Annotated in this window: 45 protein-coding genes and 1 tRNA gene (2 of these 46 cut by a window edge); 28 read left to right on the forward strand and 18 right to left on the reverse strand. The window is 60.0% G+C overall.

The annotated features are described in order from the left end of the window. The 3 genes in view from CRI94_RS06615 to CRI94_RS06625 are tightly spaced (each overlapping or abutting the next) and all read left to right on the forward strand, a layout consistent with a single transcriptional unit that may run on beyond the window. Positions 1–951 carry the 3' end of a sensor histidine kinase gene (locus tag CRI94_RS06615; RefSeq protein WP_098074904.1) on the forward strand. It extends 1155 nt beyond the left edge of the window, so 951 of the gene's 2106 nt are visible here — the last part of the coding sequence; its start codon lies off the left edge, out of view; it ends in the stop codon at positions 949–951. Beyond that, entirely contained in the window at positions 944–1408 is a 465-nt protein-coding gene (locus tag CRI94_RS06620) for a response regulator (protein WP_098074905.1), read from the forward strand. Before CRI94_RS06615 ends, CRI94_RS06620 begins: the two co-directional genes overlap by 8 nt. Next, positions 1405–3339, forward strand: a complete 1935-nt coding sequence (locus CRI94_RS06625; RefSeq protein WP_098074906.1) for a hybrid sensor histidine kinase/response regulator — start codon at positions 1405–1407, stop codon at positions 3337–3339. The genes CRI94_RS06620 and CRI94_RS06625 overlap by 4 nt, the downstream gene beginning before the upstream one ends. A gap of 93 nt (positions 3340–3432) precedes the next feature. Here CRI94_RS06625 and CRI94_RS06630 read toward each other — a convergent pair whose 3' ends face one another. The 4 genes from CRI94_RS06630 to CRI94_RS06650 form a co-directional block, all read right to left on the reverse strand. Next, a complete protein-coding gene (locus tag CRI94_RS06630; RefSeq protein WP_098074907.1) occupies positions 3433–5133 on the reverse strand; it encodes a dipeptidyl-peptidase 3 family protein in 1701 nt (566 codons plus the stop codon). Between the two features lie 894 nt (positions 5134–6027). After that, positions 6028–7155, reverse strand: coding sequence for a Nif3-like dinuclear metal center hexameric protein (locus CRI94_RS06640; RefSeq protein ID WP_098074909.1), 1128 nt, complete (start codon positions 7153–7155; stop codon positions 6028–6030). Positions 7156–7456: 301 nt separating this feature from the next. After that, positions 7457–9157 carry an ATP-binding protein gene (locus CRI94_RS06645; RefSeq protein ID WP_098074910.1) on the reverse strand — a complete coding sequence of 567 codons (1701 nt, stop codon included), beginning with the start codon at positions 9155–9157 and terminating at the stop codon, positions 7457–7459. A 348-nt stretch (positions 9158–9505) separates the two neighbouring features. Beyond that, positions 9506–10027 carry a hypothetical protein gene (locus tag CRI94_RS06650; RefSeq protein ID WP_098074911.1) on the reverse strand — a complete coding sequence of 174 codons (522 nt, stop codon included), beginning with the start codon at positions 10025–10027 and terminating at the stop codon, positions 9506–9508. Between the two features lie 408 nt (positions 10028–10435). Between CRI94_RS06650 and CRI94_RS06655 the strand changes: the two genes are divergently transcribed. Further along, positions 10436–11821, forward strand: a complete 1386-nt coding sequence (locus tag CRI94_RS06655; protein ID WP_179862188.1) for an alkaline phosphatase D family protein — start codon at positions 10436–10438, stop codon at positions 11819–11821. Positions 11822–11842: 21 nt separating this feature from the next. On the opposite strand, the gene bet is transcribed toward CRI94_RS06655, so the two are convergent. After that, positions 11843–12808 (reverse strand): phage recombination protein Bet, encoded by a 966-nt coding sequence (gene bet / locus CRI94_RS06660; RefSeq protein WP_098075230.1) that lies wholly within the window; start codon positions 12806–12808, stop codon positions 11843–11845. A 195-nt stretch (positions 12809–13003) separates the two neighbouring features. Then, positions 13004–14074, reverse strand: coding sequence for an endonuclease/exonuclease/phosphatase family protein (locus CRI94_RS06665; protein ID WP_179862189.1), 1071 nt, complete (start codon positions 14072–14074; stop codon positions 13004–13006). 221 nt (positions 14075–14295) lie between these two features. Between CRI94_RS06665 and folK the strand changes: the two genes are divergently transcribed. The 3 genes from folK to CRI94_RS06680 all read left to right on the forward strand — a co-directional run bounded on the left by folK (position 14296) and on the right by CRI94_RS06680 (position 15866). After that, entirely contained in the window at positions 14296–14817 is a 522-nt protein-coding gene (gene folK / locus CRI94_RS06670; protein ID WP_245846100.1) for a 2-amino-4-hydroxy-6-hydroxymethyldihydropteridine diphosphokinase, read from the forward strand. A gap of 64 nt (positions 14818–14881) precedes the next feature. Beyond that, positions 14882–15562 (forward strand): deoxynucleoside kinase, encoded by a 681-nt coding sequence (locus tag CRI94_RS06675; protein ID WP_098074915.1) that lies wholly within the window; start codon positions 14882–14884, stop codon positions 15560–15562. Between the two features lie 76 nt (positions 15563–15638). Then, positions 15639–15866, forward strand: coding sequence for a hypothetical protein (locus CRI94_RS06680; protein ID WP_143815324.1), 228 nt, complete (start codon positions 15639–15641; stop codon positions 15864–15866). A gap of 45 nt (positions 15867–15911) precedes the next feature. Here the strand turns inward: CRI94_RS06680 and CRI94_RS06685 are convergent, their stop codons facing one another. Next, complete coding sequence (locus CRI94_RS06685) at positions 15912–16583, reverse strand: energy transducer TonB (protein WP_098074917.1); 672 nt, start codon at positions 16581–16583, stop codon at positions 15912–15914. Positions 16584–17049: 466 nt separating this feature from the next. Here CRI94_RS06685 and carA point away from each other — a divergent pair, with 466 nt between their 5' ends. From carA to CRI94_RS06715, 6 genes are all read left to right on the forward strand, one after another. After that, a complete protein-coding gene (gene carA, locus CRI94_RS06690; protein WP_098074918.1) occupies positions 17050–18204 on the forward strand; it encodes a glutamine-hydrolyzing carbamoyl-phosphate synthase small subunit in 1155 nt (384 codons plus the stop codon). Positions 18205–18257: 53 nt separating this feature from the next. Further along, on the forward strand, positions 18258–18728 hold the full coding sequence (locus CRI94_RS06695; protein ID WP_098074919.1) for an energy transducer TonB: 471 nt from the start codon (positions 18258–18260) through the stop codon (positions 18726–18728). Positions 18729–18839: 111 nt separating this feature from the next. Continuing rightward, positions 18840–21668 carry a carbamoyl-phosphate synthase large subunit gene (gene carB, locus CRI94_RS06700; protein WP_098074920.1) on the forward strand — a complete coding sequence of 943 codons (2829 nt, stop codon included), beginning with the start codon at positions 18840–18842 and terminating at the stop codon, positions 21666–21668. Positions 21669–21751: 83 nt separating this feature from the next. Then, on the forward strand, positions 21752–21994 hold the full coding sequence (locus tag CRI94_RS17645) for a hypothetical protein (protein WP_098074921.1): 243 nt from the start codon (positions 21752–21754) through the stop codon (positions 21992–21994). Positions 21995–22318: 324 nt separating this feature from the next. After that, entirely contained in the window at positions 22319–24130 is a 1812-nt protein-coding gene (locus tag CRI94_RS06710; protein ID WP_098074922.1) for a tail fiber domain-containing protein, read from the forward strand. Positions 24131–24201: 71 nt separating this feature from the next. Further along, the gene (locus tag CRI94_RS06715) at positions 24202–26292 is read left to right on the forward strand and encodes a WG repeat-containing protein (protein WP_098074923.1); all 2091 of its coding nucleotides are present in this window, start codon (positions 24202–24204) and stop codon (positions 26290–26292) included. A 165-nt stretch (positions 26293–26457) separates the two neighbouring features. On the opposite strand, the gene CRI94_RS06720 is transcribed toward CRI94_RS06715, so the two are convergent. Further along, positions 26458–29043 (reverse strand): serine/threonine-protein kinase, encoded by a 2586-nt coding sequence (locus tag CRI94_RS06720; RefSeq protein WP_098074924.1) that lies wholly within the window; start codon positions 29041–29043, stop codon positions 26458–26460. Positions 29044–29128: 85 nt separating this feature from the next. Next, positions 29129–29704 carry a sigma-70 family RNA polymerase sigma factor gene (locus tag CRI94_RS06725; protein WP_098075231.1) on the reverse strand — a complete coding sequence of 192 codons (576 nt, stop codon included), beginning with the start codon at positions 29702–29704 and terminating at the stop codon, positions 29129–29131. A gap of 441 nt (positions 29705–30145) precedes the next feature. Between CRI94_RS06725 and CRI94_RS06735 the strand changes: the two genes are divergently transcribed. Both CRI94_RS06735 and CRI94_RS06740 read left to right on the forward strand, forming a co-directional pair. Continuing rightward, positions 30146–32416 (forward strand): tail fiber domain-containing protein, encoded by a 2271-nt coding sequence (locus CRI94_RS06735; RefSeq protein ID WP_098074926.1) that lies wholly within the window; start codon positions 30146–30148, stop codon positions 32414–32416. Between the two features lie 85 nt (positions 32417–32501). Next, positions 32502–35006, forward strand: a complete 2505-nt coding sequence (locus tag CRI94_RS06740; protein ID WP_098074927.1) for a tail fiber domain-containing protein — start codon at positions 32502–32504, stop codon at positions 35004–35006. 272 nt (positions 35007–35278) lie between these two features. Here the strand turns inward: CRI94_RS06740 and CRI94_RS17650 are convergent, their stop codons facing one another. After that, positions 35279–35416, reverse strand: a complete 138-nt coding sequence (locus CRI94_RS17650) for a hypothetical protein (protein WP_179862190.1) — start codon at positions 35414–35416, stop codon at positions 35279–35281. Between the two features lie 368 nt (positions 35417–35784). On the opposite strand from CRI94_RS17650, the gene CRI94_RS06745 reads away from it, so the two are divergent. The 7 genes from CRI94_RS06745 (at position 35785) to CRI94_RS06775 (ending at position 41295) form a co-directional block, all read left to right on the forward strand. Beyond that, a complete protein-coding gene (locus tag CRI94_RS06745) occupies positions 35785–36771 on the forward strand; it encodes a DUF6263 family protein (RefSeq protein ID WP_098074928.1) in 987 nt (328 codons plus the stop codon). Positions 36772–36892: 121 nt separating this feature from the next. Next, entirely contained in the window at positions 36893–37858 is a 966-nt protein-coding gene (locus CRI94_RS06750; protein WP_098074929.1) for a DUF6263 family protein, read from the forward strand. A gap of 244 nt (positions 37859–38102) precedes the next feature. Then, positions 38103–38738: a nitroreductase family protein gene (locus tag CRI94_RS06755; RefSeq protein WP_245846101.1), complete on the forward strand. Its 636-nt coding sequence runs from the start codon at positions 38103–38105 to the stop codon at positions 38736–38738. A 58-nt stretch (positions 38739–38796) separates the two neighbouring features. Next, entirely contained in the window at positions 38797–39522 is a 726-nt protein-coding gene (locus tag CRI94_RS06760; RefSeq protein WP_179862191.1) for a phosphatidylserine decarboxylase family protein, read from the forward strand. Positions 39523–39611: 89 nt separating this feature from the next. After that, on the forward strand, positions 39612–40535 hold the full coding sequence (gene pssA, locus CRI94_RS06765; protein ID WP_098074931.1) for a CDP-diacylglycerol--serine O-phosphatidyltransferase: 924 nt from the start codon (positions 39612–39614) through the stop codon (positions 40533–40535). A gap of 81 nt (positions 40536–40616) precedes the next feature. Further along, positions 40617–40880 (forward strand): phosphoribosylformylglycinamidine synthase subunit PurS, encoded by a 264-nt coding sequence (gene purS, locus CRI94_RS06770; protein ID WP_098074932.1) that lies wholly within the window; start codon positions 40617–40619, stop codon positions 40878–40880. A 58-nt stretch (positions 40881–40938) separates the two neighbouring features. Beyond that, entirely contained in the window at positions 40939–41295 is a 357-nt protein-coding gene (locus CRI94_RS06775) for an ATP-dependent Clp protease adaptor ClpS (RefSeq protein ID WP_098074933.1), read from the forward strand. Between the two features lie 135 nt (positions 41296–41430). On the opposite strand, the gene CRI94_RS06780 is transcribed toward CRI94_RS06775, so the two are convergent. Both CRI94_RS06780 and CRI94_RS06785 read right to left on the reverse strand, forming a co-directional pair. Beyond that, entirely contained in the window at positions 41431–44631 is a 3201-nt protein-coding gene (locus CRI94_RS06780; protein ID WP_098074934.1) for an efflux RND transporter permease subunit, read from the reverse strand. A 63-nt stretch (positions 44632–44694) separates the two neighbouring features. Further along, positions 44695–46158 (reverse strand): efflux RND transporter periplasmic adaptor subunit, encoded by a 1464-nt coding sequence (locus tag CRI94_RS06785; protein ID WP_098074935.1) that lies wholly within the window; start codon positions 46156–46158, stop codon positions 44695–44697. Positions 46159–46509: 351 nt separating this feature from the next. Between CRI94_RS06785 and CRI94_RS06790 the strand changes: the two genes are divergently transcribed. From CRI94_RS06790 to CRI94_RS06800, 3 genes are all read left to right on the forward strand, one after another. After that, a complete protein-coding gene (locus CRI94_RS06790; RefSeq protein WP_098074936.1) occupies positions 46510–47685 on the forward strand; it encodes a sensor histidine kinase in 1176 nt (391 codons plus the stop codon). A gap of 75 nt (positions 47686–47760) precedes the next feature. Then, complete coding sequence (locus CRI94_RS06795; RefSeq protein ID WP_098074937.1) at positions 47761–48594, forward strand: LytR/AlgR family response regulator transcription factor; 834 nt, start codon at positions 47761–47763, stop codon at positions 48592–48594. 106 nt (positions 48595–48700) lie between these two features. Beyond that, positions 48701–49333: an IMPACT family protein gene (locus tag CRI94_RS06800; protein ID WP_098075233.1), complete on the forward strand. Its 633-nt coding sequence runs from the start codon at positions 48701–48703 to the stop codon at positions 49331–49333. 164 nt (positions 49334–49497) lie between these two features. Here the strand turns inward: CRI94_RS06800 and CRI94_RS06805 are convergent. Next, positions 49498–49570: transfer RNA gene (locus CRI94_RS06805), tRNA-Ala, on the reverse strand. 314 nt (positions 49571–49884) lie between these two features. On the opposite strand from CRI94_RS06805, the gene dapB reads away from it, so the two are divergent. Together dapB and dapA are read left to right on the forward strand one after the other, a co-directional pair. Continuing rightward, positions 49885–50628: a 4-hydroxy-tetrahydrodipicolinate reductase gene (gene dapB, locus CRI94_RS06810; protein WP_098074938.1), complete on the forward strand. Its 744-nt coding sequence runs from the start codon at positions 49885–49887 to the stop codon at positions 50626–50628. A 58-nt stretch (positions 50629–50686) separates the two neighbouring features. Beyond that, positions 50687–51574, forward strand: coding sequence for a 4-hydroxy-tetrahydrodipicolinate synthase (gene dapA / locus CRI94_RS06815; protein WP_098074939.1), 888 nt, complete (start codon positions 50687–50689; stop codon positions 51572–51574). A 35-nt stretch (positions 51575–51609) separates the two neighbouring features. Here dapA and mreD read toward each other — a convergent pair whose 3' ends face one another. Both mreD and dacB read right to left on the reverse strand, forming a co-directional pair. Next, a complete protein-coding gene (gene mreD / locus CRI94_RS06820) occupies positions 51610–52074 on the reverse strand; it encodes a rod shape-determining protein MreD (protein ID WP_098074940.1) in 465 nt (154 codons plus the stop codon). A 58-nt stretch (positions 52075–52132) separates the two neighbouring features. Continuing rightward, the gene (gene dacB, locus CRI94_RS06825; protein WP_245846102.1) at positions 52133–53713 is read right to left on the reverse strand and encodes a D-alanyl-D-alanine carboxypeptidase/D-alanyl-D-alanine endopeptidase; all 1581 of its coding nucleotides are present in this window, start codon (positions 53711–53713) and stop codon (positions 52133–52135) included. 326 nt (positions 53714–54039) lie between these two features. Here dacB and CRI94_RS06830 point away from each other — a divergent pair, with 326 nt between their 5' ends. Then, entirely contained in the window at positions 54040–54354 is a 315-nt protein-coding gene (locus tag CRI94_RS06830) for a DUF3098 domain-containing protein (RefSeq protein WP_098075235.1), read from the forward strand. Positions 54355–54933: 579 nt separating this feature from the next. Here the strand turns inward: CRI94_RS06830 and ndk are convergent. The 3 genes from ndk to lipA form a co-directional block, all read right to left on the reverse strand. After that, the gene (gene ndk, locus CRI94_RS06835; RefSeq protein ID WP_098074941.1) at positions 54934–55365 is read right to left on the reverse strand and encodes a nucleoside-diphosphate kinase; all 432 of its coding nucleotides are present in this window, start codon (positions 55363–55365) and stop codon (positions 54934–54936) included. Positions 55366–55579: 214 nt separating this feature from the next. After that, positions 55580–56446, reverse strand: coding sequence for a DUF4097 family beta strand repeat-containing protein (locus CRI94_RS06840; RefSeq protein WP_098074942.1), 867 nt, complete (start codon positions 56444–56446; stop codon positions 55580–55582). Between the two features lie 246 nt (positions 56447–56692). Next, on the reverse strand, positions 56693–57671 hold the 3' portion of the coding sequence (gene lipA / locus CRI94_RS06845) for a lipoyl synthase (protein WP_098074943.1). The gene runs 11 nt beyond the window's last position; the window shows 979 of its 990 coding nt (coding positions 12–990); its start codon lies beyond the right edge, outside the window; its stop codon occupies positions 56693–56695.

Below are 57671 nucleotides of genomic sequence, written 5' to 3' on the forward strand. Positions count from 1 at the left end.
CCGTTCGAAACTGAAGTACACTACTCCACTGACGACTTCGACCGCTGGTTGCAGATTGTAGCCGTTCGCATTGAGGAGGGGTTTGCGTTCACGTTTCGAGACATTTCAGAACGAAAGCGCGCGGCGCAGGCGATGGCCGCAACGAACGAAAAGCTCGAGCAGCGGAATCGCGCGCTTCGCGATTTTGCCTATATCGCATCTCACGACTTGCAGGAGCCCCTTCGGAAGATTGGCGCATTTTCGAACCTCGTCCTGGAGGACTACGGCGATAAAATTGACGAGACGGGGCAGCACTATCTTGAGCGGATGCAAGACGCCGCTCGCCGAATGTCTCAGCTTATCAGCGATCTACTCGTCTATTCCCGTATTACGACGCAGGCCCGACCGTTCAAACCTGTCGATCTCGAGACCGTGGTCGAGAATGTGGTCATGGATCTCGAGATGCAGATTCAGGACGTGGACGGGACGGTCGATGTTGGCCAGCTACCTACGATCGATGCCGACTCGACGCAGATCCGTCAGGTCCTGCAAAACCTCATCGGCAACGCGCTCAAGTTTCATCGCCCCGATGTGCCCCCCGTCGTCAAGATTCGATCGGAGATCGTCGAGGCCGGCGATGAGTCCGTTCCGACCCACGAAACGAATGCGGCTCGGTTTTGTCGCATCATCGTCTCGGACAACGGAATCGGCTTTGAACAAAAGTACGCCGATCGTATCTTTGCACCATTCAAACGCCTTCACGGACGCAGCGAATATTCCGGCACCGGAATGGGACTTGCGATCTGCCGACGCATCGTCGAACGGCACGGAGGCGACATTCGCGTCGTGAGCACGCCCGGCGAGGGCACCACCTTCATCGTCCAACTGCCTGTCGACCGTCACGACGCCGACGCGGCAAACGAGCCTTCCGTACAGGATCATGCAACCACCCCGGCGACTCTGGATGAGTAATGACTCCAGCACAATTCATATCCTCCTGGCCGAAGACGATCCCGATGATCGGCTTCTGACCCGACGTGCGCTCGAAAAGAGCCGTCTGGCGAACACGATTCAGACGGTGGAAGACGGCGAAGAGCTTATGGAGTACCTTCGCCATGAAGGCGAGTATGCGGATCCGGAATCGGCGCCCAGGCCGGGTCTAATCCTTCTTGATCTGAACATGCCTCGAATGGATGGACGGGAGGCACTGAAAAAAATTAAATCTGACGCGGAACTACGCCGAATTCCCGTCATCGTGTTAACTACCTCCGAAGCCGAGCAGGACATTTTGCAGAGCTACGATCTCGGTGTGAACGCGTTCGTCACGAAGCCTGTGACCTTCGACGATCTCGCCACCGCTCTTCAGGCTCTCGGAGACTTCTGGTTCGAAATCGTTAAGCTCCCTCACGAGCGCCAAGCGGACGCATGATTGCTAAGAGCGAGGTCTTGGATGTCCTCCTCATTGAAGATGACGAAGATGACTATCTAATTACGCGAGCCCTGCTTTCGAAAGCGGAGAGTATCGAGTGCAACCTCGACTGGGCGCGAAGCTTCGACGAGGGACTGGAGTCCATTCTGTCGAGTCGTTATGATGCGTGCCTGGTCGATTATCGTCTAGGGGCACGAACGGGTCTGGACCTTCTGCAGGAGGTCAATAACCGTGGTGGCGTGGAGACGCCGATCATCCTCTTGACGGGTCAGGGCGACCTTGAGGTCGACCTCAACGCCATGGCCGCCGGTGCCGCGGACTATCTGTCGAAAGAGCGAATCGATGCCCCTCTATTGGAGCGATCGATTCGATATGCGGTCGAACGCAAGGAGGCCGACCAGCGGATTCGCGAGCAGGCGCAGTTTCTCGACAAAGCCCGTGACGCGATCATCGCGTTCGACATGGATGGACGCGTCGTGTACTGGAATAAGAGCGCAGAACGTCTTACCGGATGGACGGCCGATGAAATGCTCGGGGCGCGTGCACGCGAGCGCCTGTACGGACCGAGCGAAACGGATAAGCTCGAAGAGTGCCACGAGTCGGTCCGAGAGGATGGAGAGTGGATGGGCGAGCTTCGCCAGCAAACGAAAGAGGGCGAAGAACTTGTCGTGGAGAGCCGGTGGACCCTCGTGCGGGACAGCGCCGGGCAGCCCACCTCGATCCTCGTGATTAATACGGACATCACCGAGCGGAAGCGGCTGGAATCGCAGTTTCTGCGCTCGCAGCGGATGGAAAGTATCGGTCGCCTCGTGGGTGGCATCGCCCACGACCTCGGCAATCTCCTCGTACCTATTCTCCTCGGTGTGAAGGTACTGAAGCGTCGAGATTCCGGTGACGGAAAGGTGCGACAGACGCTGGAGATGATCGAGAAGAGCGCCGAGCGCGGCTCGAACATGGTCGAACAGGTGCTGGCCTTCGCACGAGGTGTTGAAGGAGAGCGCGTAGCGCTACAGGCGCAGACGATCATTGAGGAGGTAGCGAAAATTGTGACGGAGACGTTTCCCGATGGAATCGACGTCCAGGTTGCGGTCCCCGACGATCTGAACGACATTGTGGGAGATGCGACCCAAGTGCAGCAGGTTCTAATGAACCTCTGCGTGAACGCGCGTGACGCCATGCCCGACGGCGGGACGATTTCGATTCAGGCGTCCGAGACGGAAGTCACCGAGGCCGAGGCCCATCGGAAGATGGATGCTGAACCTGGTGCGTACATTTGTCTCACCGTTGCAGATACGGGAACGGGAATCCCCGACGAGGCGATCGATAAGATCTTCGAACCCTTCTTTTCGACGAAGGCGGAAGGGGAAGGCACAGGGCTCGGGCTGTCAACTGCCTATAGCATCGTGAAAAGCCACAAGGGATTCGTGGACGTCGAGAGTGAGGACGGCGAGGGAACGACGTTCCGCGTCTATCTTCCCGTGGCCACCTCGTCGGACCGCACCCGTGGCCCGGCAGATTCCGGCGAGTTGCGGGATGGGCAAGGGGAATGCATCCTCGTTGTCGACGATGAGGAGTTTATCCTGGACACGGCCCGGCAGACGCTCGAAGACGCGGGATATCGCGTCATGACGGCTCAGGGAGGACAGGATGCGATCCGCGTGATGGAGCGGAGCGGCGACGACGTGGAGGCGATCATCACGGACTTGCGTATGCCGGAGATGAACGGGTTCGACCTCATTCGAAAATTGCGCCCGCAGTACCCGAATCTTCCAATCATTGCTGCCAGCGGAATGGCGGATGGTCGTACCGATGATGCTCTCGAAGCGGGCGCACAGACGTTTCTCGCGAAGCCATTTACCGCTGACAAGCTACAGGCGACGTTGCAGGATGTCTTGCACGAGAACAAGGATGCGGCATCCGTTGGAGGGTAAGTCGTTCCTCAGCGATCGTAGCGCGAATAAAAAACGCCCGCCCCGGCTTGTGCCGGAAGCGGGCGCTTCTATGTTTAGAGAAAACGGCAGCATTCACTGGGCAGCGGACACGTTTTCCGATACGCCATCCAGAAGGGAGGGACCCTGTTCATACGTGATGTCCGTCGGAATGCCCGCGTCCTCCACGCGCTGAAGATCCTCGTCGAGGAAGTCCGGGCGCTGAGCATATTTCTCTGTGAACGACGCGACGGCTTCGTAGTCGCCGTCTCCCTGGAGGCGAAGAATTTTCTCAGACAGCGAGTTGACGGCTGCCTCCATCGAGTCGCGATTCACCGTGTAGGTGCCCGTTTCTTCGTCACGGGTAAAGGCCCCGTGCTCCCGGAAGTAGTTGAACCGAACGAGGTTTGCGGTTCCGTGAGCACTCGATGTACCAAAGCGAATCGATCGGAAGATGCCCGCGAGGAACGTCACGTAGTTATCCATCAACGCAGTGTCAATCTCGCCCTCTTGCTCAAGCTTTCGCACCATGTACAGGCCGAGGACATCCGCCTTTCCTTCTTCCAGCGGCGAAGCCTGATCCTTTAGAGCTTCGCGGACCGTCTGGTCCGGTGCGTTGATAACGGTCTTGATCCCGAGGCCATGGGCGACCTCGTGAAACATCGTGTTGCTGAAGAATGCGTCGAATGAAATGTGCTGGCGCTGCTCTTCCGCAATCAGAGTCTCACTGATCGGAACGAGGATGGCGTCGTACTTGGCTCGCATCGCGTTCTTAAGCTGCAGGCGGCGTGAGCCTTTTTGCTGCTGCACTTCCTCGTCGTTGGGGAGGTTGATCGCAATGGTTTTGGCGCCGGCATTCGCGTCGCCCGAAACATACAGCACGTCGTAGGCGCCGAGGTCGGAGTTGCGGCCAGGCGTGTCTTTCTTGTATGCCTCCGGAACGGGGAGTCCGCGTTGAAGCATCGGAAGCAGCTCCGCGTACCGGTCCAGGCGCTTGCTCCATTCCATGTCCTTCGCAAGGACAAACGTTTCGGCAGCGGCTTTGGCCCCGAACATTTGGTCCTCATACGTTTCAATCGGGCCGATCACAACATCCAGTTCGTTCGTTTTCATGTCCATCCAGGCCATGTCGCTTTCCTGGTATTCGCCCGACGTGAGGGCGTCTGCACGGAGGCGGAGGTAGCGTGCAAACCCTTCATCCTCAGCCAGTTCGGCCGCGTCTTGAAGGCGTAGGGCGGCCTGCTCCATTTCCGCGGCAAAGAACTCGTGATATGGGATCGCTCTCAGAGAATCGTTTTCACCGCGGCGGACCATCGTGTAGAGACCGAGGATCTCAGGGTTTGACTCGGCTGCAGCTTCGATTTCCGACCGTGTAGCTTCACTCGGATAAAAGTTGGCTCCAGCAGGCTTCGGACCCACGCCCTGGATGAATGGCTGATTTCCGTTGAGTCGATCCCAGGGACCGTAGTTGATCTCGACGAAGCTCCGGAGGTCGGCATTGTCGATCGTGGAAAGCAGGGAGTCTCGGTTTCCATATGCCTGCTCCCAGAACACCTCATCCATGGCCTGGGCGGCCTCGATAAACAGAGGAATCATCCGCTGCTGATTTTCCGAGAGGTTTGTCAGGTCAGCTTCGAGCGGGACCTGTTTGTATTTTGCCGTCAGGTTGCTGGGCGACACGTTCTGAGTCGCATCATCGGTAGCGGCATCGCTCTCATCTGTGTTGTCCGAGGTCTCACAACCGGTGAGGACGATCAGGGGAATGAATAGGAGGGAGAGGAGGTAACGTAAGCGCATAAAGGGAGAAGCGTTGGGAAGAGGGGCGCATGGCTCGGCACCGAAGCGGGGTCACGTAGACGCGATACGGGCATCGGCGACGGATCGGTGCCGAGCGTACGAGCATGATGATAGCGCACGACCGGACCACGATCAACTGAAAGGTGGCGGACTGGGTGACCGCACGTCCGACGGTGCACCGTCGCATGTGCCGTGGAGACAGAGGCGTCGCGTGACGGTGAAGAAGTTGGAGCTGCTGGTTGCGCTTGACGAAAGCCCAGGGATAGCGGCTTAGAAAATATGTCGCATACAGCACCGCCCGCCAGTCGGTGAGGGACTGGCGGGCGAGCTGTTCAGAAAACGAGTGGACGAATCCACGCGTCCTCTGGCCGATGCCGACGGGGGTCGGCGAATCTCGGGGCCGCAACGTCAGGGCAGGATGAAGTTCAAACCTGCTGGTGCGGAGGGTCAGCGTGCGGTCACGTTATACGCGGAGAAGTACACACAATTCAACGGGTGCCGCATCTATTTGCCGATACGTCATCATGTACAGAAGTCTAGGCACGGATAGATTGAAAAACAAGAGGCAAGAGACCATCAGGTCTTTCCGGTGTCTGGTTGCCCGGAATTGCGAGGCATTAACGTCGGAAGGCTCACCGTGGCACCGGCCATCATCGGCTCCGACGCGATTGTTGTTTGCCGCGCACCCTATGAGGTCTCGGAGCGCACCAGGAAGATTCTCTCTGGCGTTGAGCGCGACATATTGATGAATGTTGATTATCGAATCCACGTGCTTTGCGTACGTTTGGCCGTGCATGTCTGGCAAAACAAAAATGCCCGCTGCCATGAGGCAACGAGCATTCGCAAAGCAGATCGGTCCGTCGATTGTACGATCACGCACACGGCGCAGAACGTTTAGTCGACTCCATTGAACGTCCGCATGGGGCTGGTCCGGTGTTGTGTTCTGTGAAACGTCACATCCGGGAAGCGTTCGGTGAGATAATCCTTTAGCAGCTGTTCGGTCATAGCTTCGGTTTCGTAATGGCCGGCATCGACAACGGCCATCTGGGCCTGACCGTCAGTGTCTAACACGTTGAAGTACTGGTGGTACGTGATGTCCGAGGTCACGTATGCGTCTGCACCTGCCTTACGGGCCGTTCCGATGAAGTCCGATCCGGCACCACCACAAACGGCGACGCGCTGGACCGAGCCCTCGGGGTCACCGGCCCAACGAAGGTTGCCGGCATTCAATCGTTCTTTGACCCTCGCGAGGAAGTGGTCCATGGACTCTGCTTCGTCGAGATGACCGATGGCACCCAGTCCAGCCTGGCTCGTCTTCCCTTTTATCGGGTAGACATCGTAGGCGACTTCTTCGTATGGATGGGCGGCCTTCAGCGCAGAGAGCACGGGCCGCAGACTCCATCGTTCCACCTGAACCTCGATGCGACGTTCGGATACGGACTGGAGGTCGCCCCCGGCTGTGCCGGTATGAGGGTTCGCAGCATCGCCCGGTTGAAAGTATCCATTTCCATCCGTTGCAAAGGCGCACGCGTCGTAGTCACCGATTTTGCCCGCACCGGCATCCGCGATGGCGGATCGAACGGCCTCAAAATGATCCTGTGGGACGAACGTCACCAGCTTAACCAGTGAGTCGTCAAACCCGTCCAGTAGATCGATGTCGCGGAGTCCCAGCTGCTCGGCGAGCGCAAACGAGACACCGCCCGGTGTCGCGTCCAGGTTTGTATGGATGCTATACAGGGCGACCTGCGCCTCCGCAAGCCGAAGCGCAAGGTTCGAAACGAACCCATCCGCCGTCACTGATGAGAGGCGTCGGAAGATGAGTGGGTGATGCGAGATGATCAGCTGAGCTCCCAACGCCTGTGCTTCGGCCAGTACCGCGGGTGTACAATCGAGGGCGATAAGGGCGGTGTCGACGTCGCGATGAGCGTCTCCCACCTGCAAACCGACGTTGTCGTAGTCCTGCGCGGAACCGGGAGGAGCCCAGGCTTCGAGAGGTTGGGCAAGATCACGGATGGTCGGCATAGTGAGTTGACAATCGGGGGAAAAGGGTGCGAGCAGTCAGGGGCTGGAGGGCTGTTACGCCGTTGATACGTTTTCCGAATGATATTGTCGGGATTGCCCAACCCGTGTCCTCACAGCAGCTCCGAGTTGGGAAGAGAAACGTTCGAACGTCCTTCTGCTAGGGAGTGGCGGGTCCGCCGAATCGAAGCCGTAGCGGATACCGACATTTTAACGTCAAAACGGTATGATGTGAGATGTCGGATGCGAATGGAGCGTACATCCCGTTAGAAAACGTCGCGTCCCGGCGGTCCAATCTCAACTCTTAGAGGTATTGATCGACCAGGGACACGAGGTCGCGCGCTTCGAACGGTTTCGCCAGGTACGCATCGAAGCCGCGGTTCAGAAGCTTCTCTCGATCGCCGGGCATCGCAATGGCGGTTACCGCGACCATTGGGGTGTCGGAATACCGATCTTTCCGTCGAAGTCGTTCTAGCACATCAACGCCGCTTCCGCCACTGCCCAGATTGATATCGATCAGAAAAAGATCAAACGATTCATTTGCTTCGGCGGTCACGTTCAGGGCTTCGGATGCACTACGAACGACCGTAAGATCGACGGCCTTATCGAGAAGATCTCGCACCAGAAAGATTGTGTTGTCGTTGTCTTCCACGAGGAGGACGCGCGCGTCCCCATCTTCCGGTGCGATTGCCTCTTCCGTATCGGGGGCGTCCTCCAGGCTGTGATTTTTGGTGATGGGGAAAGAGATCGTGAAGGTACTTCCGGTTCCGTGTTCCGTCTCCACTGAGATGCTTCCGCCCATCGCTTCGACGAGCTGCTTGGTAATCGCGAGGCCGAGCCCCGACCCCTCGTGCTCGCGTGTCAGTCCGTCGGATTCCTGGCGGAAGTCTTCGAACAGGTAGGGTTGAAAATCATTGCTTATGCCAATGCCTGTGTCGCGAACAGCGATCTGGATTTGCTCGTCCGGTCGATGATTCAACCTGGAGACGGAGACTTCTACCTCTCCGTCCTCCGTGAACTTAATCGCGTTGGAGATGAGGTTCTGCAGGGCCGAGTTCAGTGCACCGGCGTCCAGTTCAGCGATGGCATTTCGGGCACTGGGGTCGACACGGAAATCGAGCGAAAGTCCCTTGTCCTCCGCTCGCTCCCGAAAGAGCTCGACGACCTCAAACGCTTCGTCCGTTACGGAAACCGGCTGCAGGTCCACCTCCATGTTGCCGGCCTCTAACTTGGCGAGTGTTAGTAGAGACGATAGCGTGTCCATCAGACGGCTACCGGCCGACTTGATGCGCCGGATGTGCTCATCGAAATGACCACCATCACTCTTTGCACGGATGACATCGGCGAGCCCCAGGATCGCGGTGAGCGGCGTCCGAATCTCGTGACTCATGTTTGCGAGAAACGTGGATTTTGCCCGGCTGGCTGCCTCGGCTTCCTCTTTTGCGCTCTCGAGCGCATCGCGCTGGTGCTCGAGTTCACGCGTTTTCGTCTCCAGTGCCTGCGTGCGTTCCTGCACGCGCCGCTCCAGCGTCTCGTTCAGACGAACACGTTCCGTGATGTCGTTCTGGACGCCGATGTAGTTGACGAGCTTGCCGTCATTGTCGTACACAGGCGTTAGATAAAGCTCATTCCAAAACATCTCCCCGTCCTTCCGATAATTTCGGATCACAGCCCGGCAGTGTTCGCCTCGCTTCACGGCGTCTGCTAGCGTGCGGACCGCAGGCTGGTCATTATCGGTTGTGCCGTCGGGACGGATCTGGAGAAACCGGCAGTTGCGTCCAAGAATTTCGTCCTCATCGTACCCGGTCAGTTCCAGAAACCCCTGATTGATGTAAATTAGCGGGTTGTCGGGCTGATTCGGATCCGTGAGAACGATGGAGTTATTGGCTGCCTCGATCGACCGTTTCAAGAGGTCTTTCACTTCATCCTCCTGCTCAGGTAGGTCGATGCGATCATAAGAGGGGCGCGATTGCCCGGGATAAAAATCTCTATCGGAGGGCGACATATAAGGGAAAACTCAATCGAAATATGCGGAGCGCGATCGGTAACCCGGTGCTAGACTCAGGCTGAATCCGGGTTCTGGAAGGTAGATCTACGTCCGCCGTGAAACAAATAACGGAAATCCAATTCCGGTCGGTATTTCGGAAATCTCACGGTCTACTTGACGCGATAACCGCGAGACGTGAGCCCTACGATAGAAAGAGGCAAGGGGTTTTTAAAAGAGCGTGTGTCTACAGTAACGCATCGGCAACAATCGACGATTCATCCATCACATCCGAGGTGTAAGGAAGAGAACGTACAAAACGGCTGCCGTCCCGGCCCGAGGCCGGGCGGCACACCGGTGGGGTGATTTCTAGAAGGCAACCAGAGAGGGGTTGTTGGTCGCGTTGAAGTCGCACTCAATCGTCACCGAGGTCTCGGTTTGACCACTCGAAGACGACTCGATCACCGTACCCGGAATGGAAAACTCGCCGGCCACCGTGTTGCTCGTCGATTCGGTGATTTGGATTTCTCCCCCGTCCGAATAGTACGCTGTGAACGAACTCGTTTGCGTTGCGTCTACGAGGTAGATCCCAAAATTCGTGAAGGCTGTTCCCGTCTCTGAGTTGATTTCTACGACGTCGTACGTACCGGATCCCGGGCGCTGCCCCCGCCGAAAAATGAAGCCTGTTGCTGCAGTCTGAGTGGACTGGCTATTCGTTAATGCCACGGCAAAGCTCGTTTGACCCTGGTCATCCGTTACTTCTGCCCAGTATGCCAGGCCTTCGTATGTTTTATCAACGCCGTTCCCACTGATCGTCATCGTGAAAGAGGCATCGGCCTGCGCAGACCCGTTGTCTCCATCATTCGAGTCGCACGCAGTCAGGGAGACCACGATGAGGAGAGCCAGGGTGGCAGTTCGTAATAGGTGTAAGAGTGATCTGGTCGTCATATGCATGTTCGGATGCGGTTGTAGTAGGAGGGAGGACAATTACAAATTGCACAGCGCATGGTACGATAAAACATCGTACATGCACGCTGGCGGATGTTAGATGTATACGAGTCACGTCGATCGACATCCAGGAAGTCGATCAATAATCATCACACCACCCGGTGTTGAATATAGCGTATTCCTTACCCGGAAACGGCCAGCTATCAGGCCCGCGCTACGAAGGCTTCACTCGGAGTCGGTCTACGTTTATCTTTCAGCATTTGAACAAAACGCGCATTTAAGGTAAACATGCATTCGACATCTGATCCAGCAGCGAGACACTACAAGGTGCGATCTTCAGGCAGTACGACCGTGACTGCCCTGGTGCTCGTGATTACCCTTTTCGTTCTGGTTGTTGGGTGTCGCTACATGCACGGAGCGAATACGCCGTCACCAGCCGTCATTCCGGACTCTACGACGATTCTATGGACGGGGGCGGTTACATCAACCACGGCCCGCATCGTTGCCGGCACGGACTATAACCCCGCGGATGTTCGCCTGCACATTGACACGCTGTCAAGCTTCCGGTCCCCGGACACAATTCGTGGTATGCCGGCCGAGCGTGGTCGCATGCAAGATGATGCGTTGGCGGGGATCGTGCACTTCGATCTGAGCGATCTCCAACCAGGGACCCGCTATCACTACCGTCTGCTTGCACGAGGCGACGTTCTTCCTGAGCGTGTCGGAACGTTCACGACGTTCGACGACGGGCCGCAATCCTTCCGGGTGATCCTTGGAGGTTGCACCGAGACGGGATCACGACATCCCGTTTTCGACAGCATTCGTGTCGCATCGCCGGACCTGTTCCTTCATCTCGGCGACATGCATTACTCGGACATCGCGAGGCCGGAGCTGGAACGGTACAGGCAAGCCTACGCGACCGTGCACGCATCGCCGGAACAGTCGAGACTGTTTCGGTCTGTACCGCTGGCGTACATGTGGGATGACCACGATTATGGGCCGAACAACAGTTCGGGAGCCGCAGAGGTGCAGGACATTGCTCAGCGTGCCTATCGGGGACTGGTGCCCCACTACGCGCTGCCAGCCGGGACGACGGGGACCGTGCAGCAGGCGTTTTCGGTTGGCCGCGTCCACTTCATATTGTCGGATCTGCGATCGGCGCGAACGCGCAATGCCGCGCCCGACAACGCATCGAAAACGATGATGGGAGTGCAGCAGAAGAAATGGTTCAAGGACGAACTGCTTCGTGCCCGGGATGCAGCTGTCATCATCTGGGTGAGTTCCGTCCCATGGATCGCAAACGACCTACAGGAGAATGATCGCTGGAGCGGGTTTACGACGGAGCGGGCCGAACTGGCACGTTACATTGACTCGGTCGGGGTCGCATCGAAGCTCGTCATTGCGTCGGGAGATGCTCACATGGTCGCACTTGATGACGGCACAAACAACGTATACGGTCCCGGTGACGGCATCAGGACGCCGGTGGTGCAGGCCGCTGCGCTGGATCGGCGAGGATCCGCTAAGGGGGGACCGTACACCATCGGGCCCTACCCGAATCGATTTTCCCTACGTGGGGCCAACGACGGTCAGTACGTGCGAATGGACATCGAAGACGATGCGGGCGACGAGGTGTGCGTGACGTGGACCGGACGGCGATGGGCCTACGACGAACAGCGGATGACGGACCTATTCCGCTGGGAGCAGTGCTTTTCAGCAGAAGAGGCATCACCACGGTAGGGGGGAACGGCTGGGGGCGGCCTACGCTTCGTATTCTTGAATAATGGCCTCCGCACGAGCCTTCGCGTCGTCCGGCCAGTCTTCGATGTACTGGTAAAGAGAGGCGATCATGTCCGGGCGCTCGTCCGGCGAGGCGTCAGCGAGCTTTTGATCCATCTCATCGAGCCGCTGATCAAGCTTGCTTGCCGGGCGGACTTCGCCGGCGGACGGCGCGTTCGTTTCGCCACCCGAGGATGCGGACGGTCCCGTACCGCTCGTTGGAGTGAGGTGGGACGTTGCTACGCTTTCGGCATCACGCTCGTCTTCTTGCGGATCGATGTGCCGAGAGGAGGCGCTGGCCATGGTGTCGACATCATCATGTGACCCAGCTTCTGACGTCGGTCCGTCAGCCTGCCGCATTTCGTCGGTGGTGTAAAGACCGCTGGTCTGATTCGGGAAGGCCTTGCGCAGGCCAAGCGCCTCCGCGCACTTCGCAAGCATATGCGGCCCCATTTTATCCCACATGAACGTTGGGTTACCGCGCCGATTCGTTGAAACGTAATCGCTCCACCGCGCGACGGCCCAAAGCGGCTCCCGAAAATCGGAGCGCATAATGCCTACCTTTGCTGCTGCAGGCGGAGCGTCGTCCAGCCACACCTCTTTCCAGTCGCCATCGCGGCCGCACCAGAAGGGACCTTTTTGGCCGGCATACTTACCGGTGCGCTCTGCGATCAGGCGGAGTCCATCGATGGACACCTGAATGTCCATGACCTCGCGCCCTTCCCGGCTATCCCACCGTTGAATGGCGTAGATCTGCCGGGCAAACGGGTCGAGACCGGTTCGCTCGCACTGGCGGACGAAAAGCTCGAACTCTTCGTCCGTAGCACCCTTGCAGATGGTACGACGCAGAAGGTCGAGGTCGTCGTCGCTGAAGGTCGAACTCCCACCGGTGGAATCGTCGGCTGACGTACGCTCAGGGACGTCGTCGGGAGCGGGTTGATTGGACATCGGGACGGGGGTCATCACAGAGCGTTCCATTGCCAGATCCTACTTTTTGCAAAACGGGTCAGGAGAGCGATCTATCCGCTCGGCTCGTAACGAGGCTGGGGGATCGCCCTAACATGATAAACATGAGGGGTGACACCCTTGTGTCATGGCTAAACGTCCCCCGAAATTATGCTCTGACCCGAGTGATGACCGGTTCTATTCTGTCGTCAAGAGCGTCACCACGACAGGGAGGTGATCGCTGAACCGTGCGAGTTCGGCGTCCGAGAGCGGCCGCGCCACGCGTGCTGATCCAGGGACCAGTTCGGGCTGCGTGTTTTCATTGATCAGAATGTAGTCCAGCTGCCGTTCCGGGTTGTCGGACGGGTGCGTGAACGTGGGGCGTCCGTGGAGCGGATCGATGAACGTGGCGTTCCACTCACCGGTATCTTGTTGCATCGATCCAGGTGCCGGACGGTCCGAGTCGTTGAGTAGAAGCCGGAGTTCGGGGCTATCGGACAAGCTGTTGAGGTCGCCGGCCACGAGAATATTGGCGTCCGGTGTCGTGGCGAGAAGGTCGTTGAATCGTTCGTGGAGGAGGCGGACCTGACCCACGCGCCAGCCTCGATCTCTATCGTCGCGCCCGGCCTTCAAATGCGCACCCACGAGGTGAACCGTGTAGTCCGGGCGGGCATGGACGGTAGCCCGCCAGATCCGATTATTCGTGAGGGACTGCGCCGCGGGCTCTCCCTCGTCGGTTGTAATGCCCTCGATGGGCGTAACGACATCCGAGTAGCTTTCCACGACGCCAAGGGGTACACGACTCATGAGCACGACATTCTGGAACCAGTCGGGACTCTCCGTTGCGGTAAAGAACTGGTATCCCATGTCGCTGAGGTGCTCCTCGGCGATGGACTGTGCGAACGCTTCACTTTCGATTTCCTGTAAAACGACGATGTCGGCGTCGAGCGCACGCACACCTCGGATGAAGAGCTTGAACCGCGCGTACATGTCGTCCGGAGGCGAGTTCTCCCACTCGTTGTCGATGTACGGGTTGTCGTATTCGTCGACGAAGTTTTCGACATTCCACGTGGCAACCGTGAGCGAATCGTCGGCAGGGAAGTCGTAGCCCGGTGGTACGGTCGCTACGCCCGGAATATTCGCCGTGCCGGATGGCGAGTCGGTCGTGGAGAAGACGCCACTACAACCGGATACGGTCGCCGCGATCAGAAGGACGAGGCCAATGAATGGGAGGGGGCTCCAGTTTGTGGCGCGAGCAAACGGCGTCATATTCTGTAGAGAAAAATGAGGGGGAAGGACGGAGTTGCAGGTACCTGTTCGTCCGTCGCCGTGTGGGATGTCCATGCTTGGCGTGAATCAGAGTGGAAAAGTAATCCGAGTCGAACCTCGGGCGTCGCTTTTTGCTTCCGAACGAGAGAGATGCGGCAACCTGCAGGCATAACGTACGTAACGCCGGTGCCGTCTTCCAGCATACAATTGATTCATGTGTTGTGACCGTTTTTATCGCTCTCGGCTCGAATATGGATGACCGGATGGGACACCTTCGGTTAGCGGTTAACGGGCTGGAGGCAGCGGGGGCGACAATTCGTGGCGCGTCTCCCGTGTATCGGAGTGAGGCTCTCACGCTTGATCCGGAGGAGGTGCAGCCGGACTACCTGAATGCGGTGCTGGAGATTCGAACCGACCGGTCGCCGCACGATCTGCTCGCCCTGGCCAAACGGATCGAGCAGGATGCCGGCCGCGACCTTTCAGCCAGGCGGTGGTCACCCCGTCCACTCGACATTGACCTGCTGGTTGCTGGTCGAGCCCAGATCTCCGATGACGATCTGGTTGTGCCTCATCCACGGCTTGCAGAGCGACGCTTCGTGCTACAGCCGTGGTCGGACCTCGCCCCGAACCTGGTCGTCCCGCCGCCGTTCGACGATACGGTTTCGGCTCTACTCGACCGATGCCCGGACGCGGGCTCACTGACGCTCGACGTGCGTACCTGGCTCCCCGAGTTCAGTGCCTGAGTGCTGCAGAGCCAGCCCCTGTATTGTACCGGACACCCCCTGTCTCTCTCGTCTCCCCAACCGCATGCCCGACCGATCCTCGCCGTCCGTATCGCTTCCCGATGACCTCGGGTACCTCGTCATCGAAGGGGTGATCGGCGCTGGAAAGACGACGCTCGCGCAGCTCCTCACCGAAGCCGTCGATGGCCGCATCGTGCTGGAGCAGTTCAAGGAAAACCCTTTTCTCGAGCGTTTCTACGAGAACAAGGATCGATGGGCGTTTCAAACCGAGCTTACGTTCCTCGCCAGCCGGTTCAAGCAGCAAAAAGATCTGGGGGCCCGCGACCTGTTTCACCGCATCGTGGTGAGCGATTACGCGTTTGATAAGAACCGTATCTTCGCGCACCAGACGCTATCCGGGGACGAGCTGCAGCTGTTTGAGACGTTGTACAGCATCATGGAGCCGAACGTCCCGACGCCAGACCTTATCGTCTACCTGCAGTCTTCGCCCGAGAGGCTGATGGAAAACATCCGGAAGCGTGATCGCTCCTACGAGCGGTCGATGGATCCGGCCTATATCCAGAGCCTGCACGAAGCGTACGATCATTATTTCCGGACGTATCGGAAGACGCCGCTTCTGATCGTAAACGCTGCGGAGATCGATTTCGTCGAGCATGAAAAAGATCTGGAGGTATTGCTGCACCACATCGCCAATGCGGATCTCGATGGGACGACGTACGTGGATCCAGTTGTTGAGCGGTCGTAATCGTGACGTCACCGAACTCCTGCCGGGTCAATACGTGACAGCCGGCAATTTGTAGAACTTCTTGCCCCATACTCCGATGGCTTCCATGGAGTACATTTTCTTTGCCGTCATTTTTTACTTCATCATGCAGGCGGCAAGCAACCTCGTAGTGATTATGCGCGGCCAGCACGGCACGCCGATTGAGGAAGATCGGTCGCACGGATGGCAGGGACCGTCCCCGCGTCAGTATACCGGAAGTGAGCGGGGGTCCGTTCGCTACTGGGACGACGTACGGGATGCTCAGTGGAAAGACGTATCCGACTAACGCACTGCCGCATCTATGTCGCTGCGGTTGCGCGCGGAGCCGGGTCTAGCGCGTTTCCTCGCCAAACGTAAAGGTTATGGTCGTTCGGGTCGGCACGGGCTCGCCGTTGTCCTGGGCGGGGCGGAAGACGGACCGACGAGCGGCGGAGAGAGCCGACTCCTCGATGCCATACCCCAGCGAAGAGACGAGCTTTGTTCGGGATCCATTAACTCTTTCGCGACGAAGAACAGTCGCATCTGTGACACGTCCCTGCTCGTTGACGTCCACCTCGACAACCACACGGGCGCGAACGTCTGCTTTTCGCGCAGAGGCAGGGTATTCTGGTTGAACCGTTCGGAAAAGACGAGCGCTCACACTTGTCGAGCGGGCCGCGGTCGGACCCGTGGCGCCTTCCTGAATGGTCGCATCCTCTCCCGGCTCGTCGATGACGAGATTGCTCGAGCCGTCGAATTCGACCTCGACAATAATATCTTGCGGCACGACGATGGGAGGAAGTGGCGCCGGTGGAGGTGGCTTCAGATCCTGCGAATGGTTTGTCGGTTGGATCTCCTCGATCTGAACGAAGTCAGTTGCCTGATCCCGGTAAGGCAGTTCCGACGGGACGGAGACAAAGGTAGGCCACCACCAGACGAGTGCTGTCATGACGATCAGCACCCCGGTCGTGGACCCCAGGATGTGAAGTCGGTACGACTCATTTCTGTGCGATACAGAAGACATAGCAGTAATATACCATTCACACACTACCGCGTACACCTTTGAACGGGCTTTAAGTTTCTTTCAGGGGCGACTGGCGACGGGGGAAGGCAGGTTGGTCAAGTGGGTGCGAACGTTTGGCGAACACGTGTTCAATGTGCTAAAAGGACCGGAGGGAAGGCAAAGATTACGAAACCATTCCCATTCGCGGACATTTCTTGCAAGAGAAAATCGGCAACCCCCCTCGCTCTTCGTTGACATCGCCGATGTCACCCGGCATTTTGCCCGACTTGTTGTTATGTGATGATCCGGTGGGCCCACCGCTGGCCCCGGTCGAGTTGATGATTCTCATCATCTCGTCGTCCGGCCCCGTTTCCCGTTCCGGTTCGTCTCATCGTTCCGCCTTCCCGCTTTCGTCCGTGGGGAGGCATTTTTATGTCTTGCCATTCCGGAACCAGAGCCGCGCATCGATCCAACCTACGCCGCTTCCATGACCGCTTCGACTGACACTCCCGTTCCCGCCAAACTCGCGCTTTCCGATGGAACCGTCGTAACCGGTGAGTCCATCGGTCATCGGGGCCTCGCCGGAGGAGAGTTGTGCTTCAATACGAGCATGACCGGGTACCAGGAAATCATGACTGATCCGTCGTACGTCGGGCAGCTCATGATGATGACGTACCCGCATATCGGAAACTACGCCGCCACGTTCGATCACGACGAGGCGGATGCCCCGATGGTGGCCGGGTTCATCGTGCGCCAGTTCACGCGCCGCCCGTCGAATCCGCAGGCGGACGAGACGCTCGACGCGTACATGCGCCGCCACGAGCTCGTCGGCATCTCGGGGGTCGATACGCGCATGCTCGTTCGCCACATCCGCGACAAGGGGGTGATGAATGCGGTAATCTCGTCGGAGGAGCTTGACGACGAGGTCCTCGTGCAGAAAGCGAAAGACTGGCCAAGCATGGACGGCCTGGATCTCGCGTCGGAGATTGGCGTCAACGAGCCTACCACCTTCTGCGAGGGCGATGGGCCAACCATTGTCGTGTACGATTACGGCGTAAAGCGAAACATTCTGCGGTCCTTCCGGCAACGTGGCTGCACCGTCCACGTCGTCCCGGGGAGTACGCCCGTTGACGACGCCATGGCATATGACCCGGATGGCATCTTTCTTTCGAATGGGCCCGGCGACCCGCGCGCAATGCCCGACGCGATCGAGCGGACCAGCCGGTTGATCGAGACGGGACGACCACTGTTCGGAATCTGTCTCGGACACCAGCTGCTCTCGCTTGCCCAGGGCTTCGACGTCTACAAAATGTTTGTCGGACATCGCGGTGCCAACCACCCTGTCCAGAATCTCGATACCGGCAAGGTCGAGGTGACGACGCAGAACCACGGATTTGCCGTGGACCCGGACACCATCGACGAGGCGAAGGCCCGCATTACCCACGTGAACCTGAATGACGATACCGTGGAGGGCATGCGCTTCAAGACCTTCGCCGGTCTGTCGCTACAGTATCACCCCGAGGCGTCGCCCGGTCCGCACGATAGTCAGTACCTGTTTGACGAGTTCATGTCGATGATTGCTGCGGAGCGCAACATCGAGATCGCTCCTCCGCCAGAGTCTCGTAGTCCGGTAAACGCCTGATCTTTCGTCGGGACGCCCAATCCTGATTCGCCCCACGATTTCTCGCCTGCCCTATGATGTCACCGTCTAGTTCGAATCTCGCACTGCCCGTAGCGGCCACGTCGCGTCGCACCGTCATCAGCTTTCTCATTGCGTCCGCTGCGGCGCTCACACTGGTGCTTTCCGCATGCGGCGGGTCGAAGAAGACGGCGGAAGGGCTCGAGATGTACATTGCCGATTCCGTTGACACTCCGCCGAAGATTATCGGTGGGATGAACAAAGTCTACGAGCTGACCACGTATCCACAGGACGCACAGGAAGTGGACGCCTACGGAACGGTCTGGGTGCGAGGGATCGTGACGGTCCGGGGGCACGCAACGCGGCTCCGCATTGTGCAGGGCGGCCACCGGTCGCTTGAGCGCGTGGCTCTCGACGTTGTAAGCCAGCTGACGTTCGAACCGGCCAAGATCGACAAAGGACCCGTACCGTCGGAGGTCGAAATCCCTGTCACGTTCCCGCCACCAAAGCCGGAGGACGAATCCTGAGTTCTATTCATCGACCCGTGCGGCGTTTTACGCGGCATCTACGCCGCCGGGACTGAAGCACCGTACCACGTTTGCCTTCCTCACCGCTCTCTTTACCCGAAACTGTAGCTCATGCCGAAGCGCACCGACATCGAAACCATCCTTCTCATCGGCTCCGGACCGATCGTCATTGGTCAGGCGTGCGAGTTTGACTATTCCGGTAGTCAGGCGTCCCGCGCGCTGATGGACGAAGGATATCGCGTGGTGCTGGTCAACTCGAATCCGGCGACCATCATGACCGATCCGATGACGGCGGACGAGGTCTACCTGAAAGACCTCACGACCGAGTCGATCCGCGAGATCGTCGAGAAAGAGCAGCCGGATGCGGTCCTCCCGACGATGGGCGGGCAGACGGCGCTAAATCTGGCGCAGGACCTCAAAGATGAAGGGTTCTGGGAAGAGCGCGGCATCGACGTTATCGGCGTCGACATTGACGCGGTGCGGCGAACGGAGGACCGGCAGGAGTTCCGGAACCTGATGGAAGAAATCGGCCTGGACCAGGGGCGGAGTCAGACGGCGAAGAGTCTGCTCGAGGCGAAAGAAATTACGCAGGACCTAGGCGGTATTCCCGTCGTCATTCGCCCGTCGTACACACTGGGAGGAAGCGGTGGCGGCATCGTCTGGACGGCCGACGAGTTTGAGTCGAAGGTTACACGCGGGCTGGAGATGAGTCCGGTGCACCAGGTTCTGATCGAGGAGTGCCTCTTTGGCTGGAAGGAGTACGAGCTGGAGCTTCTGCGCGACAACAACGACAATGTGATCATCATCGCGTCGATCGAAAATATCGACCCGATGGGAGTTCATACTGGGGACTCAGTCACAGTCGCGCCGCAGCAGACGCTGACGGATCGGCAGTACCAGCGTATGCGCGACGCTGCGATCCTCGCAATGAACTCGATCGGCACCTTCGCTGGCGGATGCAACATCCAGTTTGCCGTGGAGCCCGAAACCGGTCGGATGATCGTCATCGAAATTAATCCGCGGGTGTCGCGCTCCTCGGCTTTGGCTTCGAAGGCGACGGGATACCCGATCGCGAAGGTGGCAGCGAAGCTCGCCGTCGGATACACGCTGGACGAGCTCCCGAATGAGATTACCGGCACGACCAGTGCCTGCTTCGAGCCGTCGCTCGATTACGTCGTCACGAAAATCCCGCGCTTTAACTTTGAGAAGTTCGAAGGGGTGGACGAAGAGCTGACGACCCAGATGAAGGCGGTGGGAGAGGTCATGTCCATCGGGCGGACCTTTCCGGAAAGCCTGCAGAAAGCGTGGCAGAGTCTGGAGATCGGCTACGCCGGTCTGGGTGCTGATCGGCCGGATGCCGACCGTGACTACGTGCGCGAGCGGCTCCAAAAGCCACACTGGGATCATCTGCTTCACGTGCGACACGCCTTCCGCTACGGCACGAGCGTGGAGGAAGTGCACGACGTGACGAAGATCGACCCGTGGTTCCTCAACCAGGTGCAGGACCTCGTGGATGTGGAAGACTCGATTCGGGAGACGCCACTTGAGGAGATTGATGCCGCCATGATACGGCACATCAAGCGCCATGGATTCTCCGATGAGCAGATTGCCTACCTCGTGCCGGATGAGGTCGACGACCACGTTGTACGCGACTACCGGAAGCAGCTCGGCGTCAGCCCGACGTTTCAACTCGTCGATACGTGCGCAGGTGAGTTTCCCGCTCAAACGCCCTACTTTTATTCGAGCTACGAAACGTTCAACGAGAGCGACGTCACCGACGAGAAGAAGGTGCTGATCCTCGGCTCCGGGCCCAACCGGATCGGGCAGGGCATCGAATTCGACTACTCCTGCGTCCACGGCGTCCACGCCGCACGCGAGCTCGGGTACGAAGCGCTCATGCTGAACTGCAACCCCGAGACCGTCTCGACCGATTTCGATGTCGCCGACAAGCTCTACTTCGAGCCGGTGTTCTGGGAGCGCGTCCTGGACGTGATCGACCACGAGCAGCCGGAAGGGGTTATCCTGCAGCTCGGCGGTCAGACGGCGCTGAAGCTGGGTGAGCGGTTCGTCGAGGAGGGAATCAAGATCTTCGGTACGAGCCACGAGAAGATGGAGCTGGCCGAAGACCGCGGCAAGTTCTCCGACGTGCTCCGCGACCTCGACATCCCGTTCCCGCCGTACGGGATGGCGAAGACGGTGAAGGAAGCGGTCAATGTCGCTGACGACATCGGCTACCCCATCTTGATCCGCCCGAGTTACGTTCTTGGCGGACAGGGTATGCGCATCGCCATCAACCGGGACGAAGTGGCCGAGTACGTCGACAACATCCTGTCGATCTTCCCCGGTAACCACATTTTGCTTGACCGATTCCTCGAAGACGCCATCGAGATTGACGTCGACTCCGTCTGCGATGGAGAGGAGGTTTGGGTCACGGGCATCATGCAGCACATCGAGCCGGCCGGCGTACACTCCGGCGACTCCACGGCCGTCCTTCCGCCGTACAGCCTTTCGCAAGAGGTCCAGGACACGATCCGCGAATACGTGCGCAAGATCGCGCTTGAGCTCGATGCGATCGGTCTTCTGAACGTGCAGATGGTGATCAAGGACGGGGAGGTGTTCGTCATCGAAGCCAACCCGCGTGCGTCACGGACGGTACCGTTTGTCGCCAAGGCGACCGGCATTCCCATCTCGAATATCGCGACGCAAGTCATGCTCGGCGAGAAGATCTCCACGTTCCGCGAGAAAGGGAGGCTGGAGTCTAGCCTAGAAGGCTTTGCAATCAAGGAGCCGGTCTTCTCCTGGGACAAATTCCCCGAGGTGCCGAAGGAGTTGGGGCCGGAGATGAAATCGACGGGCGAGGCGATCGCCTTCGTCGATTCACTCACTGATAAACACTTCGCTCAGCCGTACGAAATGAAAGATCTCTACCTTTCGCGGTAAAGATGTCTTTCGGACCTGAAGGAACGTATGGAGCGGGGCGTCGGACTTGGCTGTGGGCTCCCCGACGCAACGAGAACGTACGGATGATGCTGTCCCATCACCTGCGGTCTCATCTCCAGGGCCTCGCGATAAAGCGAGTCGACAGCGGGGTAATCGCCTTCGCGATCCTCTTCGCAAAGACGCTCCACCAGGGGCGTCACTTCGCTGGGAGAATTGAGCACGGGGAGCAGCAGCGTTCTGAAAACCAGCGGAGGGACGCAGGATTTCTACGCCCATCGGCGGGCGGACCGTGGACAAACGACGAGGTGGCGATCTCGGTCGCATGAGCGGTACCCCGACAGTTCTTCCACAACGGAAATATTGGCGGACCCAGTTGTCACGATAATGTAACTGCCGCCGAATGAGCTATACTCCGCCGATGTGCCTGACCCATTCGACGGTGATTTCTTGCATGCAATAGTGAGGGAGGTATCGGTTCTTCTGCGTCCGTCTCCGGACGTGCAGGATGTTCATGGCGGCGAGGGGCGTTCGCTGCCTGCCGACGCCGACTCCTCGCTTGCGCCACTCCATTCGTGTCGGCCCAGCGCACCGTGCGACCCTTCGGCGACCGCAGAAACTCCCTCTTCTCTCTGGAATGACACCGCATTGTCATGAGTTTAGGCTATTCACGATCGACTCCGTTCCTTCTCGCCGTTGCGCTTCTCACATTGGCCTTCGTCTGCATTCCCGATGACGGCCGTGCCCAACCGGTGCCCGTCACCAAGATCGAAAATGCCGCCGGCGACTCGGTGCTGACCGTCTTTGAGGACGGTAGCTTCGCGGCCTACGGGGAAGAAGGCACCGGCACGATTCCTATCCAAGGCGAAGGCGCGCGGATGATGTGGTATCCCAACAAGGCCGCCTTTCGTGCTGGGGAAGTCACCGGTACGCAGTGGGACGAAGCCAATGTCGGTGAACACTCGGTAGCGTTCGGATTGGACACGGACGCCACCGGGGTACGATCCACCGCCATGGGCTTAAGTTCGAGTGCCGCGGGCAACGGGTCTACGGCGATGGGCAACGGGACCCTTGCCAGCGGCACCGGGGCCGTGTCAATGGGCAACCTCACCCGAGCTGAAGGGGACGAGTCTACGTCGATGGGCGATCGCACAGAGGCCGCGACCGACCAATCCCTCTCCATTGGCCGATACAACGACGCCAACACCTCCGTCGACAATACTCTCTTCGTGGCCGGCAACGGCTCATTCAGCAGCCGCTCCGATGCGCTGGTGCTCGACTACAACGGCAATATGACGATTGCCGGCACGCTCACGGAGAACTCCGACCGCCGTCTCAAAGAGCAGATCCAGCCACTCGCCGGCAGCATTCTCGGCAAGCTTGGTCACATTCGACCAGTACACTTCCGCTTCAAAGATAAGCGCACCCACCCTTCGGGCACCCAGCTCGGCCTTATCGCGCAGGAAGTGCAGTCGCAGTTTCCCAGGCTCGTCAGTGAGGGCGCGAGCGGGTATCTCTCCGTCTCGTACTCGAAATTCACGGCCGTCTTGTTGAAGGGCCTACAGGAGCAGCAGTCGCAAATCCAGGAGCAGTGGAAGCAAATCGATCGGCTGGAGGCGGAGCAGGCCAAGGTCGCGTCGCTGCGCAAGGAGAACGACGCCATCAAAAAGCGACTGGCCAGGCTGGAGCAGGGAGAGACGGACGCTGCCGCGTACGCAGGATGGAGCGCGTCGGCCCCTCTCGGCGGCCTGCTCGCGCTGTTGCTGCTTGCCGGTGGTGTCGTCGCGTGGCGGCGCTTCGACGCTCTTTCAAGCATCAAGACCCTGACAGGTCTGTTGGCAACGGGCCTGCTGGTGATCGGGAGTATTCTCGCTGCCCCGGTTGCGCACGCCCAGGCCACCTTCGCCGTGGAGCTCACGGACGAGGGCCACAAAACCCTGAAGGTCCTCCAAAAAGCCGGAGCAGACAGCGAGGCCTATGAGCGGCTAAACCGCGACGCCCGGCAAATGAAAGGGGGCGACGAAAATCCTAACCTGTGGATCCACCGCCTGCTGGCCGAGCACACGCGCTTCGTCTATAAAGGATCGAGCCCCGTCAAGGCGCGGCTGGTGATGCTTCTTACCGACGGCAATGGCGACGTGCGAGAGCGCTTCCAGAGCGACCCATTCAAGCTGAAACCCGGTGGGCACGCAACCGGCACGTTCTTTCCCGGCGATACACTCTTTCCAGGTGATACCCTATTTCCCGGCGATACGCTCTTCCCGGGCGATGCGCTTTCCCCTACCCATTCGTTCACGTCCCGGGAGGCCCAGGCTCTTGGCCGGCGCGGAACGGCCAAGAGCCTGCTCGGCAACTTGAAAAAAGGGCAGCGCGGCCTTGTCGTGGCGCTTGTCCCGGCGGGCGATGCGCTGGACGGCAAGGTGAGGCTCACAACGATGGGACTGGCGCTTAATCCGGTTCGGTAGTGTGGTGGTTAGTTTTCATCCGTTCCCGTGAACGCGTTTCGACTCTTCTTCCCTTCCGCCCCCCACGTCCGATGTCAGATTTTCCCTCCTCCTCTTCGTTTCGATGCGCTGCCCTGCTGCCGGCGCTACTCATCCTTGTCTTTGCCGGGCGGCCGACGCTCGCGCAAGACGCGCCCAACCGCTTCCCCGTCTACCAGGACGGGGCGTGGGGCTACATCGATTCGACCGGGACGATGGCCATCTCGCCGCAGTTCGACGAGGCCGAGCCGTTCTCTGATGGACGCGCACGCGTTAGGGAAGGGGATCAGCAGAAGTTCATCGACGCGACCGGCGAGGTGGTGCTGGAAGGGGCTGCTGCACACGTTGGCTCCTTCCATGAAGGCCGCGCGGTCATACAGCCGAATCCCGACGGCCCATTTGGATACATCAACAAACGCGGGGCCGTTGTCATCGCCCCAAAGTTCGACAAGGCCCATGCGTTCTCCGAAGGCCGGGCCGCCGTCGCCACCGGCGAAGACCCGAAGCGTGGACAACCAATGTTCGGTTACATCGACCGGGACGGGCAGTTCGTGGTGGAGCCGCAGTTCTCGGGCGGCGGGCGTTATGCCGACGGGCTGGCCCCCGTACAGACGGGCGGGTTCGTGCACGGGAAATGGGGCTACATCGACGAACAGGGTGACATGGTGATCGAGCCGCAATTTGCGGAAGCATTGCCCTTTTCGGACGGCCTCGCTGTTGTAGCCGTGGAAACGGGATTCGGCGAATCCTGGGGCTACATCGATGTGGAGGGCCGACGGGTCGTTGAGCCGGACTTCGAACGCGTGCATCGGTTCGCCAGCGGCGCGGCCCCTGTGAAGCGAGAGCGCCGCAGGTGGACGTACATCGACGCGGAGGGAGAGCCGGCTTTCGAGAAAAAATTCGCGTATGCTGAGCCGTTCCGTGGGCCGCTGGCGCGTGCGGCAACGGAAATCAGCGACAAGATGCGAAATCACGTCACCCTTTCCTCTAGCGTAGGCGACGGGGACTGGATCTATATCGACCGGGATGGGCAAAAGGTGTGGCCGGCTCCTGCCTCGCCCGCTGCGGCCGAAGCGCCGATAGCGGTGGAAGAGGCGGCTCCTGCCGAAGAGAAAACATCTTCGAATGCCGATGACCCGTTCGTCACCCGATTCGAAGCCCTGCTGCCCGACGAACTCCCCGGCGGCTTCGCGCGCACCGACGTGGAGAAAAACCTCGGGGGCGACAAGCCCAACGTGAAGAGCACCTACGAAGGCGAAGCGGGAGCGCTCGAAATGAGGCTGGGCCGCGTTCGCACGGGCTGGAGCGAAGCACGCGCCAAGATGGATCAAGGGGCGACTGTGCAGGAAGCCATGATAAAAACCACGTACCGAGATCATGCCGCCTACGAGCGAACGCCTGACGGCGACGAACGGCAGATTTTCGTCGTGATCGACCCCGGCGCCCTGGTCGTCTCGGTTACCGCTCCCCCCGACGGACCGCCCATTCAGGATCTCCGCAGCGCGCTGGGTGCGCTGGACTGGGATCAGATCGAAACGCTCGCGCAGGATGCCCCCGAAACGGCTGCTGCCCCCACACCTCCTGTGAACGCCCCGGACGGCTTCGCCACCTACGCGGCGGAGGTCGGCGGTGCGCAAGTGGCCTTCGCTCATCCCGAAGACTGGGCGGTGGTTGACCTCAGCTTGATGAACTCGCTTCTGAAAAGCATCGTCGTCATGCGCAGCAGAGAGGCCGCCCAGAAACAATTTGGGAACGGAGTCGACCTGTCCACCAACGATGAGCCGCGCCTCGTCACGCCCGATAATGTGGTCATAACGCTTGGGGTGATCAACGACGGGCCGACGCCGAAGCAGTTCGTGCAGAGCATCGTCCAGGATCCTCCGCTACGCGAAGCGGACGTCACCGAGCCCCGTAGCGAGACGACTGTGAACGGGCGTGCCGCACTGGCGGCCACCATGCGCGGCACCGACGCAGACGGCCACCCTGCGATCCATCGAGTCCTCGCCTTCACAACAGACGACACGCTGATTTTCGCATCCATCCTGCGCCCGCCCGAAGACCCGTCGGATGCTCGCACGGCCGTACAGACGCTGCTCGACCACCTCACGGTGGAGACGATGCAAGTCAGAGTGCAGACGCAATAGCAGCGGCAGAAAAGTCCCTCTGCATGATGGGGATGGACCCGGCGATCATCGAGATGCTGCGCGGGCTTGACAGGTGAACCGGCATTGCTCCGAGAGAGACTCTTTTCCCTCTCTGAACGCATCCCCAACCTGCGCCATGACCCATTCCGGATGCGACACGACCCGCTAATTTGCGACAGCCAGCGAGTCACGCCATGCAGCCGCCTGGTCTGGCCTGCCCCATTCATCGTAGAACTGGACGAGGTGTCGGAGGGTTTGTCGGGTGTACGGGTCGTCGGAGCTGCGCGTGCGCCGGAGTGTGGCGTGGGCGTCGTGCAGCAGTGGCTCGGCCTCGGCGTAGCGCTCCCGGGCAGCAAGGGACGCGCCCAGGAAGCTTTTTGACTCGGCGGCTTCCCAGCTTTGAGGACCGCGCTTTTCTTTGCGGATGGCGAGACTTTCGCGAAGAAGTGAATCCGCCTGACCAGGCGCCCCGGCGGCGATGAGGGCGGCGCCCAGTCCATTGAGCGCGTCAGCGACGTAGACGTGGTTGTCTGGCACATGCTCACGCAGACTCGTCAGAGCGGTCCGGTAGACCGGCGTGCTCGCGTCGTGCTTATCCTGGGCGCGAAGCGTGTGGCCCAGCGCCGTTCGGCTCAGCGCGATGCGGACGGCGTGCTCGGGGTAGCGGCTCTGGCGTACCTGCAGCACGGCGCGTTGCAGTTCCTCGGCTCGGTTGAGACGTCCCGATTCTCGGTATAACTCGGCTTGATTGCTCCGGGCGACGAGGACGTACGGATGATGTTCTCCCATCACCTCCGTTCCCATCTCGAGCGCCTCACGATAGAGCGAGTCGGCAGCGGGGTAGTCGCCTTCGCGATGACGGATCTCGGCCAGGTTGGCAAGCGCGACGGGCAAAACCTCCTTTCGTTCACCGTCCAGCCGTCGCGCCATCGTAATTGTTTCGCGCAGGACCGGCCTGGCAGCGTCGTAGTCGCTTTGCGCGCGGAGAATGCCGGCCAGATTGTTGAGCGTTTCGACCATCGTTGTGCGCCGGGCGTCCGGCAAGGTGCGCCAGTACGTCAGCGCTTCACGATAGAGGCGCTCGGCCCGCTCGACCTCGTTCAGCACCTGCTGGTTGGCCCCGAGGTTGTGCAAGCTGGAGGCCAGTTGTTCAGAAGAAGCGGGGTCGTCGGTCGGGAGGGCGCGGCGCGTGGACAATGCTTCTTCGAGAAGCGGCGTGGCCTTGGCGTAGCGGCCCATCTGTGTATACACGCGCCCGATGACAGATTGCACCTCGGCCTGGACGGCCGGCTGGTCGGCAAGCGCCTCGGTACGCTCGACGCCGCGCGCCAGCAGCTCTCGGGCGGTAATCGTGTCCCCCTGAGCGACATTGGGGTTTCCAGCTTCGAACAGGCTCGTCAGAAAAGCGGACACCTGCTCGGCCTTCTCCGCGTGCATCTGTGCCCGGTCACGCTCGGTGGCGAGGCGGCGCGACTGCACGGTGACGGTCGTGGCATATCCAGCCAGAAGCAGTACAAGCACGGCGGCAGCGGCCACGCGCCAGCGGTTACGACGGAGGAACTTGCTTGCGCGGTATTGCCACGTGGAGGGGCGGGCCTCCACGGGCAGCCCCTCTCGGTAGCGACGCAGGTCTTCGGCAAACTCGGCAGCTGAGGCGTAGCGGCGAGACGGTTCTTTCCGAAGCGCCTTCATGATGATGCGGTCGAGGTCGCCTCGGAGGCGGCGCTTCAGGCGCGCGGGTGGAGGAAGGGGAGACGAGGACGGTTCGGGAGTGTCCGCCGTCGAGTCCCGTCGCGCGGCCGCCGTCGAGGGAGGCTCCGGGCGGGTTTCACAGATGACTTGTTCGATGTGACTCGGCGTGCGTTTGTCGAAGCGATAGGGCCGCCGGCCCGTCAGCAGTTCGTAGAGCACGACGCCGAGCGCGTACACGTCGGTGGCCGGAGTAATTGCCTCGCCGCGCACCTGTTCGGGGGCAGCATACGCAGGCGTCATCAAAGTGCGACCCGTGCGCGTGACAGGGGCGTCCACAATCGCTTCGTCGTCCAGCAGCTTGGCAATGCCAAAGTCTAGCAGCTTCGGGGAGCCGTCGGCGGTGACGAGCATGTTGGACGGCTTGAGGTCGCGGTGGACAACGAGCGTGCGGTGCGCATGAGCAACGGCATCGGCCACCTTTTCAAAGAGCCGGAGCCGCTGATCGATAGAACAAGCGGCCTCCTCGCAGTAGCGATCCAGCCGCGTGCCGTCAACGCGCTCCATCGCAAAATAAGGGCGCCCGTCACCTGAAAGGCCGCTGTCGTAGAGGCGTGCGATGCCCGGATGCTCCAGCGAGGCCAGGATCTGGCGCTCCGCCCGGAAGCGCTGCTCAATGTTTTCGGAGGGCAAGCCGGGCCGAATCACTTTCAGGGCAACCTCACGCTCGTGCTGGCCATCCGCACGGACGGCGCGGTAGACGGCTCCCATGCCGCCGCGTCCGAGCAACCCGTTGAGACGGTACGGCCCGATTCGAGCATCGTCGTCGAGCGCCGCCTCGCTCCCGAACAGGGAATCGGCCCGTTCCGCCTGTGGTATCCCCTCACTCAGAAAGCGGGAGACCTCCCCGTCGTTACCGGCCAGTAGTGATTCCACCTCCACCCTCAGGTCCTCGTCTCCAGCGCAGGCCTCGTCCAGAAACGCCTCGCGCTCTTTTCCTGCCGGACGGTCGAGCGCTTCGTCGAGGACGTCTTTCACACGATTCCAGCGGTCGGGGGTCATGGCACGTGGGAATTGGGGAAATGCAGGAGTTCGGAATTGTCAGTGAGTGAAGGCGTGTACGTAGAGGCAAACGCCTGTGGCGTCATCACGCCGATTCCATTCGCTTGATCTCGCGGGACAGCCAGGCTTTAGCCGTGCGCCAGTCACGCTTGACGGTGGAGGGGGAGACGTCGAGTGCGGCAGCGGTTTCCTCGATTGTCATTCCACCGAAGAAGCGGCATTCGACGATCCGACTCTGGCGCTCGTCAATGGCAGCGAGACGGTCGAGCGCCTCGTCGAGCGCAACGAGACGATCGGCTTGCTGGTCGACAGCGATCCGGCCCTCGTCGATCGTAAGATGGGGGGCGTCCCCACCCCGCTTCTGTGCCTGCCGCTTGCGCGCGCGGTTGATCACAACCTGGCGCATCGCCCGGGCCGCCACCCCGAAAAAGTGGGAGCGGCCCTGCCAGTCCACCGCATGGTGATCGACGAGCTTGCCGTAGGCTTCGTGCACCAACGCCGTTGTGCGCAGCGTGATGTCGGGGCCTTCGCCGCGCAGTTCGAGGTGCGCCAGTCGGTGCAATTCGTCGTAGACCAGCGGCAGCAGCGCATCGAGCGCTTCACGATCCTCTTCGCGAAGACGCTCCAGCAGGTGCGTCACCGTGCTGGGAGAATTGGGCATAGGGAGCAGCAGTGTTCTGAAAACCAGCGGAGGATTCGGGATTTCTTCGCCCATTGGCGGGGCGTACCGCGTGCGCAAACAACGAAGCGTCGGTCTCAATTGCATCCACGGTGCGACGGCTCTTCTTCCGCACAGGGCATTTTGATGCCTTCAAGTGTCACGATAATGTAACGAGAAGTGAAAGAGCCACGCTTCTCCGATATGCCTGACCCAGTTGACGGTGATTTCTTGCATGTAATAGTGAGGGAGGTATCGGTTCTTCTGCACCCGTCTCTGGACGTGCAGGATGTTCATGGCGGCGAGGGGCGTTCGCTGCCTGCCGACGCCGACTCCTCGATTGCGCCATTTTTCGCACACCTCCTTTCGCGTCTCCTCGTGCACCGTGCGACCGCTCGGTGACCGTAGACGCTTCCCTTTTCTCTGGAATGACACCGCCTCGTCATGAGTCTAGGCTATTCACGATCGACTCCGTTCCTTCTCACCGTTGCGCTTCTGACACTGGCCTTCGTTTGTCTGCCCAACGACGCCCGCGCCCAGACGCGCGCCCTCAACGTAGACGACGCCGATGGCGACAGCCTCGTCCACGTCAACGACGACGGCGGCTTCGCGGTCTACGGCGAAAGCGGCACCGGCGCGATTCCCGCCACCGGGGCCGGCACACGGATGATGTGGTTTCCCAACAAGGCGGCCTTCCGCGCTGGAGAGGTAGACGGCACGCAGTGGGATGATGCTAACGTCGGTGAACACTCGGTCGCGTTCGGATTGGACACGGACGCCGCCGGGGTACGATCCACAGCGATGGGGTTAGCTTCGAGTGCCAAGGGCAACGGGTCTACGGCGATGGGCAACGGGACCCTTGCCAGCGGCACCGGGGCCGTGTCAATGGGCAACCTCACCCGAGCCGAGGGGGACGAGTCTACGTCGATGGGCGACCGGACAGAGGCCGCGACCGACCAATCCCTCTCCATCGGCCGATACAACGACGCCAACACCTCCGCCGACAACACCCTCTTCGTGGCCGGCAACGGCTCATTCGGCAGCCGCTCCGATGCGCTGGTGCTCGACTACGACGGCAATATGACGATTGCCGGAACGCTCACGGAGAACTCCGACCGCCGCTTGAAGGAGCAGATCCAGCCGCTCAGCAGTGGCGTCCTGGCCCCTCTCGGCAAAATCGAGCCGGTGCGCTTCCGCTTCAAAGATAAGCGCACCCACCCTTCGGGCACCCAGCTCGGCCTTATCGCGCAGGAGGTGCAGGCGCAGTTTCCCGCGCTCGTCAGCGAAGGGGCGAGCGGGTATCTCTCCGTTTCCTACTCGAAGTTCACGGCCGTCTTGCTGAAGGGCCTTCAGGAGCAGCAAGCCGAGATCGCACGGTTAGAGGCGAAGCAGGCGAAGGTCGCGTCGCTGCGCAAGGAGAATGAGAGCATCAAGAAGCGGCTGGCCAAACTGGAGCAGCAAGAGCAGGACGAGGCCGCATACGCAGGATGGGGCGCGTCCGCACCGCTCGGCGGCCTGCTTGCAATCTTACTGCTTGCTGGTGGTTTTGTCGCGTGGCGGCGCGTTCAAGCTCAGTCAAGTGCCAACACCCTGACAGGTCTGGTGGGGACGGGTCTGTTGGTCATCGGGGGGCTCCTGGCCGCCTCGACCGGTGAGGCCCGCGCCCAGCCGGTGCCCGTCACCGACGTCGAAAACGCCGCCGGCGTCTCGGTGCTGACGGTCTTCGAGGACGGAGGCTTTGCGGCCTACGGCGAAAGCGGCACCGGCGCGATTCCCGCCACCGGGGCCGGCACGCGGATGATGTGGCACCCCGCCAAGGCTGCCTTCCGAGTCGGCGTAGTTGGCAGGGGCTCCGAAAGTACCGGCGATGAGTGGGACGACACCAATGTTGGATTCGCCTCAATGTCCTTCGGAAATGGCACCAAAGCCAGTGGCTTCAAATCTACCGCAATGGGCGATAACACAACCGCAAGCGGTGAATCGTCTACTGCGATGGGTACGCAAACAACTGCCAGCGGTCTCAACACTACGGCGATGGGTGAAAGAACGACCGCGACCGGGATCCGGTCCACGGCGATGGGCCTATTTACGAATGCCGCGACTGATAATTCACTCTCCATCGGCGTCTACAACGATGCCAACCGGGGGAACGACGACAGCGACCCAAGCACAGGCCCGCTCTTCGTCGTTGGCAACGGCTCCTTTGGTAGCCGCTCCGACGCCTTGGTGCTCGACCAGAGCGGCGATCTCGAAATCAGCGGTACGCTCACCGAAAACTCCGACCGCCGTCTCAAAGAGCGGATCCAGCCACTCGGCAGCAGCATTCTCGGCAAGCTTGGTCACATTCGACCAGTACACTTCCGCTTCAAAAACGAAGCGACGCATCCTTCGGGCACCCAGGTTGGCCTCATCGCGCAGGAGGTCCAGGCGCAGTTTCCCGCGCTCGTCACTGAGGGCGCGAGCGGGTATCTCTCCGTCTCGTACTCGAAATTCACGGCGGTCTTGCTGAAGGGCCTTCAGGAGCAGCAGGCCGAGATCGATCGGTTGGAGGCGAAGGCGAACCGCATCGACCAGCTTGAAGCACGGCTCGCAAAGCTGGAGCAGCAGGACACGTCACGCCTGGCCGCACTAGGGGGGCCGTGGTGGGCTGCGGCTCTGCTCGCCCTTGGACTGCTGGGCCTCGGCCTGTTCGTGCAACGGCAAAAGCGCGCATGACATCGTCCAGCGCTCGTACGAACGGATAATCGCACGCCAGTGCAGACTGATACCGAAAATCTTCCTCGCCCCAACGACCCACGCCATGAACGCTCTACTAGAAAACCATCGCGACCCAACCATGTCCACGGATCGCTCTTCCCTCTTGACGTTTGCCTTCGCCGTTTTCCTCGTGTTGGCGCTCGCCCCGACCGGTGAGGCCCTCGCCCAGCCAGTGCCCGTCACCGACATCGAAAACGCCGCCGGCGACTCGGTGCAGACGGTCTTCGAGGACGGCGCTTTCGTCGCTTACGGCGATTCCTTCAACGGCACAATTCCCGCAGAAGGAGAAGGCACACGGATGATGTGGCATCCTGCAAAAGGCGCGTTACGCGCCGGAGATGTGGACGCTACGGAATGGAACGACGCAAACATCGGTCTATACTCAATGGCTTTCGGCTCCGACCCCATAGCCAGCGGTCCAGCTTCCACAGCAATGGGCCGAGATACGGAGGCTAGCGGCGACGAGTCCACAGCAATGGGAAGCCTGTCGATCGCCAGTGGTGAACATTCCACGGCGATGGGTGTGAGCACGACGGCCAGCGGCGACGAGTCCACGGCGATGGGCGACGGTACAGAAGCCAGTGGCAACTCAGCCACCGCGATGGGCGACGGTACGGAAGCCACCGCCCCCCAGTCCACGGCGATGGGCTTCGAAACGACGGCTAGCGGGACTGATGCTACCGCGATGGGTCGTCGCGCCGAAGCCAACGGCACACATTCCACGGCGATGGGGGATAACACGATTGCGGAGACCGATCAGTCCCTATCCGTCGGCGCGTACAACGACGCCAACACCTCTCCCGACAACACCCTGTTCGTCGTCGGAAACGGCGAGGACACCATCTCCAATCCTGACGACCGTTCCGACGCGCTCGTGCTCGACCGAACCGGCAATCTCACCATCTCAGGCAGCCTCACCCAAAACTCCGACCGCCGCCTCAAGACACAGATCCGGCCGCTCGGTGCCAGCGTCCTGGCCCCCCTCGACGAGATTGAGCCGGTCCGCTTCCAGTTCAAAGACGAGCGCACCCATCCGTCGGGCGAGCAGATCGGTCTCATCGCGCAGGAGGTGCAGGCGCAGTTTCCCGCGCTCGTGAGCGAAGGGGCAAGCGGGCACCTCTCGGTCTCGTACTCGAAGTTCACCGCCGTCTTGCTGAAGGGTCTCCAGGAGCAGCAAGCGCAAATTCAAAAGCAGAAGGAGCAGATCGAGCGGCTACGTGGGCAGCAAACGCAGATCGCCGCGCTGCAGGCGGAGGTTGATGCGTTGAAGGAAGGACGATCGCAAACCGCGGGCTGGGGTCCGGCGGCAGGCGGGCTACTCGGGTTCCTACTTCTCGGCGGATGCATTGTGGCCGTCCGGCGGTGGGGCACGCCGCACGCCGCCTCCCTGTTGGTCCTGGCAGGTATGGGGGCGCTACTCCTCGGAACCGCGCCGGCCTCGGCGCAGACGGTCACCATTCAAAACGGCGCTTCGGTGAGCGTGGAAAACGGCAGCGTCTTCGACCTCGGCACCAACACTGTACTTGTGGAAGAAGAATCCTCCGGCGCCCGGCTCACCGGCGGCACCGGCGTCGTCACCGCCACACGTACCGTCAACGCGCCCTCCAGCGTCGATGTGGCCGGCCTTGGCGCAGTCATCACCTCCAGCCAAGACCTCGGCCAGACGACGATTGTGCGCGGCCACGCCGTGCAGACCGACAACAACAACGAGAGCATCGCGCGCTACTACGACATCCAGCCGGGACAGAATAACAGCGGCCTGGATGCGACCCTCGAGTTTACATATGTCGACGCCGAGCTCAACGGGCTGAGTGAAAGCAGCCTGGTTCTCTTCCGCTCGGAGGACGGCGGCAGCACGTACACCACGGCCGGCTACGACAGCCGCGACGCATCGGCCAACACCGTCACCCTCGGCGGCATCGACTCCTTTAGCCGCTGGACGCTTGGCGACGAAAGCCAGCCGTTGCCGGTGGAGTTGGCCGGGTTCGAGGTCACCCGCTCCGACGACAGCGTCCTGCTGCAGTGGGCAACTATCTCCGAACAACAAAACGCCGGCTTCGAGGTGCAGCGGCGCCGGGCCCACGCTCCGAATGGGAGCTGGAAGGAGATCGGCTTCGTCGAGTCGGCGGCTGCGGGAGGCACAACCACCGGGTCGGAATCCTACCGCTTTGCCGACACGGATCTCCCGTTCGAGGCCGACTCGCTCACCTATCGCCTCCGGCAGGTCGACATGGACGGGAGTGCGACGCTGAGCGACCCGATCGTCGTCGCGGTGAACGCGCCCGAGACGCTGGTCCTGCACGGTGCAGCCCCAAACCCGGTGCGCGGCCAGGCAACCCTCCGGTACGAGGTGCCGGAACAGGCGTCGGTTCGCATTGACCTGTTCGACGTGCTGGGCCGGCGGGTCACCACGCTCGTGAACCGAAAAGAGGTCGCGGGCCGGCAGAAGACGACCTTTGATGCGAGCCGCCTGTCGAGTGGGACGTACTTCGTACGCCTGCAATCCGCGGGCACGGTACGCACCGAACAGATCACCGTCGTCCGGTAGCCGCAAGCACGGCGTGGGATCGCTGCCGTCGGACGTCGCCCCCTTCGATGCCTAATCACGTTTCGTCTCCAATAGAGCCTGGACGGGCCATCGAGACGTCGGGAGGCCTTCTTTACCGAATCCATCCGACTCAGCGTGGCCCGTTCGGTTTTTCTTTCTCCCACCCACATCGGAGTGGAGAAAACAGAATACTCCTACCTTGTGGTGAGTCCCGCTATTTGGAGCGCCTCCTCCGGTGAGAGACGGTCTACGAAGCGTTCGGAGGCGGCCCGCTAGGCATCGAGGCTCCGCTCCAGGTTGGCAGCAATCTGGTACGTGCGTTCGCGGCAGAGGTCTTCGACCGGATGGTTCTCCAGTGTGACACGATGCCCGATCGCGTCAAGCAGACCGTGATCGGGGATGTAAGACACAAGCTTACATCGTCTCGAGCTGGGCATTCTCCGCTTCTAGATCCTTCATACGTTTGAGGTCGCTTGCGTAGAGATCACCGTATTTGCTCTTCCCGTTGTGTAGGGCGAATATCGGAGATGCCTAATGTTCACCTCCCCGAAACGGGGGCAAACGTAATAAAGCCTGCTCAGGAACTCTGGGCGGGCTTTTTTGATGTTGAGCTAAGGAGGTTCGAGCTCTTGAACTCTGCAGTGCGATTGAAGGAGTGGAAGGTCTGGAGCCCCACGCGGTGAAGTTGTCGTGTGGATGGAGGCCACGTATTGCATTCGGCCTCAATCTGTATGCTAATTTTAATGCAACGATTCTCATTAGGTGATCGGATTTCCCTATGTCTCGCACGCGCTGGCTTCTGGTACTTGCCGCGGTTTGCGCGGTGGTTCTGACGGGCTGCAGCGGCGCTGAGGAGGGGGCGGATGCTGCAACCCCGCAGCCTCTCTTGCTCACCCCGTCGGATGGCGACGTTTTTACGACCGAGAGTACACTGGACCAGACGATTGAGATGACAATCATGGGCCAGACGGTCGAGATTATGCAGACCATTCAGGAGAACACCGAATGGCGGGTCGGTACGGAGTCTTCCGACGGGACGGTCGACGTTCAGGTTACGACGACACGTTTTCAGCTGACGCAAGAAGGGCCGGACTCGTTCGAGCAGTACGATAGCGACGATCCCGACGCCGTGCCGCAATCGGATCTGGCCGTTCGCATGGCGGCCCTGGCCAATGTGCCCGTAAGGATGCGTATCACGCCAACGGGCGAGATCACCATCACGGGTGGAATGGACGCTCTGTACAACAATATGGCGGATCTGTCGGGAGCGCAATCGCGGACGGAGCGGGACTCAATCCGTGCCTATTTCCGGAATGCATTTCCGACCGAGGAACTGGCTCAAGAGTACGAATCTGATCTTCCTGCCTACACGAGCGAGCCCGTGGCGCCGGGGTCCACCTGGACCGTTCACGCCACAACGTCGTTCCTCGCACCGATTCGTTTCGACGGCTCCATGCGTCTTGATTCGCTGACGGGACACCGGGCATTTATCAGTGGGCGCGGCGACGTGCAGTCCGTGCCGGTTGACAGCGTCAGCGGTTCTATAAACGGTCCATTTCAGGACGTCGACCTGAGCGGGACACGCACCGTGTCTTCCGCGCTTCACCGCCGAACGGGCTTTCCGATTCGGCGAACGGTCGAGCAGCGTGTTAGCGGGGACGGCGTTATACGATCCGGCGGGGGGGATCTCAAGGCTCAGGTTACGCTCACATCCACAATCTCACAAACGGCGAACGTACAATCGCCGTCGGAAGCAATACCGTAACGTGGTGGCATTTCACTGCACGGGACATGTACCCTCTATCCTCGTGCAGATACTACGCATTCGGCTTTCGGGCCGCGTGTTAACTCATATACTCTTTCCCATTTCCCTTTTCGGTCATCTCATGACGTTTCTTTCTCGCTTTCGCACGCTTGGCGTGCTCACCATCGTTTTAACGCTTTTCGCTGTCGCCGGATGCTCGTCATCTTCGGCTCCCGCCTGGAAACAGGGAGACGCCTACATCCTCGGTCTTCGAGTGAATGAAGGAGAGTCGTTCTCTGGTACCATGGCGATGGACCAATCCGTCGACATGCAGATGATGGGGCAGAACATGCAGATGGAGCAGTCCATGACGTACGACTACGGGTACGACGTCATCTCGCGCTCCGATGACGGCCTGATTACCATTGAGCAGACGTTGCAGCGCGTCCGCGGTGAGACCAAGAATCCAATGGCGGGAACGCAGACGTTCGATACGGACAACGAGGAGGATGCCGCCCAGATCGGCGAGCAGATGACCGCGATGATCGACGTTCCGATCCGTTTCACGATGACCGAGAAGGGCCAAATTGAACGGGTCGAAGGCGTTGATGCCCTCGTAAAGCGGATGCAGGACCAAGCGATGACGGATGCGCAGCGCGAGATTCTGGAGGAATCGCTGACGCCGGAGTCCTTCACCCAGAACATGCAGGCCTTCACATTTTACCCGCAAAATCCCGTTGCTGTTGGTGACTCGTGGGATGTGAAGAGTGAAATGAAGATGGCGTTTCCGATGACGACCGAATCGACATATACAGTGACGCGCGTAGAAGCCGACACGGCGTATCTCGACGTGGAAATGGATGTGTACACGCCGGATGATGCCGAACCCATGGAGATGGGCGGCGGAAAAATGACGATGGATATGACGGGCACGATGATCGGCACCGCGAAAGTCGATCTCGTCTCTGGTATGATGACAGATGTCGCTCTGGATCAGAACATGGAGGCGGACGCTGTCATCGACGCTCAGGGTCGTACCATGGACATGCAGATGTCAATTACCGGGACATCGACTCAGACGCTCACAGGCCTCGGAGAGCCGAAATAGAGCCGACATCATCACGTTGTAGACTGTGGTGTTCGAGGTCGCTGTCCGGGATGGGCGGCGACCTCGTTTTATGAAACTCTCGGATGGGTCGTGTCAATCTCGCCTCGTCGTCTCCAATCGACGTATTTACGCTCCCCGAGATCGAACTTCTGGACCAAGCACAGGTACACGCTGTACCTCCGCAGCAGGCGCAGTGCACGTGCCGGCTGTGCCGCTGCAACCGGAATAAACCTGCCCTCTTTTCGTGGTCGACCCTAAGAATCTGTCCGAGGCAAAACGTGCTGACGTCGGAGCCGGAGTGCTCGAAGAAATTCAGAAGCGTTGGAGTCCGCGCGCCTTTTCTGCCCAGCCGGTTCCGGACGATGCGTTGCGACAATTGTTCGATGCCGCCCGCTGGGCCATGTCGTCATTCAATGAGCAGCCGTGGCGGTACGTCGTTGCAACGAAAGACGATTCCGACGGATACGAGCGCGTGCTCCACTGCCTGAACGAATTCAATCGTGAGTGGGCACAGACAGCCCCGGTGCTGATGCTCGGCCTTGCTAAGTCCACGTTTTCGCGCAATGGCAAACCCAATCGCTATGCGCGGCACGACCTTGGCGCTGCGAGTGCATTCCTGACGTTGCAGGCGTCAAAGCTTGACCTCTACGTGCATCAGATGGCGGGCATTTTGCCAGATGTTATTGGCGAAACGTTTGATCTGCCCGATGATGTCGAGCCGGTCACGGGTCTGGCCATCGGATATCTCGGTGATCCGGACAATCTATCCGAGACGCTCGCCGAACGTGAACGAGGAGAGCGAACCCGAAAATCGCTGAGTGAAATCTTTTTCGACGCTGCCGGCTATGGCACACCGGCTCGCGTTATTGAGCGTATGTAGAAGCGGCGCCAGACGCATTTCCTGCTTATCTCCCCCTGATCTTTCGACGTATCTGAACGTGTTTGCTCGCGAAGGTTACTTCATCATTGCCGGCGCCGTCGTGCTCGGTCTCCTCATTGGCTCTGGCGCCTTATGGTTTGATCCCTGGCTGTGGCGCGCCCCATTCCTGCTCGTTGGTGCAGGTGTGATTGCGTTCACCCTTTACTTTTTCCGGGATCCAGACCGCTCAGCTCCCGCAGAGGCTCGAGAGGGACGTGCGTTCGTCGCTCCTGCTGACGGGAAGATCGTGGAGATCGTCGAGGAGGAGGAACCGCTTTACCTCGAGGGACCGTCGACGCGGATTTCGATCTTTCTCTCACCCCTCAATGTGCATGTAAACCGAGTGCCGGCAAACGGCGTGATCGAATACGTCCGATACGTGCCTGGCGATTATCTCGTTGCCTGGCATCCGAAGGCCAGTGAAAAGAACGAACGGTCCGAGATCGGCATGGAGCACGAAAGTGGCACGCGCATTTTATTTAAGCAGATCGCGGGAGCCGTGGCCCGACGCATCGAGTACCACGTCGAAGAAGGCGACTCGGTCGTAGCGGGTGAGCGCTTTGGCATCGTCAAGTTCGGGTCGCGAATGGATGTGCACGTGCCGCCTCACATCGAGGTCAACGCAGATGTCGGCGATCGGACCACGGCGGGTGAAACGGTGCTCGGACAGCTTCCCGATGCTGCCGGTGTCGTCTCTGGTGCGTCGCTCTCCGATTCGACGCCCGCCCCCGAAACGAACGCGTGAGACGCACCGCTGCTGGACGGCTCGACAGGACTTGATGCCTGTCGAGCCAACGATTCTCCCGTGCATCACCGAGAAGAACTTGCCCCCGCATGTCCTCATCTACCTGCGAGTCCGTTTCCAACGATCGCGAGCCGTCTTCGTCGCCCGGGCGTTCCGGAAGCCCAAACGGTTCTTCCACCTCGGCGGTGAGAAGCAACCGATCGCGCAAAAAGCGCATCCGGCGTCGTCTGAGTGCGTACCGTGCGGCCCGAAAGCGACAGCGCAGCCCGCGCCCGTCGCCGAGAGTGGCAGTGCCGTCGTTCTTTACGTTGATGAACCTGTTCTGCGGCTTCCTCGCGATCACGCAGGTTCACGACGGCGCGATTACCATGGCGTGCTGGCTGATCGTCATGGCTGGCTTCTTCGATTTACTGGATGGCATGATGGCGCGTCTGACGAATACGACCAGCCCATTTGGCGTCGAGTTGGACTCGCTCAGCGATATTGTCTCCTTCGGCGTCGCACCGGCATTTCTGGTGTACACCTACGGACTGGAGACGCTTGATCCTATCGGGATGATTGCTGCAGCCCTTCCCGCATTGTGCGGCGGCGTACGGCTGGCCCGCTACAACGTCGATTATGGTCAGGGGGAAAAGAAGGACTACTTCGAAGGACTCCCTATCCCCGGACAAGCGATCGCGATAATAACACTCATTCTCGCGGCGGAGAACTCGACCTGGGCCTCGATGCTGCACCTCGATAGCATTCCGGTCCTTCTTGCTGTTGTCGTGATTCTCTCCGCCCTCATGGTGTCGAGCATTCACTTCGACGCGATTCCGAAACCGACGATAACGTATATGCGTGCCCATCCTCGGAAGACGACGGCCTATCTCATCGCCGGGGTTCTGATCGTCGGCCTCCAGGAACTGGGTCTGCTGATTGTGTTCGCCACGTACCTTAGCTTCGGCATCGGGCGCGCTATCTACCAGTTGATCGAAGCATTGTCGACGCCCGTGCCAGACGAAACGTCCTGACCGACGACCTAATCCGGTCGGCGTCGTTGGTTGCGTCTCCACCTGTTTCCCGTCTCGTTCCCTACCGCTTACTTGCTTTCCATGTACAAAGCTATCATTTCCATCACGCTGCGTCCGTCCATTCTCGATCCGGAAGGGAAGACCGTACATCACGGTCTGAAAAATTTGGGATTCACGCAGGTCGACGACGTGCGGATGGGAAAGCACGCTGAAATCCGTATCGACACAACGGATGAGGAGGAGGCGCGCCGGGTAGCAACGGAGGCGTGCGAGCAACTTCTTGCGAACCCGGTGACAGAGAATTTCGAGATTGAGCTCGAAGAGGTCGCGTCCGAAGCCGCGTAGTTTTCTTGCGGAACGGGCTGTATGACGATGTCTTGCCACTAAGGTAGCCGAAACAACGATGCCTACGGACTCCGAGCAGAGTACTCGATGGCCGCGGTTGACCCCTTCATCGCCCGCTGAGCCGGAGGTCGAGCCGGCTACACCGGATGTGGAGGTGCTCGAGAAGGAAGATGACGGCACCGGGACCGATCATCCGTGGAAGGTGATTCTCTTCAACGACGAAGTACACACGTTCGACGAGGTCATCGGCCAGCTGGTGAAAGCTACGGGATGCTCGAAGGGACGCGCGGAAAAGTTGGCCTGGACGGTTCATACACAGGGAAAAGCGAATGTGTATGAAGGTACGTTCGAAGAGTGCTTCGAGGTGCAGGCCGTCCTGAAGGAAATTCAACTCGTCACGGAGATCCGCGGGTAACGAACCCCCGCCCGTTCGCGGTCAGAGCCATTGCTGCGACATACGTCGGACCGGTAGAAGCTGGCGACTGCTAGCTCCTACCGGTCCGTTTTGTGTTTCGCTAACAAGCGGCGTTTCGCTACTTAGCGGCTGGGGTTACGCCTGACCCGGCTGCACCCGCTCGGTCCCGGCTGGGAGCCAGATCCAGTTGGGCAGCTTTGCCCGGACCCGCTCGGCGGCTCGATCGGCCGCGACGTAGGCGACGGGAATCAGAACGAGCGTCACGAGTGTCGATGCCGTCAGACCACCGATCACGACACGGGCGAGGGCCGCCTGAATTTCTGCACCTGATCCGATGCCAAGAGCGAGCGGTACGAGGCCCAGCACCGTCGTCAGCGTGGTCATGAGAATGGGGCGGAGGCGAAGACGTCCGGCCTCCGCGACGGCCTCGGTGAGCGGAAGACCGCGATCGCGACGCATCAGGTTGATGTAGTCGACCAGCACGATGGCGTTGTTCACCACGATGCCGATCAACATCACGAGACCCATCACGCTCTGGATGTTCACCGTCGTATTGGTTAGGACGAGCGTCGGAAGCACACCGATTAGAACGAGCGGAACGCTGAACATGACGACGAGCGGGTCGAGGAAGCGTTCAAACTGCCCGGCCATGACCATGTAGATCAGAATCAGTGCCATGATGATGGCAATCTGAAAGTCCGTTCGCGCTTTCTGTTGCTCGCGATACTCGCCACCAAACTGGATGGAAAACCCGTCGGGCATATCCATCTGGGCGAGGTTGCCGCGGGCTCGCTCCACCACTTCGCCGAGAACCGCTCCGGCTTCGAGTGTCGCGGAAATGTAGGTCACGCGCTGCCCGTTGATTCGGCGAATTTCGGTCGGGCCACGACCCCGCTGCGTGTCGATGAGGGAGGAAACGGGGATCGTTTGTCCGGTCGGCGTCTGGATCGACACATTGTCGAGATCCTGGACGGAGAGACGGTCCTCAGGGCGCAGGCGCACCGTGATAGGGAACTGATCGCCGCCCTCACGGAAGACCGCCGCGCGGCTTCCTCCAACGTTCGTCTGGATGGCCTGTGCAACCTGCTGCGTCGTCAGGCCGAGTGCGGAAATCTTGTCGCGGAGGAACCGGATGTTTTGCTCGGGCCGCCCCTCACGTCGGCCGGTGCGTGCGTTCGCAACGCCTTCGATCGTTTCGAGTCGACCTTTGATGCGCTCGCCAATCTGACGTGCCTGCTCGAGGTCGTAGCCCCTCAGCTCCACCTGCAGAGCCTCACTACCGCCCCCCGAACTGAAAATGCGTCGGAGAATCCAGAGGCCGGATTGCGCCTGCACCTGGACATCTGCTCCCGGGACCTGTCCTTCCACGGCCTCCCGAATACGCGATGCGAGCTCGTAGCTGTTTGTCGACCGCTCACCGGCTGGTTTTAGCTGAATCTCGACCTCTGCGCCCCATGGACGCACCTGCTTCACAAAGTGCTGCATCTCCTCGCGCGGCAGCACCGGCTCGACACGCTTCTCCAGCTGGTCCAAATATTCCATTACGACAGCGATATTGGTTCCCTCCGCCATCTCAAGGTCGACATCGATCTGGTTGGCCTCGGTCTGCGGCGCAAGTTCAACGGAAATCAGAGGCCACAGAGCGACTGCACCGACGAGTAGAACGCCCGTGATGCCGAAGACGACGGCGCGACGCTGAAGCGCGGTGCGAATGAGGTCGGAGTACTTGTTTTCCAGCTTGATGAACGCACGCTGGAACCACGACTTCTTGGATGCGCTGGACGCGGACTTTTCATCATCTGCGTCTGCTTCTTCTGTCGACGGAGCATCCGCAGATCGCGACGACGCAACCGTGTCGCCCGGGTCCACGGTGAGGAACCGGCTGGCCATCATCGGGACGAGCGTGAGGGCGACGACGAGGGAGCAAACCAGCGCAAACACGACGACGAGCGCGAGCGACTGGAAGAGTGCTGCCGTCGTGGTGCGGGCGAAAACGAGAGGGAGGAAGATGACCGACGTCGTGAGAGTCGAGGCGATAATTGCTCCTGCCACCTCACGTGTGCCGACCGACGCCGCTTCCTTCAGGGAAAGTCCTTCCTCTTCCCGCCTTCGAATGATGTTCTCTAAGACGACAATCGCGTTGTCGACGATGAGCCCCACCCCGAGCGCGAGCCCACCGAACGTCATCTGATTGAGCGTCAGATCATTGAAGTAAAGCAGCGCGAACGTCGCTATGATCGAAATGGGAATCGACAGCGCGATGATAAACGTCGTCGATCCGTTTCGCAGGAACAGGTAGAGAACGAGAATGGCGAGGAGCGAGCCCCAGATCGCCGAGTTCTGAACGTTATTGATCGACTTGCGGATGAACTCGCTCTGGTCACTCACGACCGTCAGATTGATGTCAGACCGCGTTGCGTTGACGCGGTCGACTTCCTCTCGGATCTCCTGGGCAACCGACACGGTGTTGGCTCCGCTTTGCTTCTGAATCTCCATGCGGAGCACGGGGATTCCACCGAGTTCTACGATGCGGTCCAGGTCTTCGAAGCCATCGACAACCTCGGCCACGTCCTGCACGCGGATCGGCATGCCCTCCCGACTTGCGATAACCGTCTGCCGGATTTCATCGAGGCTCTCGTATTCTCCCTGCGTGCGGACGTACAGATCGCCCAGACCCTCCTTGACGTTTCCACCGGGGAGCGCCACGTTCGACTGGCTGATCGCGTTCCGTACCTCGGCCGCGGAGAGCTTGTAGGCAGCGAGGCGATCCCGTTCCAGGTTAATACGGATCTCCCGGTAGATGCCACCGCGCACGTTGATCGTCCCGACGCCCGGAATCTGCTCAAACCGACGGCTGACGTCGCGATCGAGAAGACGGGTGAGCGACTCCAGGTCTCGGCTCGATTCCACGGCGATCGACACGATCTCCTGGCTGTTCGGGTCGAACTTCCAGATACCCGGCGGTTCGGCCTCGACCGGAAGGTCGTCTCGGATGCGGTCCAGAGAGGCGCGGACGTCGTTGGCTGCCGCATCGAGGTCCGTTCCCTGCGCGAACTCTAGGCTCACACGGGATGCGCCCTCCTCCGACCGGGACGTGATTTGTTCGACGTTCGGAACGCCGGAGACGGCATTCGCCACCGGGTCGGTGATGATCTTCTCCATTTCCTCCGGGCCTACATTGCCGTAGTTGGTGTAGACCGTGAGGCGAGGATATTCGATTTCCGGCAGGAGGTCGACCGGAAGGTAGCGGAAGCTGACGACGCCGATCACGATGACAACGAGGAAGGTCATCGCAGTCGCGACGGGACGGCGGATGGATGTATCGTAGAGCGCCATGGGGAGAGGTGGAAAGCGGTGAGCGGCAGGAACGGCGCGAGTCGATGCGCGACGCGGCGGGCGTTAATTCGATGTCAGCACAAGCTGCGACGAATCAGGCGCTGAAGGAGTGGCGGCCGGCATTGGGGAGCGGGCAGACGTGTCGGTCGAGTCGGGGGCGGAGTCGCCCTCGGTCGATGCTGTGTCGAACTTCTGTCGGGCCGCTTCCCGCTGTCGCTTCATGATTCGATTGAGGAGGTCCGTATCCTGAAGTCGCTGCAGAGCGATGAGGCGCGACCATGGCATTGCACGGACGCGGGCATCGACGCGCTCATCCGTGCTCGTACTCAGCAAGTTTTGTCCGACCGTAACCACCCAGTCGCCTGGCTCGATGCCGCGAACACCGGCGGTCTGCTGGCCTTCCGCGAGAATCTCTACTTGCTTAAAGGTTGTTGGCGTCGGGGCCGATAGAGCAGGAGGCTCGTCCTCATCGTAAGAGTCAGCGGACGGAATGGGGACTTCCGTGCCGAGCGTCGGCGCAACGAACACCCCGCGGGATCCGGTTGTCGGATCTTCATACAGGGCAGCGAGCGGGACGATTGTAGCGTCCTGGCTTTCCCCGTACAGCACGTCGACTTTGACAAACATGCCAGCGCGAAGGAGGCCGCCGTCATTCGGGACTTCGATCTCCGCTTCTGCGCTGAAGCTCTCGTTTGAGATGAACGGAGAGATGCGGGTGACTTCGGCTGAAATCAGTGTGTCGCCGAGAGATGGAGCGGTGATCTGTGCCGTCTGGCCCGGCTGGATTCGCCCGACCATGCGATCCGTAACGCCAACCTCCACGCGGACGGTGTTGAGATCACCCATGGTGTAAACGCGCGTATCCGGGCCGACGCGTTGCCCGACCTGAACATCGCGCTGGCCAACGGAGCCGCTAATTGGAGCGCGCACGACGGTACGGCGAAGATCAGCCTGGCGCTCTTCGAGTGTTGCCTCTGCTTGCTCGACCTGTCCGCGCGCTTGTTCAAGATCAGCCTCCGCTCCCAGAACTTGAGCGCGAAGCGATTCAAGTTGCTGTTCGCTCTGGAACTGGTTTTCCGCAAGGCGCTCAGCGCGTTTCAGTTGCGACTGGAGTTCATTCATGGTCGCTTCGGCCGACGTCGCGTTCGCACGGGCGATGCGCAGACTGGCCCTGGCCTGCTTGACACGCTGCTCGTATGTGTCCGATTCGAGACGGAGCAGGGCCTGTCCCCTCTCCACGCGGTCTCCGTTTTCTACATTCACGGAAACGACGCGACCGCTGATCTCCGGATAGATTTGAACCTGATTTCGGGCATACACCGTCCCGCTCATGCGTTCCCGGAGAGGGAGCGCGCCAAACCGCGCCTGGACGGCTTCTACGGATGGCGTTTTACCTTCTCGATCTCCGCCCCAGCGACCACCACGGGAACGCTCATCAGTATCGTCGGGCGAACCACATCCGCCGATTATGCTGGCGCCGAGGAGGAGGGCGGCGACGAGCCATGTAGAATTTCGTCCGGTGATCATCGAAAAGACCGAGGTCGGAAAGAGGTTTGGCGAATAAATGTGATGCGTCTAACGGCTATTCCATCGATCGGATTATGACGATGGTGTGTTGTGAAAGGAGCGGCACTCCGGTTGTTATAAACGGCTCCAGGACTCCCACGAGAGGGAGAGAGAGCTGTAGGTGTTTGTGGCTTCATTTCAGGAAAACGGCCTTTGACGCGCATAGGGGTGGAAACGGGTGTCTTGGGTAAGGCCGGTCGATACGGATCTCGATCGCATAAACTGGGGTGAAGGAAGCAAATCCAGCTGCACGTCGTAGGGAAAGATGCAACTGAACAGCCGCACATTTCCGGCGCATATCCGTATCATCACATGAATCGTCGTTTCTTTCGTCAGTCCTTCCGACACGAGTGGGGCGTCATCTTCGGCGCCTGGGGCCTTTTCCTCGCTCTTCTCATCGTGCGGTCCATGCTCGACGCCGACCGGTCGGAGCCGGTTTTCCAGTCCGGACAGGCGATGGCCTGGTTCTTCGAGTACTTCGCCTGGGCTTTGGTCACACCGGTCGTTTTCTGGTTGTGTCTCCACCTTGGGCGCAATGGACGATGGAAACCGTGGCAGCGTGTCGCGGCTCACTTCGTAGCAGGATTGACGGTGATCGTCCTGATGGATGTCTACACTGATCTACTCCGGCAGTATGTTTTCGAACTTCGGAATCCTGTGGATACGATCATGGCATCCCTGAAGAACTCCATGGACGATGTTCTGAGTCTCCGGGTTCTGTGGGAGTTTATGCTGTACGTGACGATTCTTTCGATCGGTTTTGCGCGGGCTTACTACATGCGCCTTCAGGATCGACGTTTGCAGGCGACGGAGCTACGGGCGGATTTGACGGAGGCTCGCCTCCAGGCCCTCCGAATGCAAATCAATCCGCACTTTCTGTTCAACACACTGAACGCAGTCGCGGGCCTCGTTGAGCGGGACCCGAAAGGCGTTCGTACGATGGTCGCTAGGCTAAGCGCTCTGCTTCGGCATACGCTCGACAGTTCAGGCCGGGATGAAGTGACGCTCTCCCGCGAAATGGATGTGCTCAGTGATTATCTGGCGATCATGCATGTCCGGTTCTCGGACCGTCTTCGAGTAAAGACCGATATCGACGACGATGTGCGTGCGGCGCTCGTCCCGGACCTCATCCTGCAGCCACTCGTCGAAAACGCCATCAAGCACGGAATCAGTCGTCGGGAAACGCCCGGAGAAGTGCGGATCTCGGCTCGACGGACCGGACCCTATCTCCGACTCACTGTTGAAGACGACGGGGATGGATCGGGAGATACGTTAATGGGCGATGGGATCCCGGATACATCGAGCGGGATCGGCCTAAAGAACGTACGCGAGCGTCTGGAGCGACTGTACGGCGAGGATCACCGGATCAGTCTTCGTCCGACAACCGCGGGTGGTCTTGCCGCGCAGATCTGGCTTCCGTTTCACGAGGAACCTGTGGAGGTGCCCGAAACGGGCGAACGTATTTTCGATTCGCTACCATCCGATTAGGCCGCTTTCAGCCGGTCGTCCGAATCAGCGCCACCGACCTTCTTGCCCGCACGTAGTATTCCCCACACGCACCCCATGTCATCCCAAAATCTCCGCGTCGTCATCGCCGACGACGAACGACCTGCGCGCCAGCGTCTTCTTGATCTGACCGACGAACGCGATGACGTCAATGTTGTAGCAACGTGTAGCACCGGCCGCGAAGCCGTTTCTGCAATCGAAGACCACGATCCGGATGTGGTTCTGCTTGACGTGCAGATGCCCGGCCTGACCGGGTTTGATGTCGTGCAAGCCGTCGGTGCAGAAGCAATGCCCCTGACGATCTTCATCACGGCCTACGATCAGCATGCGTTGAAGGCGTTCGACGTAGCAGCGATCGACTATCTGCTGAAGCCATTCGAGGATCAGCGTTTTCACGAAGCGCTGGATCGTGCTCGGAGGCACATCCATCTGGAAGCGGTGGACGCCGCGCGAGATCGACTTCTTGACCTACTCGATGCCACGGGGAAGCTGGCGGGAGAGGAGATGACGGAGATGTCCGGCACCGGTGAGCCAAGGCAAAGTGGTGACGGGTATCTGGAGCGTATTCCCGTTCGGAAGGCCAAAGAGATTCGCATTGTACCATCCGCCACCGTCGCGTACGTGAAGTCCGACGGCCCGTACGCAGAGCTCCATACGGCAGACGGATCGAAGCACCTCATTCGGGAGAGCATGAAGTCGCTGGAGCAGCAGCTCGATCCCTCGCAATTTTGCCGGATCCATCGGTCAACGATTATCAATCTCGACTTCGTCGAGTCGGTGGAGCCGAACTATAACGATCGATACGTCGTGCGCCTCGTAACCGGAGAGCGTCTGGATGTGAGTCGTCGTCGCCGGGATACATTCGAGGACCGTTTTGGTCTCTCGTTTTGAGTAGGCGTTTCGCTGGCCTCGCAACGACCGACATTCTGGCATCGACGCAGTGGATCGCTCGGTCCGTCTGCACTTATCTCGTCCATTTCTCAAAACACTTTTTTCCGTGTCCGACACGTATCTCACCATCGCTGGGCCGGCACGCGCCGAACTGAAGCGCGAGGGGTCGAAATTTATCGCGGAGGCGCAGCCCGTGACAAGCCGTGAGAATGCTGACGCGTGGTTTGCATCAGTGAGGGAGCGCGAGCACACGGCAACGCATCATTGCACGGCGTTCCGCGCCGGTCGAGAGGGCGATGTTTTTCACTACAACGACGACGGTGAGCCCAGCGGCACCGCGGGCCCCCCGATCCTTCGGCAGATTGATGGGCATGACCTGACGAACACGGCGGTCGTCGTGACGCGCTACTATGGTGGCACAAAGCTCGGCACGGGCGGACTCATTCGTGCCTATGGCGATGCGGCTAAGCGCGTCCTCGACGCGGCGGAAATCGTCGAGAAAGTGGTTCGGGTCCCCGTTCGGGTTCGGTTTGCGTACGAAGATACGTCGCCCGCGTCGCGCGTGCTGGATCAGTTCGATCTCGACATCGTGGATCGGGACTATTCCGATGTCACCGAGATCGTAGCGGGGGTTCGCGAGTCTGACGTCGACCGTTTCATTCAGGCGTTCGTCAACGGGCTCGGAGACCGCGGGACCGTCGTCTCGACAGGAATCGATGAGAAGCGAGACGAGGGTTGATTTGCTGGACGTGTGCGTTGAGCCCGGAATGCACCGGGGCCGTGGCGCCTCGAATGAGGCATAGACATAAAAAAGCCCGGTACTGCGTGTGCAGCACCGGGTGCAGAGACGACCCCGAGTCGGTGGGCGGGAGAGGGAGGAGGAACCGACCCGAGGCCTTAGAGTGGAGCTACGGGGATTCGAACCCCGGACCTCTTGCATGCCATGCAAGCGCTCTACCAACTGAGCTATAGCCCCATATGTCAACGCGACGGGCACGTCGGAGGCTGCAGCCTCGTCATCTCCCGTTGCGATTCCGATATACTTTAACGTTCGTACCACGTTCCGTCTCGCGATTAACCTTTGCAGACTCTCCACGTTGCTGTGGCTGGCCGTCCTGACATCGCTTTTTCGATCTGAGGTCACCGGTTCGAATGGCGAAAACAGACGTGGAAGATTTGTGTGATTGCAAAAACATCGCTTCCAACGCGCGGCTCCGCCTTTACACTGTCCACCGACGGAAGTAGACTACGTACGCTCATTCTTCTGCTCGTTATTCCGTTTCGCGTGACATGCAAATCGCCCTCGTAGGTACCGGGCAAATGGGACAGGCTGTCGATGCTCTCGCAGAGAGCCAGGGTCACCAGGTGGTGGACCGTTTTGACGGAGATCGCCCCCTCGTTTCCACCGATCCAGACCACATCACGGCGGATGTTGCCATCGATTTCTCGCTGCCGAAGGTCGCGCTGGACCATCTCCGGTGGTACTGCGAAAACGGTCTTCCGGCTGTCGTCGGTACGACAGGTTGGTACGACGATCTGCCCCGCGTGCGCAACTGGGTCGAGGAGAATGGCGCATCCGTTCTGTACGCGCCGAACTTCTCGATTGGAGTCGCCGTGCTACGTCGCGCGGTGCAATCGGTGGGTCCGCTTCTCAATCGGCTCCCGGACTATGATGCGTTCGTGCACGAAATGCATCACACCAAGAAGGTCGATAGTCCCAGCGGCACCGCGCAGATGCTGGGCGAGCTTTTGATTGAACAGCTCGATCGTAAGACCCACGTCGACGGTGAGGCACAGCACGATCAGATTGACGCATCGGCGTTGCACGTAAGCTCGACGCGAGCTGGATCTGTCTTTGGCGAGCACACGGTTGGGTTCGATAGTCCATACGACCGGATCTCCCTCGAACACCGGGCGAAGAGTCGTCACGGGTTTGCCTTCGGCGCGTTGCAGGCAGCGGATTGGCTTCAGGGACGATCCGGCTTATTCACGCTTGACGACGTTCTCGACGACTGGATCGGCGAGCTAAACTGATCTCCGATTTGCGAACATTCCATTTCACTTCTTCCCATCATCGACTGGTAGCGCTTTTATGTCTGAGATGCTTTTCCGCGGAGTTGCTCCTGCACTTGTCACGCCATTTACAGCGGCCGATGAGCTGGATCTCGACGCCTTCAAACGGCTGATCGACGCGCAAATCGAAGGCGGGGTGTCGGGCCTCGTCGTTTTGGGTACGACAGGAGAGAACCCGACCATTACGCACGAGGAACGCCGCACGCTGGTGGAGACGGCGGTCGAGCAGACGGCCGGACGTGTGCCCGTCATCATCGGAACGGGGACGAACAATACAAAAGAAAGCATCACGTTCTCGCAAGAGGCAATGGAGGCGGGCGCCGACGGACTCCTCGTCGTCGGACCGTACTACAACAAGCCGTCTCAGGCGGGTTTCTCGGCCCACGTCAAAGCGATCGCAGAGGCGACACACGCCCCGATCATTATCTACAACGTGCCGGGACGAACGAGCTTCAACATCAGTGCCGAGACCACGCTGGCTCTCGCGCAATCCATCGAGGAGGTCGTCGGCGTGAAAGAAGCGTCCGGCGATCTCGCGCAGATCAGCGACATCCTCGCGGGCCGTCCCGATGGATTTGCCGTCTATGCAGGAGACGACGAAATGTCGCTGCCGATCTGTGCTCTCGGAGGGGACGGTTGCGTTTCCGTGATCAGCAACGCAGAGCCCGAGGCGTTCTGTTCGTTGGTCGATGCGTCGCTGGAGGACGACATCGAGGCGGCTCGACGTCAGCACCTCAACTTGCTACCTGCGATGCGAGCCTGTTTCTACGAGACGAATCCCGTTCCGGTGAAGGCTGTATTGGCGGCCGACGGGATGATGACGCCGCATGTACGTCTTCCCCTGACAGCCGCCGGCGAAAGCAGCGAGGTGTATCGGCGCATTATGACTGCGTTCGGCCGGAACTGACGTCTGGATGCGCGCGCCGGATAGATAAAGAGCGATTATCCGAACAGGTTTAGGAGACCTGCGATGCAGGCGGTGTACAGGGCTGAGCCGAACCACAGGCTGAGCACCAGAAAGTCGTTCGCGGTATCCGTCTGCAGAGCGAGAAACGCGATTAGAAGGCCGTTGTGAACCAGTGCGATCACCAGCCCGCCCATGAATGCTTGGGTGGGCTGAATAGTTATGGTGTCTCGCTCATCGACAGCGAAGAAGCCGAGCAGGAACCCGATGACCGTTTTTACGAACGCGTGGATGCCCCATGTGCCGTAGATTGCATCGAGCACTAATCCGAGACTGAACCCAGCGATGGCGCCTTGCCGCCGGCTCGTTCGAAGTGAGAACCAGGCGATGAAGAGGAGGACGACATCAGGATAGGCGCCCCAGACCGTGAGGCGTCCAAGAACGAGCCATTGTGTGAGGACAGTTGCTGCACCGAAGAGGAGGTGACGAACGCGGGTGGGCACAGAGGGTCGTCGGGGAAAAGAAGGAGGCGAAGAGCGAAAAGGGGCGGAGGCTGGAGGTCTACTTCAGCGTCACCGCGCGGACCACGTCATCAATGGTTCGGGTGATCTGATAGGATGGTCCCGTGTAGTTGTTTGCAAAAATCGAAAATGCGATCGGCGTCCCGTCTGGTCGCAGCGCATAGCCGCTCAAGGCTCGGACGTATCTCAGCGAGCCGGTTTTGGCAAACACTGGAGCTCGACGCAGGCGATGCTCGAGGGTCGTGTTGTTCTCGCCAGCGCCGGCTAGAGATGACCGGAAGACATCGCGTGCACTGTGATCGTTCATGTGACGAAGCAACTGAACCATCGCGCCCGGGGTCGCAAGGTCCTTCCGCGACAGTCCGGATCCGTCATAGACGCGCACCAGGTCGGTATCGATGTCGGCCCGCCGGAGGAACGCGTCCGTTCGACGCGAGGCGCCCCGCGTGGAGCCGCCCCACCCATACGTACGGAAGACCTGCTCGGCGTAAAAGTTATTGCTCTGCTTGTTGATCACCGCGACAATCTCAGACAGCGGTGGCGACAGATGGACGAAGAGCGCTTCGGCGTTGGGGGCGCGATCATCGAGATCGTCGATGTCGTGAACGGTCAGAGCGGTTTCGATCCCCGCGTCGCGAAGGTACGTGACGAAGCTGTTCAGTGCAAACGTCGTCGGGTTGCTCACTGGAACGCTGACCGTGCCGCGATACGACCGCGCGACGGAGCCGGTCATGACGAGTTTGTTGCTGTCGAAGAGCCGGTCCACCTGGAGCGTGCTCCCGCGCCACCGCCGGCTGGTCAGCGACTCGTTCTGTAGGCTGACCGCGCCGTCCGGGCGGATTCGGACGTTTGGTCGAGCGCCAGGGCGTGATGCCGCAATGCGTACGGACACGACATTATCTTTGTAGGACAGCCCGCCAGCGCTCGTCCCCATGTAGCGGCCCGCCTGCTTCGTGATATAGTCGACGTCCCATCCTTCGGGGTACGGACGGTCATCGAACCGATTGTCGTCTCCGATCAGGCGGCCCTCGATGCGTTTCACGCCCATGTTGGCGAGTCGCTCGGCCCACGCCCGCAGTGGATCCTCACCGCGTACCTCGGACGAACCGAACGTTGGATCTCCCGAGCCATCCAGAATCAGGTCGCCGCGCATCACATTTCCCTCCGTTTCCCCCGAGAACCGGAGCGCAGTTTCGTAACGATACGTTGGCCCGAGCACATCGAGAGCCGTTGCCGTGGTAATAATTTTCTGGTTCGAGGCAGGCAGAAACGCATGGCCTGCGTTTCGCTGATAGATAGGGTCGCCCGTCTTGAGGTTGATCACAGAAATTCCCCAGAACGCGCGGTCGGCCTGCCACCGCTCGAGAAGTTGATCGATTTCTGCGGCGAGTGGGCCGGGAGGCGAGGCAGGCACGGGAGATGGTGTCGGCGCGGGGGATGCGTCTGCTGCCGCTAGCGCTGATGGTGCTGGTGCAGATTGAGCATCCGGCGCGATCGTTGGGAAAAGAGTGCTAAAGCGTGCGTCGATTGATCCGGAGGACCAGACGACGGCTGTGCCGAGAAGAAGCATGAGCACGAGACCGATCACTGTCGTGCGAACGGTTCGGGAGAGACGAGGCATATGGGACATAAGGTCGAGCAGTGCAGCGTAGAAACAGCGCGAGCGGGCGTCGGGAGGTGGACGCTGGGGACGGGAGAATCGGAACCTTGCGTTAGGGCTCCGGTTTCGGGCACCGTCTTTTCAGCCGGCCAGTCCAGGTCGGTGTAAGACGATAGCGGCTCCTTCTCCGGGAGGAGCAAGAACCGTACTTTCTCGCCAGGCGAAACGATCCGCCGCATCCTCTTGATGAGGCCGTGCCGGCTGCTGCGATCGCCTTAGCTCTGGAGGGGCCGGTAGATATCGACCGGCTGCGTCTTATCCCGTGTACATTCAGTGATGCCATCCTCATGCCGCAATCCCGTACCCGTCGTCCGACGTCACTCGTTTTTGAAAAACGGAATTATGCGCTGCTGGCGATCGGGGTCGCACTCATCGCTATCGGCTTTGCCCTGATGCGGTTGGAGAATGAGTTTCTCGGGACGATCTCGCTCTACGTCGCTCCGCTGATGATTATTGCGGGGTATGCGGAAGTGATCTACGCCATTCTGTGGCGCAGTGACGAGTCCAAAGAGCAGATCCGAAAAGCCCGTGAGGCGCAAGTCCGAGCGGAGCGCGAAGCCGAGGAGAAGAAAACGAAGACCGACGCGAAGGTCTCCGTTTAGAGCAGCACGCAGAACGATGCCCCGGTGCCGTTCCCGTGTTTGGCGAATGTCCGAGGTGTCAGGCGAGAGTGGAGACAAAAATAGAAAAAGCGTCCTGACGGATCCGCTTCGTGCGGGCGACGTCAAGGACGCTTTTCTCGTACAACCGGGTGGCGTGGTACCACACCGGCGGCAGGTTATACGTTGTCGGAATGACAATGTCGGAGTGACCTAGCCATGCCGACTCAGCTGCCTTGATCTGGGCACAAAAACGTTTCCACGTTATACGTTCACAACCTGTTTGGCGGATGGATCGCGAAAACGTGAGCGCCGTCTTTTATGGTGATTCGCAGGCCTGAAATCGGGAGCCTTTCACAATGACGTCGTCGACCCGGCTCGCGAGATCAACCAAGCCTTGTATTGCGAACGGAGCGAGGACCGACCGGCCGGAGGTCCGTACCATTGGATCGCCGAAGGCTGTCCGCCAAACAGGTTCTCAAACGTTCTCGTGCTGAGGCTTGTCCCGACGACTGTCGGGGTCTGGCGCATCCGCTAAACGGAGACCGTCTCAGACACCGATATTTTGACGTTGAAACGGTATTACGCTTTGTTTGCCACGATCTCGTGCTCGGGGAAGAAGTAGCCGGCTTCTTTGAGGCCATTCTCCACGGAGTCGGAGCCGTGCACAATGTTTTCGCCGATCGAGTCTGCAAAGTCGCTCCGGATCGTGCCGTCGTCGGCTTCCTCCGGATTCGTTGCCCCGATGAGCTCCCGGAAGTCAGCAATCGCGTTGTCCTTTTCCAGAACGACCGGCACGCACGGTCCACTTGACATGAAGTCGGTCAGTTCGTCGAAGAAGGGTTTGCCTTCGTGGACGGCGTAGAATCCTTCCGCCTCTGCCTTGGTCATGTTGACCATTTTCAGAGCGCACACGGAAAATCCAGCTTCCTGGATGCGACGAAGCACTTCACCGATGAGATCCTTGCGGACACAGTCGGGCTTGAGGATGGCGAGCGTACGTTCGTGAGCCATTGTGGTACAGTTCGTATCGGGAAAAAACGAGATTCAGGACGAGGTCACGAGAGGGACCTCAACATCCATCACCTGTGTACGGCTCGAGGCGAATGTGTATGCATTCGGCCTGTGGGGCATTCGTGAATTCCGTCGGGCTTGAGCTCGTTCAATAAAAAAGCGGCCCCGAGTGTCGTGCTCGAGACCGCTTGCCGCGTTTGTCGCGATGGTGGTGCTACTGGTTTCTGATCGTCACCGACCCGTCGTGGGACGACACGTAAATCTCGGGTCCACCACCGTTCACCGTGGCTCGAAGGTCGCCTTCATCGCGTGATTCGACGTTCATTTCCGGCTCCACATCGATCCGAGCGTCATCACCCATATCCGTCCGGAGGGTGAACGCCGCTTCTGCAGGGAGGCGGAGTATGACGCGAGCGTCATGGCTATCGATCTCGACTCCGTCATTCAGTGACGTGAACGCGGCGTCGATTTTTCCGTCATGCGTATCCACCTCGAACGGGCCCTGCAGTCCCGTCGCCTCCACGGATCCATCGTGTGTATCGATCTCGACCGCCCCGGCGATGTTCGACAGACGAATCGGGCTATCGTGCGTATCAATCTCGACGTCGCCATCGATATCCGACAGGACAATCTCCCCATCGTGCTTGTCTACGTCTACGTCGCCCTGTAGGCCCTCGATCGTGAGGTCGGACCCGTGGTCATCGATTTCAACCGAGGCTGTGCGTGGGACGCGAAGCGTGTAGTACACGTCGGGCACAGAGCGACCTCCCCAGAACCCATCGTTTTCGACGTCATCGAAGTCGCTCTCAATCGATACGCGACCATTCGACGACTGAACTCGGATTTTTGTCTGATCAATATTGTCCTGTTCATCGTGAACGATGCGGGCCTCATAACTCACCTCTGAGCGATCCCACGTCGTGATGCGAATCTCGCCATCGTGGTTATCGACAGAAACGGTGCCGTTCGCATCAAGCGGAACGGTGTCGGAGACCATCCGCTCGGCATCTTGCGCGTGGACGGTGGACGCGACAGCGGCGAAGAAGAGGAGGGCGAGAACGAAGCGTGACAGCGTGCGCATTGTGCAGTAGGATTTGGAATGAGGGAGACCAAGCTCAGCAAACGATTCCGGACCCGTATGACACAGGTAATCGACGGAGGGTTTACATCTCTGCGCATTCGAGTCCACTTCCCCGTTCGTTGCGCAGTACGGATGGGATGTCGCGGACGTTACAGGGAGCGTACCCGTCGCGAGTTGGCATAAAACAGCGGCACCTCCGGAAAACCGAAGGTGCCGCTGTTTCTGTTGTGTCCTGAGATGTGGCTGCTACACGTGCTTCTCGGCGTGATACGAGGATCGGGTCAGCGGGCTCGACTCGACGTGTTCGATGCCAAGGTCCTCACCGACCTCCTTGTACCATTTAAAGGTATCAGGGTGGACCCACTCTTCGACGGGAAGGTGCATCTGCGTCGGCTGCATGTACTGCCCGATGGTCATCACGTCGAGGCCGATCTCGACGAAGTCCTTCATCAAGTCGACGACTTCCTCCTCGGTTTCCCCGAGCCCGACCATGATGCCGCTCTTCGTCCGAAGGTCTTCATTCTTAGCCCAGTGCAGAACGTCGAGGGAGCGCTGGTAGTCTGCCTGCGGTCGCACGCGGCGGTAGAGGCGTGGGACCGTCTCCATGTTGTGGTTGAAGATGTCTGGCCGTGCGTCGAACACCGTCTGACAGGCGTCGCGGATACCGCGGAAGTCCGGCGTTAGGACCTCCACTGTGGCGCCAAGGTCGTGGATGCGACGGATCGTTTCAGCGAAGATCGGTGCGCCACCATCCTGGCGTTCGTCACGGTTCACGCTGGTGATGACGGCGTGCTGAACGCCCATCTTTTCTGCCGCCTCGGCGACGCGACGGGGCTCGTCCCAGTCGAGACCCTCATCCGGTCGGCCGGTTTTGATCGCACAGAAACCGCACGAGCGCGTGCAGACGTTACCGAGAATCATGAACGTCGCCGTACCGGCACTCCAGCACTCGCCCATGTTCGGGCAGTTGGCGCTTTCGCATACGGTATGGAGATCATATTCGTCGACGAGGCTGCGAACCTTTTTGAACTCCTGGCCCTGCGGAAGTTTGACGCGGAGCCAGTCGGGACGGCGGCCTCGTTTGTTGCGATTTGTATTCTCAACAACCGGCAGCTCCAAGAAACCGGGGTCTCCGTCGCCCGTTGATGCCAACGGTTCTTTTTCAGCAGTCTTGAGCTGAACGTCACCCGGCTTTTTGGGCGCCTGCGTCGGCGCGGTCTGGCGT

The sequence above is a fragment of the Longibacter salinarum genome (assembly GCF_002554795.1).
GTDB lineage: Bacteria > Bacteroidota > Rhodothermia > Rhodothermales > Salinibacteraceae > Longibacter > Longibacter salinarum.

Bases quoted from the DNA above. Each gene is read 5' to 3' on its own strand.
- CRI94_RS06620 (WP_098074905.1), top strand. From the start codon at position 944: ATGAGTAATGACTCCAGCACAATTCATATCCTCCTGGCCGAAGACGAT.
- CRI94_RS06645 (WP_098074910.1), bottom strand. From the start codon at position 9,157: ATGTCGCCCTCCGATAGAGATTTTTATCCCGGGCAATCGCGCCCCTCT.
- CRI94_RS06735 (WP_098074926.1), top strand. From the start codon at position 30,146: ATGAGTCTAGGCTATTCACGATCGACTCCGTTCCTTCTCACCGTTGCG.
- CRI94_RS06630 (WP_098074907.1), bottom strand. From the start codon at position 5,133: ATGCGCTTACGTTACCTCCTCTCCCTCCTATTCATTCCCCTGATCGTC.
- CRI94_RS06680 (WP_143815324.1), top strand. From the start codon at position 15,639: ATGGCTTCCATGGAGTACATTTTCTTTGCCGTCATTTTTTACTTCATC.
- CRI94_RS06785 (WP_098074935.1), bottom strand. From the start codon at position 46,158: ATGATCACCGGACGAAATTCTACATGGCTCGTCGCCGCCCTCCTCCTC.
- CRI94_RS06795 (WP_098074937.1), top strand. From the start codon at position 47,761: ATGTCATCCCAAAATCTCCGCGTCGTCATCGCCGACGACGAACGACCT.
- carB (WP_098074920.1), top strand. From the start codon at position 18,840: ATGCCGAAGCGCACCGACATCGAAACCATCCTTCTCATCGGCTCCGGA.
- CRI94_RS06750 (WP_098074929.1), top strand. From the start codon at position 36,893: ATGACGTTTCTTTCTCGCTTTCGCACGCTTGGCGTGCTCACCATCGTT.
- CRI94_RS17645 (WP_098074921.1), top strand. From the start codon at position 21,752: ATGATGCTGTCCCATCACCTGCGGTCTCATCTCCAGGGCCTCGCGATA.
- CRI94_RS06780 (WP_098074934.1), bottom strand. From the start codon at position 44,631: ATGGCGCTCTACGATACATCCATCCGCCGTCCCGTCGCGACTGCGATG.
- pssA (WP_098074931.1), top strand. From the start codon at position 39,612: ATGTCCTCATCTACCTGCGAGTCCGTTTCCAACGATCGCGAGCCGTCT.
- dacB (WP_245846102.1), bottom strand. From the start codon at position 53,713: ATGCCTCGTCTCTCCCGAACCGTTCGCACGACAGTGATCGGTCTCGTG.
- CRI94_RS06840 (WP_098074942.1), bottom strand. From the start codon at position 56,446: ATGCGCACGCTGTCACGCTTCGTTCTCGCCCTCCTCTTCTTCGCCGCT.
- CRI94_RS06710 (WP_098074922.1), top strand. From the start codon at position 22,319: ATGAGTTTAGGCTATTCACGATCGACTCCGTTCCTTCTCGCCGTTGCG.
- CRI94_RS06695 (WP_098074919.1), top strand. From the start codon at position 18,258: ATGATGTCACCGTCTAGTTCGAATCTCGCACTGCCCGTAGCGGCCACG.
- CRI94_RS06775 (WP_098074933.1), top strand. From the start codon at position 40,939: ATGCCTACGGACTCCGAGCAGAGTACTCGATGGCCGCGGTTGACCCCT.
- CRI94_RS06790 (WP_098074936.1), top strand. From the start codon at position 46,510: ATGAATCGTCGTTTCTTTCGTCAGTCCTTCCGACACGAGTGGGGCGTC.
- CRI94_RS06715 (WP_098074923.1), top strand. From the start codon at position 24,202: ATGTCAGATTTTCCCTCCTCCTCTTCGTTTCGATGCGCTGCCCTGCTG.
- CRI94_RS06675 (WP_098074915.1), top strand. From the start codon at position 14,882: ATGCCCGACCGATCCTCGCCGTCCGTATCGCTTCCCGATGACCTCGGG.
- CRI94_RS06725 (WP_098075231.1), bottom strand. From the start codon at position 29,704: ATGCCCAATTCTCCCAGCACGGTGACGCACCTGCTGGAGCGTCTTCGC.
- dapB (WP_098074938.1), top strand. From the start codon at position 49,885: ATGCAAATCGCCCTCGTAGGTACCGGGCAAATGGGACAGGCTGTCGAT.
- CRI94_RS06740 (WP_098074927.1), top strand. From the start codon at position 32,502: ATGAACGCTCTACTAGAAAACCATCGCGACCCAACCATGTCCACGGAT.
- CRI94_RS06720 (WP_098074924.1), bottom strand. From the start codon at position 29,043: ATGACCCCCGACCGCTGGAATCGTGTGAAAGACGTCCTCGACGAAGCG.
- carA (WP_098074918.1), top strand. From the start codon at position 17,050: ATGACCGCTTCGACTGACACTCCCGTTCCCGCCAAACTCGCGCTTTCC.
- CRI94_RS06830 (WP_098075235.1), top strand. From the start codon at position 54,040: ATGCCGCAATCCCGTACCCGTCGTCCGACGTCACTCGTTTTTGAAAAA.
- bet (WP_098075230.1), bottom strand. From the start codon at position 12,808: ATGTCCAATCAACCCGCTCCCGACGACGTCCCTGAGCGTACGTCAGCC.
- dapA (WP_098074939.1), top strand. From the start codon at position 50,687: ATGTCTGAGATGCTTTTCCGCGGAGTTGCTCCTGCACTTGTCACGCCA.
- CRI94_RS06685 (WP_098074917.1), bottom strand. From the start codon at position 16,583: ATGTCTTCTGTATCGCACAGAAATGAGTCGTACCGACTTCACATCCTG.
- CRI94_RS06745 (WP_098074928.1), top strand. From the start codon at position 35,785: ATGTCTCGCACGCGCTGGCTTCTGGTACTTGCCGCGGTTTGCGCGGTG.
- CRI94_RS06625 (WP_098074906.1), top strand. From the start codon at position 1,405: ATGATTGCTAAGAGCGAGGTCTTGGATGTCCTCCTCATTGAAGATGAC.
- CRI94_RS06665 (WP_179862189.1), bottom strand. From the start codon at position 14,074: ATGACGCCGTTTGCTCGCGCCACAAACTGGAGCCCCCTCCCATTCATT.
- purS (WP_098074932.1), top strand. From the start codon at position 40,617: ATGTACAAAGCTATCATTTCCATCACGCTGCGTCCGTCCATTCTCGAT.
- CRI94_RS06640 (WP_098074909.1), bottom strand. From the start codon at position 7,155: ATGCCGACCATCCGTGATCTTGCCCAACCTCTCGAAGCCTGGGCTCCT.
- ndk (WP_098074941.1), bottom strand. From the start codon at position 55,365: ATGGCTCACGAACGTACGCTCGCCATCCTCAAGCCCGACTGTGTCCGC.